Origin of the sequence: Oceaniserpentilla sp. 4NH20-0058 (assembly GCF_040371755.1) — a bacterium.
In the GTDB taxonomy this organism is placed as follows: domain Bacteria; phylum Pseudomonadota; class Gammaproteobacteria; order Pseudomonadales; family Oceanobacteraceae; genus Bermanella.
Map to the genome: position 1 here is coordinate 1 of NZ_BAABWE010000006.1, position 57,671 is coordinate 57,671.

53 protein-coding genes (1 of these 53 running past the window's edge) are annotated in these 57,671 nt (G+C 42.0%); 35 read left to right on the top strand and 18 right to left on the bottom strand.

From position 1 onward, the window contains the following. Positions 1 to 550: 550 nt before the first annotated feature. The 3 genes from ABWV45_RS09075 to rimI are packed head-to-tail and all read left to right on the top strand — an operon-like array spanning position 551 to position 3,331. Complete coding sequence (locus tag ABWV45_RS09075; RefSeq protein WP_353350860.1) at positions 551 to 2,086, top strand: 2-isopropylmalate synthase; 1,536 nt, start codon at positions 551 to 553, stop codon at positions 2,084 to 2,086. Between the two features lie 5 nt (positions 2,087 to 2,091). Continuing rightward, positions 2,092 to 2,865 (top strand): hypothetical protein, encoded by a 774-nt coding sequence (locus tag ABWV45_RS09080; RefSeq protein WP_353350862.1) that lies wholly within the window; start codon positions 2,092 to 2,094, stop codon positions 2,863 to 2,865. 16 nt (positions 2,866 to 2,881) lie between these two features. After that, positions 2,882 to 3,331, top strand: coding sequence for a ribosomal protein S18-alanine N-acetyltransferase (rimI, locus tag ABWV45_RS09085; RefSeq protein WP_353350864.1), 450 nt, complete (start codon positions 2,882 to 2,884; stop codon positions 3,329 to 3,331). A 77-nt stretch (positions 3,332 to 3,408) separates the two neighbouring features. On the opposite strand, the gene ABWV45_RS09090 is transcribed toward rimI, so the two are convergent. Together ABWV45_RS09090 and ABWV45_RS09095 are read right to left on the bottom strand one after the other, a co-directional pair. Next, positions 3,409 to 4,920, bottom strand: a complete 1,512-nt coding sequence (locus tag ABWV45_RS09090; protein ID WP_353350866.1) for a cytochrome-c peroxidase — start codon at positions 4,918 to 4,920, stop codon at positions 3,409 to 3,411. Positions 4,921 to 5,076: 156 nt separating this feature from the next. After that, positions 5,077 to 6,603, bottom strand: coding sequence for a SulP family inorganic anion transporter (locus tag ABWV45_RS09095; protein ID WP_353350868.1), 1,527 nt, complete (start codon positions 6,601 to 6,603; stop codon positions 5,077 to 5,079). 99 nt (positions 6,604 to 6,702) lie between these two features. Here ABWV45_RS09095 and ABWV45_RS09100 point away from each other — a divergent pair, with 99 nt between their 5' ends. Further along, positions 6,703 to 7,371, top strand: a complete 669-nt coding sequence (locus ABWV45_RS09100) for an energy-coupling factor ABC transporter permease (protein ID WP_353350870.1) — start codon at positions 6,703 to 6,705, stop codon at positions 7,369 to 7,371. Between the two features lie 269 nt (positions 7,372 to 7,640). Here the strand turns inward: ABWV45_RS09100 and ABWV45_RS09105 are convergent, their stop codons facing one another. After that, positions 7,641 to 8,213: an HD domain-containing protein gene (locus tag ABWV45_RS09105; protein ID WP_353350872.1), complete on the bottom strand. Its 573-nt coding sequence runs from the start codon at positions 8,211 to 8,213 to the stop codon at positions 7,641 to 7,643. 105 nt (positions 8,214 to 8,318) lie between these two features. On the opposite strand from ABWV45_RS09105, the gene ABWV45_RS09110 reads away from it, so the two are divergent. From ABWV45_RS09110 to ABWV45_RS09120, 3 genes are all read left to right on the top strand, one after another. Further along, a complete protein-coding gene (locus ABWV45_RS09110) occupies positions 8,319 to 8,801 on the top strand; it encodes a GNAT family N-acetyltransferase (RefSeq protein WP_353350874.1) in 483 nt (160 codons plus the stop codon). A gap of 35 nt (positions 8,802 to 8,836) precedes the next feature. Beyond that, complete coding sequence (locus ABWV45_RS09115; RefSeq protein WP_353350876.1) at positions 8,837 to 9,352, top strand: DUF302 domain-containing protein; 516 nt, start codon at positions 8,837 to 8,839, stop codon at positions 9,350 to 9,352. Positions 9,353 to 10,050: 698 nt separating this feature from the next. Continuing rightward, on the top strand, positions 10,051 to 10,494 hold the full coding sequence (locus tag ABWV45_RS09120) for a hypothetical protein (RefSeq protein ID WP_353350878.1): 444 nt from the start codon (positions 10,051 to 10,053) through the stop codon (positions 10,492 to 10,494). A 916-nt stretch (positions 10,495 to 11,410) separates the two neighbouring features. On the opposite strand, the gene ABWV45_RS09125 is transcribed toward ABWV45_RS09120, so the two are convergent. The 8 genes from ABWV45_RS09125 to ABWV45_RS09160 form a co-directional block, all read right to left on the bottom strand. Continuing rightward, positions 11,411 to 11,572 (bottom strand): hypothetical protein, encoded by a 162-nt coding sequence (locus tag ABWV45_RS09125; protein ID WP_502914675.1) that lies wholly within the window; start codon positions 11,570 to 11,572, stop codon positions 11,411 to 11,413. 43 nt (positions 11,573 to 11,615) lie between these two features. Continuing rightward, complete coding sequence (ppa, locus tag ABWV45_RS09130) at positions 11,616 to 12,152, bottom strand: inorganic diphosphatase (protein WP_502914676.1); 537 nt, start codon at positions 12,150 to 12,152, stop codon at positions 11,616 to 11,618. Between the two features lie 120 nt (positions 12,153 to 12,272). Continuing rightward, entirely contained in the window at positions 12,273 to 14,981 is a 2,709-nt protein-coding gene (locus ABWV45_RS09135) for a nitrate reductase (RefSeq protein ID WP_353350880.1), read from the bottom strand. Then, a complete protein-coding gene (locus ABWV45_RS09140) occupies positions 14,981 to 16,228 on the bottom strand; it encodes an NAD(P)/FAD-dependent oxidoreductase (protein ID WP_353350882.1) in 1,248 nt (415 codons plus the stop codon). The genes ABWV45_RS09135 and ABWV45_RS09140 overlap by 1 nt, the downstream gene beginning before the upstream one ends. Before the next feature lie 288 nt (positions 16,229 to 16,516). After that, a complete protein-coding gene (gene nirD, locus ABWV45_RS09145; RefSeq protein WP_353350884.1) occupies positions 16,517 to 16,843 on the bottom strand; it encodes a nitrite reductase small subunit NirD in 327 nt (108 codons plus the stop codon). 9 nt (positions 16,844 to 16,852) lie between these two features. Further along, complete coding sequence (gene nirB, locus ABWV45_RS09150) at positions 16,853 to 19,399, bottom strand: nitrite reductase large subunit NirB (RefSeq protein ID WP_353350886.1); 2,547 nt, start codon at positions 19,397 to 19,399, stop codon at positions 16,853 to 16,855. A 505-nt stretch (positions 19,400 to 19,904) separates the two neighbouring features. Then, positions 19,905 to 20,717, bottom strand: coding sequence for a type IV pili methyl-accepting chemotaxis transducer N-terminal domain-containing protein (locus ABWV45_RS09155; RefSeq protein WP_353350888.1), 813 nt, complete (start codon positions 20,715 to 20,717; stop codon positions 19,905 to 19,907). Positions 20,718 to 20,812: 95 nt separating this feature from the next. After that, positions 20,813 to 22,021 carry an alginate export family protein gene (locus tag ABWV45_RS09160; RefSeq protein WP_353350890.1) on the bottom strand — a complete coding sequence of 403 codons (1,209 nt, stop codon included), beginning with the start codon at positions 22,019 to 22,021 and terminating at the stop codon, positions 20,813 to 20,815. A gap of 501 nt (positions 22,022 to 22,522) precedes the next feature. On the opposite strand from ABWV45_RS09160, the gene ABWV45_RS09165 reads away from it, so the two are divergent. Both ABWV45_RS09165 and ABWV45_RS09170 read left to right on the top strand, forming a co-directional pair. Beyond that, entirely contained in the window at positions 22,523 to 23,998 is a 1,476-nt protein-coding gene (locus ABWV45_RS09165; protein ID WP_353350891.1) for a NarK family nitrate/nitrite MFS transporter, read from the top strand. 129 nt (positions 23,999 to 24,127) lie between these two features. Beyond that, positions 24,128 to 25,831 carry a bifunctional protein-serine/threonine kinase/phosphatase gene (locus ABWV45_RS09170; RefSeq protein WP_353350892.1) on the top strand — a complete coding sequence of 568 codons (1,704 nt, stop codon included), beginning with the start codon at positions 24,128 to 24,130 and terminating at the stop codon, positions 25,829 to 25,831. Between the two features lie 58 nt (positions 25,832 to 25,889). Here ABWV45_RS09170 and ABWV45_RS09175 read toward each other — a convergent pair whose 3' ends face one another. Both ABWV45_RS09175 and ABWV45_RS09180 read right to left on the bottom strand, forming a co-directional pair. Next, positions 25,890 to 26,312 carry a type 2 periplasmic-binding domain-containing protein gene (locus ABWV45_RS09175; protein WP_353350894.1) on the bottom strand — a complete coding sequence of 141 codons (423 nt, stop codon included), beginning with the start codon at positions 26,310 to 26,312 and terminating at the stop codon, positions 25,890 to 25,892. Between the two features lie 13 nt (positions 26,313 to 26,325). Beyond that, a complete protein-coding gene (locus ABWV45_RS09180; RefSeq protein WP_353350896.1) occupies positions 26,326 to 27,609 on the bottom strand; it encodes a hypothetical protein in 1,284 nt (427 codons plus the stop codon). A gap of 258 nt (positions 27,610 to 27,867) precedes the next feature. Between ABWV45_RS09180 and mpl the strand changes: the two genes are divergently transcribed. The 4 genes from mpl (at position 27,868) to ABWV45_RS09200 (ending at position 30,569) form a co-directional block, all read left to right on the top strand. Then, the gene (mpl, locus tag ABWV45_RS09185; RefSeq protein ID WP_353350898.1) at positions 27,868 to 29,235 is read left to right on the top strand and encodes a UDP-N-acetylmuramate:L-alanyl-gamma-D-glutamyl-meso-diaminopimelate ligase; all 1,368 of its coding nucleotides are present in this window, start codon (positions 27,868 to 27,870) and stop codon (positions 29,233 to 29,235) included. Beyond that, positions 29,225 to 29,857 carry a flavin prenyltransferase UbiX gene (locus tag ABWV45_RS09190; RefSeq protein ID WP_353350900.1) on the top strand — a complete coding sequence of 211 codons (633 nt, stop codon included), beginning with the start codon at positions 29,225 to 29,227 and terminating at the stop codon, positions 29,855 to 29,857. The genes mpl and ABWV45_RS09190 overlap by 11 nt, the downstream gene beginning before the upstream one ends. Before the next feature lie 44 nt (positions 29,858 to 29,901). Beyond that, the gene (locus ABWV45_RS09195; protein WP_353350901.1) at positions 29,902 to 30,237 is read left to right on the top strand and encodes a PA3694 family proteiin; all 336 of its coding nucleotides are present in this window, start codon (positions 29,902 to 29,904) and stop codon (positions 30,235 to 30,237) included. A 104-nt stretch (positions 30,238 to 30,341) separates the two neighbouring features. Next, a complete protein-coding gene (locus ABWV45_RS09200) occupies positions 30,342 to 30,569 on the top strand; it encodes a hypothetical protein (protein WP_353350903.1) in 228 nt (75 codons plus the stop codon). A 215-nt stretch (positions 30,570 to 30,784) separates the two neighbouring features. Here ABWV45_RS09200 and ABWV45_RS09205 read toward each other — a convergent pair whose 3' ends face one another. The 3 genes from ABWV45_RS09205 to ABWV45_RS09215 are packed head-to-tail and all read right to left on the bottom strand — an operon-like array spanning position 30,785 to position 33,252. Then, positions 30,785 to 31,384, bottom strand: a complete 600-nt coding sequence (locus ABWV45_RS09205; RefSeq protein WP_353350904.1) for a DedA family protein — start codon at positions 31,382 to 31,384, stop codon at positions 30,785 to 30,787. Between the two features lie 4 nt (positions 31,385 to 31,388). After that, a complete protein-coding gene (locus tag ABWV45_RS09210; RefSeq protein WP_353350906.1) occupies positions 31,389 to 32,363 on the bottom strand; it encodes a GGDEF domain-containing protein in 975 nt (324 codons plus the stop codon). After that, complete coding sequence (locus ABWV45_RS09215; protein ID WP_353350908.1) at positions 32,356 to 33,252, bottom strand: GGDEF domain-containing protein; 897 nt, start codon at positions 33,250 to 33,252, stop codon at positions 32,356 to 32,358. The genes ABWV45_RS09210 and ABWV45_RS09215 overlap by 8 nt, the downstream gene beginning before the upstream one ends. Positions 33,253 to 33,438: 186 nt before the next feature. Here ABWV45_RS09215 and ABWV45_RS09220 point away from each other — a divergent pair, with 186 nt between their 5' ends. From ABWV45_RS09220 to ABWV45_RS09280, 13 genes are all read left to right on the top strand, one after another. Further along, positions 33,439 to 34,695: a glutamate-5-semialdehyde dehydrogenase gene (locus ABWV45_RS09220; RefSeq protein ID WP_353350910.1), complete on the top strand. Its 1,257-nt coding sequence runs from the start codon at positions 33,439 to 33,441 to the stop codon at positions 34,693 to 34,695. Next, on the top strand, positions 34,676 to 35,338 hold the full coding sequence (nadD, locus tag ABWV45_RS09225) for a nicotinate-nucleotide adenylyltransferase (protein WP_353351253.1): 663 nt from the start codon (positions 34,676 to 34,678) through the stop codon (positions 35,336 to 35,338). The genes ABWV45_RS09220 and nadD overlap by 20 nt, the downstream gene beginning before the upstream one ends. Before the next feature lie 5 nt (positions 35,339 to 35,343). Next, positions 35,344 to 35,679, top strand: coding sequence for a ribosome silencing factor (gene rsfS, locus ABWV45_RS09230; RefSeq protein ID WP_353350911.1), 336 nt, complete (start codon positions 35,344 to 35,346; stop codon positions 35,677 to 35,679). A gap of 3 nt (positions 35,680 to 35,682) precedes the next feature. Then, positions 35,683 to 36,150 (top strand): 23S rRNA (pseudouridine(1915)-N(3))-methyltransferase RlmH, encoded by a 468-nt coding sequence (gene rlmH / locus ABWV45_RS09235; RefSeq protein WP_353350913.1) that lies wholly within the window; start codon positions 35,683 to 35,685, stop codon positions 36,148 to 36,150. A 69-nt stretch (positions 36,151 to 36,219) separates the two neighbouring features. After that, complete coding sequence (gene mrdA / locus ABWV45_RS09240) at positions 36,220 to 38,079, top strand: penicillin-binding protein 2 (RefSeq protein ID WP_353350915.1); 1,860 nt, start codon at positions 36,220 to 36,222, stop codon at positions 38,077 to 38,079. 50 nt (positions 38,080 to 38,129) lie between these two features. Further along, positions 38,130 to 39,260, top strand: a complete 1,131-nt coding sequence (gene rodA / locus ABWV45_RS09245) for a rod shape-determining protein RodA (RefSeq protein ID WP_353350917.1) — start codon at positions 38,130 to 38,132, stop codon at positions 39,258 to 39,260. 5 nt (positions 39,261 to 39,265) lie between these two features. Then, positions 39,266 to 40,234 carry a lytic murein transglycosylase B gene (mltB, locus tag ABWV45_RS09250; protein WP_353350919.1) on the top strand — a complete coding sequence of 323 codons (969 nt, stop codon included), beginning with the start codon at positions 39,266 to 39,268 and terminating at the stop codon, positions 40,232 to 40,234. Then, the gene (locus tag ABWV45_RS09255) at positions 40,231 to 40,989 is read left to right on the top strand and encodes a septal ring lytic transglycosylase RlpA family protein (protein WP_353350921.1); all 759 of its coding nucleotides are present in this window, start codon (positions 40,231 to 40,233) and stop codon (positions 40,987 to 40,989) included. The genes mltB and ABWV45_RS09255 overlap by 4 nt, the downstream gene beginning before the upstream one ends. Positions 40,990 to 41,049: 60 nt before the next feature. Next, positions 41,050 to 42,192 (top strand): D-alanyl-D-alanine carboxypeptidase family protein, encoded by a 1,143-nt coding sequence (locus tag ABWV45_RS09260; protein WP_353350923.1) that lies wholly within the window; start codon positions 41,050 to 41,052, stop codon positions 42,190 to 42,192. Between the two features lie 4 nt (positions 42,193 to 42,196). Beyond that, positions 42,197 to 42,529, top strand: coding sequence for a YbeD family protein (locus tag ABWV45_RS09265; RefSeq protein WP_353350925.1), 333 nt, complete (start codon positions 42,197 to 42,199; stop codon positions 42,527 to 42,529). After that, positions 42,529 to 43,173, top strand: a complete 645-nt coding sequence (gene lipB, locus ABWV45_RS09270; RefSeq protein ID WP_353350927.1) for a lipoyl(octanoyl) transferase LipB — start codon at positions 42,529 to 42,531, stop codon at positions 43,171 to 43,173. The genes ABWV45_RS09265 and lipB overlap by 1 nt, the downstream gene beginning before the upstream one ends. After that, the gene (gene lipA / locus ABWV45_RS09275; protein WP_353350929.1) at positions 43,170 to 44,132 is read left to right on the top strand and encodes a lipoyl synthase; all 963 of its coding nucleotides are present in this window, start codon (positions 43,170 to 43,172) and stop codon (positions 44,130 to 44,132) included. The genes lipB and lipA overlap by 4 nt, the downstream gene beginning before the upstream one ends. 236 nt (positions 44,133 to 44,368) lie before the next feature. Then, the gene (locus ABWV45_RS09280; RefSeq protein ID WP_353350931.1) at positions 44,369 to 45,313 is read left to right on the top strand and encodes a histone H1-like repetitive region-containing protein; all 945 of its coding nucleotides are present in this window, start codon (positions 44,369 to 44,371) and stop codon (positions 45,311 to 45,313) included. A 71-nt stretch (positions 45,314 to 45,384) separates the two neighbouring features. On the opposite strand, the gene dsbD is transcribed toward ABWV45_RS09280, so the two are convergent. Both dsbD and ispB read right to left on the bottom strand, forming a co-directional pair. Further along, the gene (gene dsbD / locus ABWV45_RS09285; protein ID WP_353350933.1) at positions 45,385 to 47,175 is read right to left on the bottom strand and encodes a protein-disulfide reductase DsbD; all 1,791 of its coding nucleotides are present in this window, start codon (positions 47,173 to 47,175) and stop codon (positions 45,385 to 45,387) included. Positions 47,176 to 47,263: 88 nt separating this feature from the next. Next, on the bottom strand, positions 47,264 to 48,232 hold the full coding sequence (gene ispB / locus ABWV45_RS09290; RefSeq protein ID WP_353350935.1) for an octaprenyl diphosphate synthase: 969 nt from the start codon (positions 48,230 to 48,232) through the stop codon (positions 47,264 to 47,266). 334 nt (positions 48,233 to 48,566) lie between these two features. On the opposite strand from ispB, the gene rplU reads away from it, so the two are divergent. From rplU to rfbA, 9 genes are all read left to right on the top strand, one after another. Beyond that, positions 48,567 to 48,878: a 50S ribosomal protein L21 gene (gene rplU / locus ABWV45_RS09295; protein ID WP_353350937.1), complete on the top strand. Its 312-nt coding sequence runs from the start codon at positions 48,567 to 48,569 to the stop codon at positions 48,876 to 48,878. A gap of 107 nt (positions 48,879 to 48,985) precedes the next feature. Next, the gene (gene rpmA, locus ABWV45_RS09300; protein ID WP_353350939.1) at positions 48,986 to 49,249 is read left to right on the top strand and encodes a 50S ribosomal protein L27; all 264 of its coding nucleotides are present in this window, start codon (positions 48,986 to 48,988) and stop codon (positions 49,247 to 49,249) included. A 182-nt stretch (positions 49,250 to 49,431) separates the two neighbouring features. Continuing rightward, entirely contained in the window at positions 49,432 to 50,652 is a 1,221-nt protein-coding gene (gene cgtA, locus ABWV45_RS09305) for an Obg family GTPase CgtA (RefSeq protein WP_353350941.1), read from the top strand. 146 nt (positions 50,653 to 50,798) lie between these two features. Further along, positions 50,799 to 51,917, top strand: a complete 1,119-nt coding sequence (gene proB, locus ABWV45_RS09310; RefSeq protein WP_353350943.1) for a glutamate 5-kinase — start codon at positions 50,799 to 50,801, stop codon at positions 51,915 to 51,917. 442 nt (positions 51,918 to 52,359) lie between these two features. Further along, a complete protein-coding gene (locus tag ABWV45_RS09315) occupies positions 52,360 to 53,136 on the top strand; it encodes an ABC transporter permease (protein WP_353350945.1) in 777 nt (258 codons plus the stop codon). Next, the gene (locus tag ABWV45_RS09320) at positions 53,133 to 53,804 is read left to right on the top strand and encodes an ABC transporter ATP-binding protein (protein ID WP_353350947.1); all 672 of its coding nucleotides are present in this window, start codon (positions 53,133 to 53,135) and stop codon (positions 53,802 to 53,804) included. Before ABWV45_RS09315 ends, ABWV45_RS09320 begins: the two co-directional genes overlap by 4 nt. After that, positions 53,788 to 54,987, top strand: a complete 1,200-nt coding sequence (locus ABWV45_RS09325; RefSeq protein ID WP_353350949.1) for a KpsE/RkpR family capsule polysaccharide export protein — start codon at positions 53,788 to 53,790, stop codon at positions 54,985 to 54,987. The genes ABWV45_RS09320 and ABWV45_RS09325 overlap by 17 nt, the downstream gene beginning before the upstream one ends. Beyond that, complete coding sequence (locus ABWV45_RS09330; protein ID WP_353350951.1) at positions 54,984 to 56,618, top strand: polysaccharide biosynthesis/export family protein; 1,635 nt, start codon at positions 54,984 to 54,986, stop codon at positions 56,616 to 56,618. Before ABWV45_RS09325 ends, ABWV45_RS09330 begins: the two co-directional genes overlap by 4 nt. A gap of 172 nt (positions 56,619 to 56,790) precedes the next feature. Next, positions 56,791 to 57,671 carry the 5' portion of a glucose-1-phosphate thymidylyltransferase RfbA gene (gene rfbA / locus ABWV45_RS09335; RefSeq protein WP_353350953.1) on the top strand. 88 nt of this gene lie beyond the right edge of the window, so the window shows 881 of its 969 coding nt (coding positions 1-881); its start codon is at positions 56,791 to 56,793; its stop codon lies beyond the right edge, outside the window.

The following is a 57,671-nucleotide window of genomic DNA, read 5'->3' on the forward strand; positions in this document are numbered from 1 at the left end:
AATATACAATTAAGCAAAAACGTATCTCACAAATAAGTAGGGTAAGTGAAGGCACTAACTTTCCCGATTTTGTATTCGTCGGATAGGCGAAGATTTAAACGAACTGAAATGGCTGTCTTAATAGTTTGTGGCTTAAGCCGCAATATCGAAGGCAAGGGTGAGTGTATGCTGTTCTCTAGCCAAGCACGGGGTGCTCATAGCTGTGTTGTGTAGAATCATTGGTGCAACACAAAAATGCACGATGCACACAGCGTGAAACCCAATGATAAGAAGGCGTGACTTCAAGACTGACCTGTTGTTTCCTTGGCTTTTTCAGTATTAATAGTTATTACCTATACGCAAAGTTTCATCACACGTCTAAATCCCCGCTGCAGCGATGGCTTTGTACTGCGTTGTAACCTTGCCAGCAGCCCTTATTTTGGGGCTTCCCTCATGGAAATCTGCCCTCGTTAGCGCTATAGTTGCCTCATTATTTTTTATTGATTCCAAACCCTTCTGAACAGTGTATTAGGCTTAATTATTGATCAGAATGTGTACATTAGGAGTGACCATGAGTCAGCTAATCATTTTTGATACCACCATGCGTGACGGCGAACAAAGTCCGGGCGCTTCTATGACCCGTGACGAAAAGGTACGCATTGGTAAAGCGTTGGAAAAAATGCGTGTGGATGTGATCGAAGCAGGTTTTGCAGCGGCTAGCCCTGGGGACTTTGAATCCATTGCCGCAGTGGCAGCAGCGGTTAAAAATAGCACTATTTGTTCGTTAGCCCGTGCCGTTGATGGTGACATTGACCGCGCAGCAGAAGCGCTAAAAGCGGCTGAGCGTAAACGCATACATACTTTCATTGCTACCAGCCCCATTCATATGGAGCACAAACTACGCATGTCACCAGACCAAGTGGTTGAACGGGCCGTATATGCGGTAAAACGTGCCCGTAGTTACGTGGATGATGTGGAGTTCTCGTGTGAAGACGCTGGTCGTTCAGAAATGGACTTCCTATGTCGTATTATCGAAGCGGCTATTGATGCGGGTGCACGTACGATCAATATTCCTGACACAGTGGGTTATGCCATTCCGGAAGAGTTCGGTTATAAAATCAAAACCTTGTTAAATCGCATTCCTAATGCCGACAAAGCTATTTTCTCTGTGCATTGTCATAACGATTTAGGTTTAGCGGTTGCTAACTCATTGGCGGCAGTTGCCAATGGTGCACGCCAAGTGGAATGTACCATAAACGGTTTAGGTGAGCGGGCAGGTAATGCGGCCCTTGAAGAAATTGTTATGGGAGTACGTACGCGCAGTGATTTATTTGAGGTGACCTCTAATATTAATACAGAGATCATCGTGCCTACTTCCCGTATGGTTTCTACTATTACCGGCTTCCCTGTACAGCCAAATAAAGCCATTGTGGGTGCCAATGCGTTTGCCCACGAATCGGGTATTCACCAAGACGGTGTGTTAAAGCACCGCGAAACCTATGAAATTATGCGTGCTGAAGACGTTGGTTGGGGCGCAAATAAAATGGTCATGGGCAAACACTCTGGCCGCGCTGCGTTCCGTTCACGTTTAGAAGAGTTAGGTGTGAATTTTGAATCGGATCAAGAATTAAATTTAGCGTTTGCGCGCTTTAAAGAGTTGGCCGATAAAAAACACGAAATCTTTGATGAAGATTTACAAGCGCTGGTCAGTGCCACTCGCTCAATGGATGAAAAATACCAATTGGTGACTCTAGAAGCACTAAGCCAAACCGGCGAAACACCAAAAGCTAAATTAACACTGGCTGTTGATGGTAAAGAAGAAACAGTTGAGAGTGATGGTAGCGGCCCTGTGGATGCAGTATTTAAAGCCATTGAAAGCAATGCTAATTCTGGTGCGAATGTTCAGTTGTATTCGGTAAACGCCATTACCCAAGGTACTGATAGCCAAGGGGAAGTGACGGTTCGCTTAGAAAAAGGCGGTCGTATTGTAAATGGTTTGGGCAGCGATACTGATATTCTAGTGGCATCAGCCAAAGCATATATCAACGCACTTAACCTGTTAGAGAACAATAACGATAAAGCCCACCCTCAAACTTCTGGTGTGTAGCGCTAATGTTATATAGTGCTGCCCAGTTAACTTATCTTGAGCACCTAGGTATTGATGTCTGGGTGCCAAAAGATTTACCTGTGCAGCAAAGCGCCATTGAGCCAGAGCTGACAAACACAGTAGCCCATTCGGAAGCTGAATTTGTTGCGCCTGTTCATTATGAAGACGTGCCGCCGGCCCAGTATAATGAACAAAGGGCTGAGCCTGCGCAAGCTTATGAACAAGCGCCTTCTGTTACCCAAGTTCCGGCACCTACTCAGTCTGTACCTCCAGCGCCAATGGCGGCGCCCAATTTGAATTCGGCGTTAACATCGTCGATACCTGCGCCAGCGTTTCCAAAAGCGGCGCAGCCAGAGACAACTCAGGTTAATCGGCTTGAGTTTCATGTTCAGTTTTGGTGTTACAGTTCAGGTGTATGGTTTATTAGTGGTGATGTAAATGTTACGCCGCAACAACATAAGCTGGTGCACAATTTAGCCCAGTTTATTCAAGGTAAAAAACGCAAACCGCGTCATGTGAATGTGTTCTCTTGGCCTATGATTGATAGCCCAAATGTGGATCAAGGTGCTGATGTTGCCAATAAATATTTATTATCTCACATAGAGCGTTTACAACAGGCGTGTGAGCAAAAACAGGTGTTTGTGTTTAATGACTGTGATTTTTACCCTGCCGATTTACCTCATGTGAAGCTAGATGTAACACTCAATGAGTTGTTATCTAACGCCCAAGCCAAGCAAGTGCTGTGGCAACAACTGTTGTCATTCCAACTGCCAGAATAATTGTTCGAGATTTATTATGCTCACGTTTCGCGAAATGACGCTGGCCGATATTCCGTTTATACATGCCATTGAAATGCAAGGTTATGATTTTCCATGGTCGAAAAATCTATTTGAACAAAATATCAAATCAAAAAAATATTGTGTGGTGGCATTAGAAAAAGACATTATCATAGGTTATGCCATCTTATCTTATGTGGTGGGCGAGGCTGAGTTGCTGAATCTTTGTATTGACCCGTTAGCTCACGGCAAAGGTTATGCAAAAGCCTTGTTGGATCATCTGATTGATCATGCCAGTGAAAAAGACAACCAAGATATGTATTTAGAAGTACGGGTAACGAACGCACCAGCCATTCATATATATGAACAAGCAGGCTTTAATGAAATTGGCCGTCGTAAAAATTATTATGCCACTAAAGCAGGTAATGAAGATGCGATTTTAATGGCTTTGCCGTTGTTTAAAGATTAAATAAATTACACACATATGTAAAAAAAGCCTGTCCGTAAAATACGCACAGGCTTTTTTATTGCTAGGGTGTTGGCTAATTAAAGCGCATTACCTTCAGCATCTTCTGGGTTTAGTTGATGATTATCCACGCTCTGTGATGCCGTTGGAATCCAAGGGGCGAGACATTCGCGGTCTTCAACACATGGATCAGTCAGGGCTTCTAAGAAGGCCACTAATTGATCCACTTCACTGTCACTCAACGCTAAGTTTTCTGGTACTAGACTATCACCTGCGGTTTGCTCTGCTTTAAGTTTAGCAAGAGCCGCACGGCTATTATCTTCAGCGTTAGGGTACAAAGTTGCACAGTTTGTCATGTCTTCAAACTGAGGTAAGTTACATACCCCCATACCATTTTGGTTGGCGACAAAATCATTGGTTGATTTAGTTTGATTTACATAATGACGAACCACACTTTCAAGGGTGGGCATACTACCACTGTGACTGTATGGGCCAGTTACTTTAATGTTAAGTAGTGAAGCCGTACGGAACGCATATTTGTCGTCAGCATCACCTGTTTCACGGAAGCGGCCAAAGTCATCACTGCCATCGGTGCCGTCACCTTTACCGATACCAATTTGCGGATATGCCACAGTATGATGTTTTTCGTCGGTAAATAGTTGACCTGTGTGACAAGCAACACAGCCTGCACCGCCATTTTCAGGAGTTGTGAAGAAAAGCTTCGCACCTTTTTTGGCTGTTTCACTGATGGCATCTTCATCACCATCCATGTAACGCTGCCAAGGGTGATCAGTAAACACCATTGAACGCTCATACTCTGCAAGGGCGTGGGCAATGCGATCATAAGTAATTAAATCTTCTGCGGCAGTTGCTCCACCAAATGCGGTTTGGAATTCAGTTAACCAAGTATTGGCGCCAATTCCATCAGCAATGCCTTCGCCATAGTTACCGATACGGGCGGCGAGGTGGTCACGGACGTCTTGATTTGAGTTGCCAGCTTCAAAGGTAAAGCCTCGCATTTCATCAGCAGAGGTAACAGGAAAGCGAGCTTGTGCTGCCGCTAGGTTACGTCCAGCGTTATTGTCTGCAGTACTAAAAGTAGAGTCTGGCGAGCGAATATCGCCACTGGCACCATTGGTACCTTCAACTACGTTTAAAGATTCAACGCGAGAGTCATGAAATAAACTGTTGTCCCACAAACCTAGGTTGAAAACGGTAGGAGCATTACGTGGTACGCTAGGTAAGGATTCTGTTGCGCCATCCATGTGAATACGGCCTAAACCTAATAGGTCTTCATCATTTGAAGAGACACCCACAGAAAGAGATAGATCATCACCACCACCAAGTACAGGATGGTGACAGGTCACACAGGCGCTATCAAAGTCACCGCCAAGCGCTTTGGTAAAAAATAACTTTTTACCTAATTGAGCAATATCATCATTAATACTGGGTAAATCACGTTGTGGATGATCGTTGAGATTTTGATCTTCGATGATGTTAGATAGCTCTTTATCAAGCTTAGTATCATCACATGCGGAAAGTCCCATAATTGAGACTAAAGCCAAAGGTAGGCTGATTATTTTGTTATTCATGTATCTCTCCCCCGAGGAGGCGAGATTATAAACCCGTATAGAATGAAAGTGTTTAGAAATTCCAGATAAAGTGGTACTTAAGTATGGGTTTGTGCAAAACAGAGGGAAACTGCCATGTAAAATACATGGCAGGGAGTAACTATGACACTTAACTTATCATGCAAGTTTGTCTGTAGCGACGTGGTATTTAGGGTCTTCAATCACATCTACTTCAACCATATTACCAGCCTTGGTAAGTAGCTTGCGGCATTCAGGACTTAAGTGTTTAAGACTAAGGGTTTTGCCTTCTTGGTTATAGCGTTCAGCTAGGGTGTCGATGACCTCTAAACCAGAATGGTCTGCTACTCGGGAGTGTTTGAATTCAATGATTACTTGATCAGGATCGTTTTTAGGATCAAATAACTCAAGGAAAAACGAAGTAGAGCCAAAGAATAGTGGGCCGTGCAGCTCGTAAGTTTTCACCCCGTTTTCTTCTTTGATGTCAGCACGAATATGTTGTGCGTGTTCCCATGCAAATACCAATGCAGAGACAATCACACCAATAATCACCGCCATGGCTAAGTCAGTGGCCACCGTTACACCAGAAACCAGAATCAAAACAAAGGCATCTGTTTTAGGGATTTTCTTAAGGATACGCAAGCTCGACCACTCGAAGGTGCCTAGCACTACCATCATCATCACACCTACCAGTGCCGCTAATGGAATCTGCGCAATAATGTCAGAGGCAAACAGGATAAACATAAGCAAGGCAACAGCGGCAGTAATACCAGACAAGCGACCACGGCCACCGGAGTTAATGTTAATCATAGACTGACCAATCATGGCACAACCACCCATGCCACCAAAGAAACCGTTTACAGTGTTAGAAGCACCTTGGGCGATGCATTCTTTATTACTGCGTCCACGGGTTTGGGTTAATTCGTCGATTAGGGTCAGTGTTAGTAGTGACTCTATTAGTCCAACACCAGCTAAGATTAAGCTGTACGGTAAAATGATCCATAAGGTTTCAAGGGTAAATGGGACTTCTGGAATACTAAACTGTGGTAGGCCGCCAGCGATATTGGCCACATCGCCCACGGTGCGGGTGTCTAAACCTAACCAAATAGCTCCGAAACTCACCACTACAATGGCCGCTAACGCAGAAGGGATAGCATTGGTTAGTTTAGGTAAGAAGTGAATAATGGCCATAGTTAAGGCCACAAGGCCAAGCATGATGATTAACGCATTGCCTTCCAACCATGCTTTCATACCTGCATCGTCAACAAATTTGAACTGCTCAAGCTGGCTTAAGAAAATCACAATGGCTAAGCCATTTACAAAGCCCAGCATGACAGGCTGAGGTACAAGGCGTATAAACTTACCTAATTTTAGGATACCTGCTGACATCTGGATCAAGCCGGTGAGTACCACCGCTGCAAATAAATATTGAACACCGTGATCAGCCACCAATGCCACCATTACAACCGCCATAGCGCCAGTTGCGCCACTGATCATGCCTGGGCGACCACCAAAAATAGAGGTAATCAAGCCCACCATAAAGGCGGCATATAAACCAACTAGAGGATTTACACCTGCTACAAAGGCAAACGCCACGGCTTCAGGCACTAGGGCAAGTGCCACGGTTAAACCCGAAAGAATATCGTTCTTAGGGTTGTCCGTGGTTTTTTTGATGAGATTAAACATCTGATCTCCGATTAAAAAATGTTCAGCTGTAAAAAGTGCGCGTAGAGTACCTAAAATGCCTTAAAATAACCAGCAAAGCCGCGAAACACAGGAATTATAGTGAGTATTGAATCGGGTTTAATTCCCCTTTGGTTTGTGTACCTAATGTATCTGCCATGTATTGGGATTTTATTATGGGCGTTATGTCGAGTGAACTGGACGGCATTGAAACACGAATCCATATTACAGCATGTTTTTTACAGTGCCTGTGTGGCGCTGGCAGTTTTGTGGTCCATAAGGGCAGGGCTTAGTAGTGGCCTAGGTATTCACTTTATGGGGTTAACCGCCGCAACCTTAGTAATGGGCTGGCCATTGGCGCTGATAGCTGGGGCCTTGGGTTTACTTGGGGTGAGCATTTTAGGGCTTGAAGCGTTTGATGGGTTTGCGGTGAACTTTATGGTTTCGGTGGCCTTGCCTGTATTGACGTCCTATTGGGTTTTGACGTTAGTGCAAAATAAACTGCCTGCGAATCCATTTGTGTATATCTTTTTATGTGGCTTTTTTAATGGTGCGGTTTCCATATTGGCTGTGGCTTGCACGACCTCTTTAATGCTTGGGTTGCTGGAGGTGTATTCTTGGGATGCGGTTTACGAGGAGTATTTTCAATATTTGCCGTTAATGTTATTTCCCGAAGCGTTTATTAACGGCATGGTGGTAGCGGGTGTTATGGGCACGTTTCCCTACTTGTTAAGCTCATTTAATGTGGAAAAATACTTCAGTGATGATTAATTTTTTTAGCTTTCTTTTTTACTTTAGGCTGCTTAGGTGAACGGTTTGTAAAAAGGCTTCACAGATTTGAATCCAAGAGTGTAAATCCTCGTCTACGGCAATGCCTTGAACTTGAATTTCCCTAGAGGCCAGAACTTTATCTAGGTTAACCAACGGTTCCTCTCATAAAACACAGTCCACCGAACATTTTTTTCAGGTCAATATCGGCACGATCCAAAAATACTCTGTTATTCGCTGGGCTCAACCTTCATCGTATGTCATGTGATATTTTACTTGTCTGACTTATAAATACTGGTTTTAGGTTGAGCAAATACGCGGCGCAGCATGGGTTCAAATTCACTTAACGGCAGCGTGTCGTAGTCTGGGTCGAACGCAGGGTTATCATAATAAGCACAAAATTCGGCGGTACGCTCGAAACAAGGGTGGCCTTTAAATTGGTCACGCATGTTTTTATCAAGGCCAATATGTTCAAAAAAGAAGTGACCTTGGAAAATAGCATGGTGCTTGATCATCCAATGATTTTCTTCGCTCACAAAGGGCTGTAAAATAGCTGCGGCAATATCAGCGTGATTAAAGCTGCCTAGGGTATCGCCAATATCATGCAATAACGCGCACACTATGTACTCTTCGTCGCGGCCATCGCGCAGAGCGCGAGTTGCAGTTTGTAATGAATGCTGAAAGCGATCAATGGGGAATCCGCCAAAGTCGCCGTCTAATAGTTTTAAATGATCTATCATCCGCTCAGGTAGGTTTTGCGCCATATGCATGTGCTCTGAGGCTAATACTTCCCAGTCGGCTTTGGTGGTTTCATCTAAACGGGTAAACGTAGGTTTATGGCTCATAATGGACTCTTTTTATTATTTTGTTTTAATCTACCTGAAATAATTAGCGATTGCGATTAGCATAGGGCTAACTTTAATTAAGTTGAACATTAAGGACGATGCCCAATGGCAGTAGAAGTTGAATTACTGGATTACCATAATCCTAAACATGCCAGTGAGCTGGTGGATTTAATGAATCAATACGCATTAGATCCCATGGGAGGCGCTCAGCCTTTGAGCGATTTTGTGACGCAGAACCTAGCTAGTGCTCTATCAAAGCGAGAAGATGCCTTCAGTCTGATTGCTTATATAGATAATAAGGCCGTAGGCCTAGTGAATTGCATGGAGGGCTTTTCAACATTCTCATGTAAACCCTTGGTAAATATTCATGATTTAGTGGTCGATAAACATTACCGAGGACAAGGGGTCGGCCAACGTTTATTGGCTAAAGTGGAAGAATTAGCCCGAGAAAAAGGCTGCTGTAAGCTCACCTTAGAGGTTTTGTCAGGTAATCATGTGGCAAAAGCCGTTTATGAAAAACACGGTTTTAGTGATTATGCATTAGATCCTGAAAAAGGCAGTGCTCTCTTTTGGCAAAAAAATCTGTAAATATAAAAATCAATATGATTATAAAAGGATGTGTTATGAAAATTGTTTTATCAATTCTAATGGCGATTAGTTTGAATGCTTGCGCTATGAATGAAGTGTCATCCCATGGAATGGCAGACAGTAAAAAAATTGCAGATGGAATGATACATGTGGCCAGCCAGTTTAGTGTCAAACAAACGGCTGACCGCCTAGAGACATTATTGAAAAAGAAAGGCATGAAAGTATTTAATCGCGTGAATCATGGGCAAGGGGCTGCAAGCGTAGGTGTTAAATTAAATCCAACGGAACTGGTTATTTTTGGTAACCCTAAAGTGGGATCTCCGCTTATGCAATGTGCTCAAACCATGGCATTAGATTTACCGCAAAAAGCATTAATTTGGCAGGATAAAAACGGTAAGGTTTGGCTCAGTTATAATGACCCTGAGTACTTACAAAAACGCCATAAAGTAAAAGGGTGTGAAATGGATTTTGCTAATATTAAAAAAGCGCTGGCGGGTTTAGCAAAAGCGGCGGCGGTGGATGATTTGATTATTCAGCTTAATGGATTTTGACAATAACAATTATAGTTTTAAGTTTCTTTTATGGCAGCTGTATAACTCAAGGTTTAAAAAAAGAGTTACTTCCTAAGCTGCCTAAATCAGCGACCATTGGTTTAAATACATTAAACGGGCATAAACCATCTGCTTACATTGAAGCAGGTAAATTTAAATTAAGCGCCCAGTGTTAGTTTACACTTGGGTTCGCGGTTCTAGGGTGCCATCCTCACCATTCCTGTTGGCCTTCTTCGGCGTCTACTGTTGTAACGGTGCCTGCGTACTGAGCCGTCTTTAAAACATCACCCTGACTGTTTAAATAGGTTAAACCAATTAAACAGGTTTTATTCTTTTTTACCGAAAAATATGCCCAAACCTGAGCACAGGAGAGGGGGATCGCTATTTATTGATTTATATCAGGTCATAGCAATAGTTAGGCCAAAATGATTTAGAGCCGAGGTACGATAAGACGGGAACCCAGAGACGTTGCCCATTACAAGTGCATTATCGCCTAATGTTCAAATGGAATACGTTTGGAATATTTTGACGATTAATTAAATAGGAAGAAAGCCCCACATAAGTTATAAAAAATGGTAAGAAAATGAATGGGTTGCGAGTGTACAAATGATCAAGAGCGACGTAAAAAAAGCACATGGAATTGACGGCACCATGCTTTATCCCCATGATTGCTGGATTAGAAAGGAATGGGTGGCGTAATGTCCCGGCAAATACGTCACTATAAAATACGTCTCGGGACGTTGAATAAACTGTTATGCACTATGAATAAATTAATTCCCGTTGCCATGATTGGCTTTATTAGCACCTTTGCTCAAGCTGAATGTACTACTAAGCAGAATGAGCAAGCGATTCCATTATCCATTAAATACACCTCCGCCGGAACTAAAGCAGGAGGGAATCACGGGCATATGGATAAAGTGGTTATAGAAACTCCATTAGTAGTCGGAGTGCTTGAGTTATCTGGTATGGAAATAACTGAAGGTGAAGTCGCTAACTTCTGGATACCGTTAGCCTATAAAGCAGTTGATTTCATTGCTCGTACAGAAATTAGCGGTTATAAAGAAGAAATTAGAAATTTTGAGGTCGCTGTATATTACACTAGCGAGAATTGTCAAAAATCAATACAGCGCTTACTTCGATAAGAGCATAACAAGGCGCTCAAGCTATGGACGCAGTAAACTGCGCCGCTTAGCATGAGCGTTACAAGAGAGGTGGTATGAAAGAACAACGTGGAAATATGATAACGGCCGTAATTATCATCGTGACTGTTACGGAGATTATCTACCTTATTAGCCCGGATCTACCACAAAGTATTTTTGAGCATATATACAATGTGATTGCTACTCTTATAGCAGTTCCATATTTGTATTACATAAGTGGTGCCGTGAAAATGCGAAAAGGGGAGGTAATACATGATTATCGCGTGCGCGATTATGTATGGAGATTTTATGTTGGGTCTTTTGTAAGTCTATATGTTTATATGCCGATCTACCTTCTGTTTTTGAGGAAGATTTCCGCCACAGATGAAAGCCTATATATATTCGCAAGAACGATATTTCCGTTGGTGTGGTTTCTAGTTTGTTGGGGCTTGTTCGGTAACAGAAAACGAGAGAATCTGGTGTTTGTAGTCCGACTAATTAGAGGTTATTAGCTTCTAACCAGACGATGTACCAGACCTATACTGCGGGACTTTTGATTATGCATTCGCTTCGCTCATTTTTTCATAATAATAAATCGACTAAGGCACTCAGGATAATGAAATTGTCTTAGTTGGTGTTGTTAGGCCTGACTTCACTATAAAAAATCTGAAACCATGCGAATTCCTTATCATGAGTGTCTGAATAGAGTTTTGAATAGAGCTTTTATCAAACTTTCAAAAAACCATATGTGCTTGATTAATAAGCGCTAGGGTCAAGATAACTTTAGAGCGTCTTCCGTTTGGCTTTAAGCGTTCAAGCTAGAAACAAAAAAGCCTCAATATTTCTATTGAGGCTTTTAACGTCAGAGTCAAGATAACTTTAGAGCGTCTCTCGTCTTCCGTTTAGCACTAAGCAGTCATTATTTAGCCGCTTCGTATGCAGCCATGCTGTCTACGATGGCTTTTTTAGCTTCGTCTGCACTGCCCCAGCCTTCAACTTTCACCCATTTGCCTTCTTCTAGGTCTTTGTCGTTTTCCAAAAAAGGTGGAGAGTTGCAATTTGGTCGCTTTTTAAAAGGCACAAAAAAGCCCGCATGTGAGCGGGCTTTTCAGATTAGATGCTAATTATTTAGCCGCTTCGTATGCAGCCATGCTGTCTACGATGGCTTTTTTAGCTTCGTCTGCACCGCCCCAGCCTTCAACTTTTACCCATTTGCCTTCTTCTAGGTCTTTGTAGTTCTCGAAAAAGTGTGCAATTTGGTCACGTAACAACTTAGGAACATCGTTGATGTCTTGGATGTCTTCATAAGCTTTGCTGATTTTAGTGTGCGGAACCGCTAGTAGTTTAGCGTCTTCACCGGCTTCGTCTGTCATGTTTAAAACGCCTACAGGGCGACAACGAATTACAGAACCCGCTTGTACTGGGTAAGGGGTGATTACAAGTACGTCTAGGGCATCGCCATCATCCGCTAGGGTTTGGTTCACAAAACCGTAGTTAGCAGGGTAGAACATAGGGGTGGCCATGAAACGGTCAACCATTAATGCGCCGCCCATGTCTTTATCAATTTCGTATTTGATAGGGCTAGAGTTCGCTGGAATCTCAATAGCTACGTAGATATCGTCTGGAGCGTCTTTGCCAACTGGGATTTGATCGAAATTCATGATGAATCCTATGTTTAATCTGTGGATAAAAAAGGTGGGCGGATTATACAGGGTCAGGTAGGGGAGGGCTAGGGCAATGTCCATACCCTCAATAATATGAGAGTATGGCACAGATGGGCTTTATGCTTTGGCTATAATATCCTTAATCTCAGGTACACAACTCCCGCAATTTGTCCCAGCTTTTAATTGAGTTCCAATTTCCGCTGGGGTTTTACACCCTCCTTTTGCAGCCTTAGCAATTGTGTTTTCACCTACACTAAAGCACGCACATACGATGCGACCTATGTCTTCACCGGCGGGTGCAAAGCCGCTTAAAAGGGCTTGTCGAGCTCGGTCATTTAAGGTGTCTTTGCTAAATTGCAGGGCTAACCATGTACGTTGAGGAAGGTTTTGGTCGGGGCCAATCATGGCAACGGCTTCTAATCCACCTTGCTTATTCAGTATGGCTAAGCGGTATACGCCGGACGTACTGTCTAAATAAGTAATGGGTTCTAGGTTTTGCTCAATCACTGCTTGTTCGTTTTCAAACCCTAGCCAGTTCAGTAGAGATAGGGTTGGATCATTTAATGATTCTGAATGGGCCAGTTCATAGCGGGAGTGTTGATTCCCCTTGCTGCTCACTACATAGTCGGTATTAGGCCATGGGATGGTTGCTTTGCTTAGAATAAACCCATGCCATTGCGTGGGCATGGCGCTGACTTTTACGGGGGTGTGTTTGCTTTCGGGTTGACCGCTGTACGGGTCCACTTCTGGGTTCACGGTTGCATTAATGCGACCTGTTTTCGATAGCACACCTGTCCAGTGCATAGGCGCAAACACATTTTCAGGTTTCACCGCATCTGTAATAACTAAGCGCCCGATCATGTGTCCCCATTGGCTTTGCACCTGAACCAACTGTTGTTCGCTTAATTTTAATTGCGCTGCGGTCATGGGGTGCATTTCAACAAAGGGTTCGCTGATATGTTGATTTAATTGTGCCGCCAAACCTGTGCGGGTCATGGTATGCCATTGATCGCGAATACGCCCTGTATTTAAACGTAATGGGTAAGCGTAGCTGACTTTGTTTTTAGGTAGTTGAGGGTGCAAGGCAAGCATTCTCGCTTTGCGATTAGGCGTAAAGAATCCGCCATCAGCAAAGAAGCGGGCCTTACCATTTGGGTTTTCGCTATTCAGTGGCCATTGGAATGGCTGTAAGTTGTCGTATTCTTCTTGCGTGATATTTTGCAATTTAGAAATATCAAAATCACGTAATTTATATTCACTTGAGTTTTCAAAGCCGGAAAGGGCTGCGTATTCTTTGAAAATGTCGGTGCCCGTTGTGTAGTTAAACGCTTGCTCAAACCCCATGCGTTTGGCCACTTCACTGATGATCCACCAATCCGGTTTGGTATTGCCCGCTAAGGGAAGTAAACCACGCTGGCGGCTGATGCGGCGTTCACTGTTGGTGACGGTGCCGTCTTTTTCGCTCCAAGGGGCGGCGGGTAATTTAACATGAGCCAAGCGCATGGTGTCGGTATCGGCAATGTTGTCACTGACTACAACTAATTCGCATTTTTTTAATGCGCGTTTCACTTGATCTGCATTAGGTAAACTGACCGCTGGATTGGTGGCCATGATCCAAACTGCTTTTACTTTGCCCGTTTCAATGGCGTTGAATAAATCCACAGCCATATAGCCATTTTTAGTGGCCATGTTTGGCGCATTCCAAAATCGTTGTACGCGATCAATATTGCTTTCATTAAAATCCATGTGACAGGCTAGGGTGTTGGCAAGACCGCCTACTTCTCGGCCACCCATGGCATTGGGTTGACCAGTTATGGAAAACGGTCCCATACCTTCTTTACCTATTCGCCCAGTGGCAAGGTGGCAGTTTAATATGCTGTTGACCTTATCTGTGCCCGAGGTGGATTGATTGACTCCTTGGCTATACAAGCTGACGCTTTTTTCAGTGTCACTAAACCAATTATAAAATTGAGTTAGATCGTCAGGACTGACACCCAAAATGGTACTTAAATTTTGAATATCACTTGAGCTTTTTTCGGCTTGCTCAAGTGCGGCCTCAAGCCCATCACAGTGTTGCTCTACGTATTCGTGATTAATTTTATTGTGCTGATGTAAATGATTTAACAGACCGTTAAATAACCAAACGTCTGAACCTAAGTTAATGGGTAAATGTAAATCAGCAATGTCACAAGTTTGCGTGCGACGGGGGTCGATCACCACTACTTTTACATTGGGGTTGGCTTCTTTATAGGCTTTGATGCGCTGAAATAAAACCGGGTGGCACCAAGCGGTATTGCTGCCCACCAAGGTAATGAGTTCGGCTTTTTCAAAGTCTTCATAGCAACCGGGTACGGTATCTAAACCAAATGCACGTTTGTGCCCCACCACAGAAGACGACATACATAGGCGGCTGTTGGTGTCGATATTGGCGCTACCAATGTAGCCTTTCATTAATTTGTTTGCAGCGTAATAGTCTTCAGTGAGTAGCTGACCTGACACATAAAATGCAACGGAGTCTGGGCCGTGTTCTTCTATGATTTTTTTGAAACCTTGCGCAACGGTATCTAAGGCGTTATCCCAAGTAGCGATTTGATTATTAATGTGCGGTTCTAATAGGCGCTCATTTAAACCGACGGTGTGACCCAGTGCGCTGCCTTTTGAGCACAAGCGACCGTGATTAGCAGGGTGGTTTGTAAGGCCTTGAATTTCAACTTGACGAGTGGTGTGATTGATTTTTGCTTCAATACCACAACCCACTCCGCAGTAAGCGCAAGTCGTCGAAACTGTGGTTTGTTCATCAGCTGATGAGGAGGTAATCATTTCCATTAGTGCTCACCTTGCTGAAATTTCGCTTGTTCTTCACATAGTGCTCGGCCAAACATTAGGTATGGGCGAATTTCAGTTAAATCTGTTTTGTTATCTAACAGCTCGTTATAGAAGCTGCCTTCAGCGGTTTCACCGTACATGACGGCACCAATTATTCGGTTGTTTTCAATGACTAACTTTTTGTATATTTGTTTTTGCTTATCTCGATAATATAGGAATTCACTCTTTTCGGTGCCCAAAAAGTTGCCTACCGAAAATAAGTTAATGCCAGTTACTTTTAATTTAGTGGCCGTGGGCAGGCTTTGAAATTGTGCTACGCCATGTTCACTAAAATGATTGGCCAGTACATTGGCTTGATCATAAAGCGGGGCAACTAAACCAAATGTGCCGCCGCGGTGTTGAATACATTCACCTAGTGCATAAATACTTGGGTCGTAAGTTTGTAATGTGTCAGATACAACAATGCCTTTTTCGCAGTATATGCCTGCTTCTTGCGCCAGTTGTATGTTGGGGCGAATACCTATGGCCATGATAACTAAATCCGTTTCTAGTGCGGAGCCATCTTCAAATACGATGGATGTTACATCACCTTGCGGATTACCTAAAATGGCTTTGGTATTAGCATTCATTTTAAAGGATAAGCCTCTCGAAGAGAGTTCTTCTGTAAGCAGCTGGCCTGCTTCTTGATCGAGCTGGCGGTTTAATGGTACGGCGTTATTGTGTACAACGGTTACATCCATGCCTCGTCCGCTTAATCCCATGGCGGCTTCTAAACCTAATAAGCCTGCACCAATAACCACCGCTTTACGCTTGGTTTTGGTGGCTGAAATCATTTTTTCCACGTCACTGATATCGCGAAAACTCATGACGCCGTTTAGTTGGTTGCCTTCGATGGGTAATATAAAAGGTTTTGAACCGGTGGCGATAATGAGTTTGTCGTAAGGCGCTTGTGTGCCATCTTTTGCGATAACGGTTTTATGAATGCGATTAATTTCTACGACGGCTTTTTCTTCACCAGCATGTAGCGTAATGCCATTGTCTTGATACCACTGTCGATCAAAAATCATGATTTCAGTTAATGATTTTTCCCCCGCTAGTAATGGGGATAACATGATGCGGTTGTAGTTGCCATAGGGCTCATTGCCAAATACCGTGATGTTATATTGCTCAGGGCATGATTTCATCAGCTCTTCAAGCAATTTGGCTCCGGCCATGCCATTGCCGATTAATACTAAATTGGCTTTCATATGCTCACTTTAATATGTGTGACAGCTGAGTATAGCAAACCTCATACCGTAACTTTTAGTTCTATTTATTTACTTCATATATTGTGAAACAGAGGTTATTAGACACAATACAAATTTAATAAGGGTGAAGATGTTAACGTAACCTACCAAGTATCAGATAAAAAAAGGGGCCATCGTCTTAGGCGTACGATGGCCCAAAGGGTCTCTATCTTAAGCGATGCTTAATTTTACGGTTTACCCAAAGGGCTTTGGTAAAATGCCACATTGTTTAAGTCGGTGGTGTGGCTGTTAAACAGCCACCAGTACGCGATTACCTTCTACCTTAGTTGGGTAGGCAGTTACGCTGACTGTTTCATCTTCTAAGCACTCGCCTGTGTCTAGGCAGTAGTGCTGTTTGTATAGGGGGCTGGCCACGGTTAAGCGGCCTTTGATATCACTGATTAAGCCACGGCTTAGCACGTTGGCTTTACCGATAGGATCAAAGTTGCTGATGGCAAATACAGTGCCTGAGGCAGCAGGGCGAAAAATCGCCACTTGCTGGTCATTGATTAAAGCACATACACCAGTATCTAGGTTGATGTCATTTAGGGCGCATACGTCGATATAATTACTCATGATCAATCCTTAGCTGATGGCGATTAAGTTTTCTTTTTTCATTCGCTCTTCTTCAGTAGCAGGGCGAAGTTGTCCACGTTCTTTCACATATTGCAGATTCTCATCGGTTTTATCTGCATTGATGAAGTGGCTAAAGCGTTTTAGTTTTTCTGGTGATTCAATGGTGGTTTTCCACTCGCACTGGTAAGTACCTACAACCGCATTCATTTGTGATTCAAGCTCTTCAGCCATGCCTAGGCTGTCTTCAAGTACTACTTCTTTCAGGTAGTCTAAGCCGCCTTCAAGGTTATCCATCCATACACTGGTACGTTGTAAGCGGTCGGCGGTTTTCACATAGAACATTAAGAAGCGATCGATGTATTTCACCAAGGTTTCTTTATCTAAATCTATTGCTAATAGGTCTGTGTGACGAGGCTTCATACCACCGTTACCGCACACATATAAGTTCCAACCTTTTTCGGTGGCGATCACACCCACGTCTTTCGATTGAGCTTCGGCGCATTCACGGGTACAACCAGAGACCGCAAATTTTATTTTATGCGGCGCACGTAAACCCTTGTAGCGGTTTTCTAATTCAATGGCCAAGCCAACGGAGTCATCAACACCAAAACGACACCAAGTTGAGCCCACGCACGATTTAACGGTACGCAATGATTTACCATAGGCGTGTCCCGTTTCAAAACCAGCATCGATTAAACGCTTCCAGATATCCGGTAGTTGATGAAGCTGAGCACCAAACATATCCACACGCTGACCGCCGGTTAATTTGGTGTATAAGCCGTAATCTTTTGCAATTTGACCAATGGTGATTAAACCTTCTGGTGTAACTTCACCACCAGCCATACGCGGCACCACAGAGTAAGTACCATCTTTTTGCATGTTACCTAGGAAGATGTCATTGGTGTCTTGTAGACCAATGTTTTTATCGGCTAGAACGTATTCGTTATAAACAGAGGCGAAGATGGAGCCGGCAAGTGGCTTACAAATTTCACAACCATGACCTTTACCGTGTTTTTCCAATAGTTCCGCAAACGATTGAATGCCTTCGATGCGAATAATGTTGTATAGGTCCTGACGGGTGTAAGCAAAGTGTTCACAGATGTCTGTGTTGACTTCTACACCAAGGTTAGTCAGCTCGGCGTTCATAACCTGTGTCACAAGAGCGGTACAACCACCACATGCCGTTGCTGCTGCGGTGGCGGCTTTTACATCCCCTATGGTTTGTGCGCCGTCTTGTACGCTGCAACAAATAGCCCCTTTTGATACGTCGTTACATGAACAAATTTGCGCTGTATCTGGTAAGGCATCCACACCTAATGTTGGTTTTTCTGCACCATCCAGAGAAGGCAGGATCAGAGCTTCTGGCGTTTTTGGTAATTCAATTTTATTTAGTGCTAGTTGTAGAAGGTTGCCGTAATCCTCAGCATCGCCAATCATGACGGCACCTAACAGGTGTTTTTTGTCTTCGCTTACTACGATTTTTTTATAAACTTGGTTTACTTCATCTGTGTAGGCGTAGCTAAGAGCCCCTTTAGTGCGTGCATGGCAATCACCGATGGAGGCTACATCTACACCCATTAATTTTAGTTTGGTGCTCATGTCAGCACCTTCAAAAGTAGCATCGCCACTTTGAGATAAGTGCTGCGCAGCCACTTTAGCCATGTTGTAACCTGGTGCTACTAGGCCGTAGATCATGCCACCCCATAATGCACACTCACCAATTGCGTAGATGTTTTCATCAGAGGTTTGGCAGTGGTTATTAATTTGAATACCACCACGAGGACCAAGTTCAATATCACAGCGACGAGCAATGGCATCTTGAGGACGAATACCGGCGCTGAATAAAATCAAATCGGTTTCTAGGCTTTCACCATCGGCAAATTCCATTTTATGTTTGTGGCTGTCGCCGTCGGTGATGTTTTGTGTGTTTTTGTTGGTATGCACACGCACACCTAATTCTTGGATTTTGGTTTTTAGCAGGTTGCCACCGGCTTCGTCTACTTGTACAGCCATTAGGCGAGGGGCAAATTCTACAACGTGAGTTTCTAGACCTAAGTCTTTCAGTGCTTTTGCTGCTTCTAAGCCGAGAAGACCACCACCTACAACCACACCCACTTTAGAGCCTTTAGCGCCGGCTGTGATGGCTTCTAAATCTTCGATTGTTCTGTATACCAGACAGTTTTCACGCTCATGGCCGGGTACAGGCGGCACAAACGGATAAGAACCCGTTGCTAAGATTAATTTGTCGTAGCTTAGGATTTCACCTTTTTCAGTAGTAACGGTTTTGCCTTGACGGTCAATGTGTTCGGCTTTGCTATTTAGTTTAATGTTGATGTTGTTTTGCTCAAAGAACCCTTCGCTTACTAAGCTTAAGTCTTCGGCTGCTTTACCTGAGAAATAAGATGATAAGTACACTCGGTCATAAGCAGGACGAGGCTCTTCACAAAGAACAGTGATGTCATAATTTTGAGCCTGTTCTAAATCAACTAAACTTTCTAAAAATTTGTGGCCCACCATGCCGTTACCAATCACGATGAGGTTTTGTTTGTTAGTCATTTCTCTCTCCAAGCCGTATTTATGTGGCGGGCTAAGTTTTGTAATTTGTTTTTATTTAGCAATGCTCGTGCCAATAGCTTATCTTGTTGATTTATAAGGGTTTTATCTGGATTTGGTACAAATACCACGCACCGGATTGAAGATATTAGATGTTTGTGTTCTGCGGTGGTGCATGTGGTGTGATTGCGTCTGCTTTTTTGTGGTGCGCACGGGCGCGCCTAGATCATGGGGTTAGGTGAGGGTGTTGATTTAGGTGCATCTGAGTTTTTTACAATAATGAGCGCACAAGCCCATTGAATTAACTGGATTTTATACTTGTGCCCATATTCTATTAGAGCGCCGTAATGTCGTTTAATTGAGCTAGAAACTCCTCGGGGTAGGTAATGACGAAAATGATATTGATAATATGCTTGTGTTAATTGATGCATAACCATTCAAAATCATTGTAAGGTGCGTCTACCTATTTTTACCCCTTGGAATATTTACTTAGTGTACTAATAGTGGATTAGCTTGCTGACTTTAGCTTTTTGTTTTTATCTATCTCCTCATACAGTGCCGTAATATCATTCATTTGTTTGAGAATACTTTCGGTTGTCATAGAGATAACTAAGGGTGTGCTATTGCCTTTATCTAAAATCTTAAAACCTTGCTTTGAAAAATTCCACTGAGTCGAAACCTTTCTCAATTTGTGGTTTACAAAGTGCGTGTTATCAGGGCTGTGAATTAATTCTTCTAATGCAATGTCAAATTCGTGAATGGCTTGTTTTAGGCCGGAATCATAGCGGGCCACATTACCAGAAAGGCTAATTGCACTGTAAAGCTTGGCTATGCGTTGACTCAACATGCGTTGACGACCAGAAATGTTCACCCAGCGAGCACTGTCTCGCTCTGCGGTTTTTTCCAGCTCTTTTACCAATGCTTCACAGGCGGCTAATGTATTATCACTTAATACGAGAATATTTTCAGCGGTGAACTCATTAGAGTTTTTATTAAGTTCAGATTTGTATTGGTACCACTGAATCTCTATGCCTTTAAGAGTTGCTTCAACTTCGGCTGGAGAGCCAAGATGTATTGATGAGAATTCTGTTAAATCTTTTAAGTTATTTTCAAACTTATTAAAGCTTGCAATAAATTGTGCGTGGGCTTTTTCAGGTTGGATATCCATGGCTTTCAATAAATACGCTTTAGCCATACGTTGGCTGAGCATACGCAGTCGACCAGATTCGTTAATAGCTTGAGATAAGCTGTTGATTTCAGCAAAGCTTGGAATGGAAAAACTGCTAGCGATTAATGCGATGATTAAAATGAAGCTTTTCATTCTAATATCCTTTTAAATGATTTGGAAAAGGTACTGCTTTTTAGTGAAGAGTGGCGCAAGGCGCCACTCTCATTTCAATGTTACCGCGTTAGGTTCTAGAATTTAGCTGTGGCGGTTAGCCATACTTTGGTTGTATCAACTTTTGGCTTTGCAAGGTTTTCAGCAAAATCACTTGCAATATAGTGGGCTACTTTTAAGCTGGCACCATATTGACCAAACTTTTTAGCTGCCACAAAACCAAACTCATTACCTAATGGGTCACTGCCTTCAACAGAAGTGAAGTTATGATATTGCCCAACTAATTTCACACCTGATACTTTAGTTACAGCAGAAGCGTAAAGGTTTTGAATGCCGTTATTACCTGCACCAGTTAGGAAAGTGTCAGACCAACCATAGAATTTGTGGTTAGTACCTAGGGGTGTACCAAATGCAGCGGCACCATCATCGCTACCGAATGTTTCGATACCTATAGTGGCTTTTATATCTGCAATCTTTTTAGAGCCTGCAATATGGTAGTACAGAGATGAGAAGTCACCACCTGCGGCTGTGGTTTTATTTTGTGTTGCCAGTTCCGCTTCATATCCAAAACCTGAAGCTTTACCTACAGCTCGAATACCAAAAGTATCCAAATCTACGCCTGTGTTGGTTGCACCAGTAGCAGCATTGTAAACATCATCAATACCGTAATAGTAAGCAGTAGCGGCTAGATCATCGCTCACTTTGTATTTTGCATTTAATAAACTTATAGATTCTTCAGTGTTTGCATTTGTGATGAAGTTGCGGTTATTAGCAATTGCAGCAAAAATTATTAAGTTTTCTATAGATGTATTTTTGATCGAAACTGCATCAAAAGTTGCTTCATCTTGACGGAAGCCGACACCACCAACGTGACGCTGGTTATCTAAAAGAATACGCTGATTACCCAGTTTAACGGTAGAGTCAAAACCATTGTATTGTGCATATGCTTGGTTAAATTGTGTGGTTTCTTGGTCTAGAACTACGTTGTATTCAGTGTTTCCGTTTTCTTTGTCGTCAAAGTCATCTGTAATGTGAAATACGTTATCCCCTTCGATGACTACCGATACGCCAGCGTATTCGCCTGATTTAAAAGTAAGGCGAGATTTTAGAGTATTAGCAAGAGCAGCGTCTTTTGCGTTATCTAAGTCTGCTGACTCCGTACGGAAGCGGAAGTTTAAATCAACAGATGAGCCTTTTACGATGTCGTCAAAGCTTTCTGCGTGAACACTTACACTTGAGCTAAGGGCAAGGGCCGCAATGCTAGAAGCAAGTAGAGTCTTTTTCATTTTTAGTTACCTGTATTATTAATGTGAGTTTTAAATTAATAGTGTGTGAGTTTTTAAAAATATTTTTTGCATCAATATCCCTATAGAGCAACGCATATGCCAAGTTGGCGTTTTTTCATAAGAACTTATAAAAAATGTTGTCATGCACAATTGTGATTCAAAAATGATTCGCCTTTTGAGTGGACTCTTCATGGTGGTGCAAAAAAAACGGATTTCTGTGGGGCTAAAAGAGGGCGAAGATTGAAAATCCCATGTATTTTTGGTGCGCGTCGAGTGCACTATGTAGGTTCATTAAAGTTTTAAATGGTGCTCGGTTCTGGGGTTTTTTGGATTGTTTTTAAGGTTTTCAGAATAATGAGTGCACTTTAATTGTGTGTTTTAGGTTTTTTTAGGTGTTTTGGGGTCAAATTGCACATTTTTTAATGAAAATGCTGTTTTGGCATGAAGACTGCTCTAAGGGTGAATTAAATCAATTAATGAGTTTATTTTAGGAGCAGTACTATGTCGGACGTAGGTTTAAATATATTAAAGGTGAAAGAGCCTAAAATAAAAATGTTACATGTGAGTTGGTTTGCCTTCTTTTTAACATTTGTTGTGTGGTTCAACCATGCGCCTTTAATTGGGTTCATTAAGGAAGCATTCGATCTAACCACGCAAGAGGTGAAAGCTCTTCTTATATTAAATGTGGCATTAACCATTCCTGCTCGAATCGTGATTGGTATGTTGGTGGATAAGTTTGGCCCTCGTCATGTTTATTCGGGCTTATTGTTTGCTACTGGCATATTGTGTACGGCGTTTGCGTTATCACAAACCTATGAGCAACTTGCTTTATTCCGCTTTTTAATGGGTTTTGTTGGCGCTGGCTTTGTAATTGGTATTCGCTTAGTTGGTGAGTGGTTCCCAGCTAAAGAGGTGGGTGTTGCTGAAGGCATATATGGTGGCTGGGGTAACTTTGGTTCAGCGGCTTCTGCTATGTTGTTACCGACCGTTGCTTTAATGTTTGGTGGTGAAGACGGATGGCGTTATGCGTTAATGTCAACAGCGCTGATTGCTTTTGTGTATGGTTTTGTATTCTTTAAAGTGGCACGTAATACACCAAAAGGTTCTACATACTTTAAGCCTAAGAAGTCTGGTGGTTTACAAGTAAGCAATAAAAAAGACCTGTATTTCTATTTAGCCATGAATATTCCAATGTATATCGCATTAGCGGTATTAACTTGGAAATTGTCGCCTACAAATCTAGGTCTTTTATCTGATTTCGCTGTGAATTTCATTTATGTTGGGTTAGTGGTGTTGTTTTTTGTGCAAACCAAACAAATCTTTAACGCGAATAAAGAGCACCTAGCAGAACCTGTTCCTGAGATTCAGCAGTATAAATTCAAGCAAGTGGCGATTCTGCAGTTAGCTTATTTTGTGACATTTGGTTCTGAACTGGCGGTTGTGTCTATGTTACCGCTTTACTTCTTAGAGACGTTTGAAGGTCTTTCTGCTGTTACAGCTGGTTTATTAGCCTCTGGTTTTGCTTTCATGAATTTAGCCGCTCGCCCAGGTGGTGGTTGGTTAAGTGATAAGTTTGGTCGTCGTAAAACACTTTCTATTCTAATTTGTGGTCTAACCGTAGGCTATTTAGTGTTAAGCCAAATTGAAGGTACTTGGTGGATTCCGCTCGCGGTTATTGCCACTATGTGTTGTTCTTTCTTTGTGCAAGCCGGTGAAGGTGCCGTATTTGCTATGGTGCCTTTAGTTAAGCGCAGCATGACAGGGCAAATAGCCGGTATGACGGGTGCTTATGGTAACGTTGGTGCGGTAATCTTTTTAACGGTATTGTCGTTCGTTGATTACAGTACGTTCTTCATTGTGATTGCGTGTTGTGCCGCTGTGTGTTTTGTTGCTGTTCAGTTTATTGAAGAGCCAAAAGGGCATGTAGCTGAAGTAAATGAAGATGGCACAGTTGAGTTAATCCAAGTAGGCCATTAATACTTTAGCCAATTGGCATTGATTGTTTTTTTAGTGAAGAGCTTTGATACCACACCGTTGCAAGTAGGGTATTAAAGCTCTTTATTTTTTTATAAAGTGTTATTTGAATTGATTGTTTTTGAGGTCTTCATGCATTTAGAAGCACAGCTTGTACTATCCGTAGGCCAACATAGTTGCGCGGGGGCAAAAGACATTAATGAAGATTGCATTGGTTTACGTATACCTGATCAACCAGCATTAACTTTTAAAGGTGCGGTGGCTGTGATTGCAGACGGTGTTAGTGCGGCAGAGGCGGGTAAAGAAGCCAGCGAAATGTGTGTGCGAAACTTCATCAGTGACTATTATGCAACACCTGATGCTTGGTCAGTAAAAACAGCTGGGCAGAAAATTGTATTGGCCCTGAACCGCTGGTTAGTAGGGCAAAGCCAGATTAAAGGCCATGTTAGTACATTAAGTGCATTGATTTTAAAATCCCAAACGGCTTCGATCTTCCATATTGGTGATACTCGGATTTATCGTTTAAGAAAAGGTAAATTTGAATGTCTAACTACCGATCATTCAATCAGTATAAATAGCGATACAGTTTATCTTTCCCGCTCCATGGGAATGGATAACCATCTTGAAATGGATTTTCAACAATTTGAACTAGAGCAAGAGGATGTTTTTTTCTTAAGTTCTGATGGTGTTCATGATTTTGTGCCTCATAAAAATATTCAACAGGAGCTTGCTTCAAGCAAAGATTATGATGCGAGTTGTAAAAAATTAACAGAGCAAGCATTGGCCGCAGGTAGTAATGATAATTTAAGTTGCCAGATTGTGCGTGTTGATCAATTGCCAGATGCTAACAATCAAGAGGTTTATAAAAAGCTAAGTGATATGCCGTTTCCTCCACCCCTAGAAATAGGCCAGTCATTGGATGGATTGACGGTTATTAAAAGTTTACATGCCAGTTCACGAAGTCAGGTGTACTTGGTAAAAGATGATGCAGGTAAGCGTTTTGTACTTAAGACACCGTCCGTTAATTTTGAGGATGATCCTGCCTACATCGAACGTTTTGTCATGGAGCAATGGATTGGTAAACGGGTAGATAGTCCTTATGTGGTTAAAATGGTAGAGCCCGTACATAAAACAGCACTGTATACGTTACTTGAATATGTTAATGGAATGACCTTAGAGCAATGGATAAGAGAGAACCCTAAACCAGACATAAGTGAAGTGATACGTCTTGCGGAACTGATCAGTCGAGGAATTAGAGCGTTACATAGGAAAGACATTCTACATCAAGATATTAAACCGGATAATATTTTGTTAGATCGTGATGGGGTGCCAAAATTAATTGATTTTGGCTCCTGTTATGCTGCCGGTATAGAAGAGATTGATACGCCATTTGAGCGTGAAGAAGCATTGGGTACGGCAGTTTATAGCGCCCCTGAAACACGTTTTAGGATGCGAAAAACAAAGCGTTCAGATATGTTTAGTTTAGCGGTGGTTGTGTATGAAATGCTGACCGGTAGGCTGCCATTTGGCGAGCAATTAGAAAACTTAGTGGATCAACGAAAAATTTCCAGTTTAAATTATCAGCCTGCCACCCAGTATAATCCGATGATACCCATGTGGATGGATCAAGCACTGCGAGTGGCGTTATCCCCTCAGCCTGAATTACGACAAGATGCGTTGTCTGAATTTGTTTTTGATTTACAAAAGCCCAATAGTAAGTATAAAAATAAAGAGTTCATTCCATTGTCGAAAAGAAACCCTGTCCAGTTTTGGCAAGGGTTAGCGATTGCACAAGGGTTAGCGATACTTGGGTTGTTGTATTATTTTTTGAAATAACGGCAGGTATAAAAAAACTAGGCAGTTTATTCACTGCCTAGTTTTTATTGGAGTAAAATTACGGTTTGTAAATGATTTTTACAGAACCATCTACCGCACCTTCATCAATGTAACCAATGATATTTGGGTTGCTAGCCACCATGTTTTTCACCTCTGCATCACCACCCACCACTTGAGGGGCTTGACCTTTACCGGTAAAAATCAAACGAGACCAATAGGATTTTAGCTGGGCTTCTGATTTCTTCACCACATTGGTATAAAAATCATTACGTGCAGACGTGCCTTCATTTTGATCAATAGGTACGACAGACACGCCGCCTAAATCTTTCTTTTTACCTAAAAAAGCTTTCACCACATCACTTTCGCCGGATGCTGAAATGGGACTGCTACTGCCAACCACCACGACTGGGCCAGCTTGAGTGACGGCGTATAGGCTCATTAAGGTTAGAGTAGCTAGAAATTTAATTGATAAATGTTTCATCGTCTATCCCCCCTTAAAATACAGTATCAATAGTGAAGCTTAAGAAATTTACTTTTCCATCTGTTGGGAAGGAATCGAACTCACCAATGGTATCGCCAGTGTCCACCATGTCGTATTGAACTTTTATCGCGATACCCGGTTGGTACTCCCAACGTATACCGATTGCGGTTCGATCTTGGTCGACATTCAGAGCAGCAGCTGCGCCTGCATTAAAGCCATTGATGATACTAGTATCAACTGCTGGAAGGCCGGTTGGGCTGGTATTGAAAGAACTTACTGCGCGTTTTTCATCGTCGGTTGTTTCTTGATGGGCAAATGTGACGTAAGGCATTAAATTACCAATGCGGTACCCCCCCATAACATAGTAACCGTCTTGGTCGGCGAAAAAGCCATCTAGTGTCAAAGTGTTGTATTCTGCAATGGCGAGGATCGTGCCGTTATCATACATAGCTGCCAAGCCTGCAAAAGTGCCTTTGAAAGTGCCATTAACGGTTTCGCCATCAAGGTCAGTCAGAGCTAACACGTCATTTAATCCAGTGGGAACAGGCGCTCCACCATACGCAGGGTTGGTCGTCGCATCGTATAGCGAGTTATATAGAGTAGTACCTTCAATTAATGTTAAAAACGCTTGGGAATAACCCGCGCGTAAGGTGAGTTCGCCATCGGAGATACTGCCATTAAAAGCTATAAGATCATTTGATATGGCGGTGTCGGTAATGGCGCGACCATATTGGAATTGGCCAGAACCGTACCAGTCCCCAAACTCAAAGTCGTAAGATAAATCCACGGCCTCATAGTTGGCAGATTCTTCAAGTACGCCATATACCTCTACTGGTGGCTGGGTCCAAGGCAAGGCGTAACCTACGTCAAAGAACTCCGACAATAAATAGTTAGGCTTTCTTAAACGGCCAATTTTACCGGTAAAGCCATCACCAAAGTCATGTTTTAAATAGAGCCATTCCGCAGTGGTATCGAACTCATTTTCACCACGAGATACTAATTGGGTTATGACAGAGGTATCTGATGACATATTGAATGTCATTTGAATTCCCGCTTTTGTATAGCGGCGAAAATTGGGTTGATCTGTGATGCCTCTATGGTAAGAGTCTTCGGAGTCGGATTGCACAATACCAAAGCTGGCAAATCCATTGATTCGGAATTTTTGATTTTGTTCAGAGATGCGTTTATTCATCTGTTGAACTTGTGTATTTAGCTGTTCTAACGTGATCGCTTGCGTGGGCAGGGAAGCTATCACTAGCAAGGGAAGTGCTGCACAAGCAACGGATTTGATCGCCATAATTGCATCCTATTATTGTGTTAATTCGCTGCCCATTTAGGGCTTGGGACATATATTAGGTTTAGCATATATTCAAAAATGTGCTGGAAAGCGGTTAAAACCTTGGGCAATTCACCGAAAACAGATCAAAAAAGGATTAAAATACGGACTCGATTGGTAACTTAGACCCAAAAAGTAAGCTCAACTATAAGGTTATCTACCAATTCTATGGCCTTTGGTTTTAAATAGGCTCACTAAAATAAGGCAATGAATAAATCTATGCATATTCACATTCTTGGTATTTGTGGCACATTTATGGGGTCTTTAGCTCAATTGGCGGTGAGTCAAGGGCATCGGGTGACAGGCTCAGACCAAAATGTGTATCCACCTATGAGTACGCAGCTAGAAAATGCTGGCATTGAAATAATGCAAGGGTTTGAGGTGGAACATCTTGAGCCTAAGCCGGACTTAGTCGTTATTGGTAACGCAATGAGTCGTGGCAATGTGGCGGTAGAATATGTATTGAATCAGCAAATTCCTTATACCTCTGGCCCAGCTTATTTATCTGAATATGTACTTAAAAATAAGTGGGTAATGGCGGTGGCAGGTACCCATGGTAAAACCACAACCACTAGTATGCTCACATGGGTTCTCGAAGATTGCGGTTTTGAGCCGGGTTTTTTAATTGGTGGAGTACCTAAGAATTTTGGAGTGTCAGCGCGGTTAGGTAAAAGCGACTTTTTTATAGTGGAAGCGGATGAATACGATAGTGCCTTTTTTGATAAGCGTTCAAAATTTGTCCATTACCATGGGCGAACCGTTATTCTGAATAATCTCGAATTCGATCATGCTGATATTTTTAACGACATAGAAGCCATCAAAACTCAGTTTCATCATTTAGTGAGAACGATTCCAAGTGAAGGGCAGATTATTTATCCCGTGGAGGAGCAATATATTCAACAGACCCTTGATCAGGGTTGCTGGACGCCCACTGTTCAAATTGGCAAGGATTGGAGTTATCAGTTAGTTGACCCTTCAGGGTCGCATTTTAACGTCATGCAAAATGGCCAGCATGTAGGTGAGGTGACTTGGTCACAAACAGGCTTACACAATGTAAAAAATGCACTTGCTTGTATCGCCGCGGCTTATCATGTGGGCATTCTACCTAAAGATTCAATTTCTGCGCTTAACCGCTTTTTAGGTGTTAAACGCCGTATGGAACTAGTGTGCAGTGTCAATGGTATAGAGGTCTATGATGACTTTGCTCACCATCCAACGGCCATTGCCAGTACGTTAGCCGGGGCAAAGAATTCAGGTAAATACAATCATATATGGGCAGTAGTAGAGCCACGTTCAAATACCATGCGTATGGGGGTGCATAAACAAGCGCTACCCTCGGCGGTGGCAGATGCAAGCAGCAGTATATGGTTTCAGCCAAAGGGTTTAGATTGGGATATGCAGCCTGTTATTGATGTCTGTCAGCAAAATTCTCAAGATGCCCTATTAATCGATGAAGTAGACGCTATAATTGCCCACCTAGTTCACAATGCCAAACAAGGTGATGCGATTGTTTTGATGAGTAATGGCGGTTTTGCAGGTATTCATCAGCAATTAGTAAGTGCATTAAAGGATAAGTATGGGGTTTGAAGGATCACAAAATCAGCCTGTAACCCTTGCTATTACAGGGGCATCGGGTGCGCCCTATGCACTAAGACTATTACAGTGTTTAGTGGCTGAACAACGCACGGTTTATGTGATGGTTAGCCAAGCAGCCCAAGTGGTGTTTGCCACAGAATCAGCCCATAAGTTACCTGCATCACCTGAAAAACTACAAACGTATTTAACACAAACCTTTGGCGCAGATGAAGGGCAAATACAGGTATTTGGTCGAGAGCAATGGTTTGCACCTGTTGCCAGCGGTTCTGGTCGTAAAGGCCCAATGATCGTATGCCCCTGCTCTACAGGTACATTAAGCGCAATCGCCACAGGGGCTAGTAATAACCTGATTGAGCGCGCGGCGGATGTGGCCATTAAAGAAAAACGCTCATTAATTTTAGTATTGCGAGAAACACCGTTTAGCCCAATACACCTAGAGAATATGCTAAAGCTGGCCAACATGGGGGTTACCATAATGCCAGCCAGCCCTGGCTTTTATCATAATCCTTTAAGTATTGAAGACTTGGTGGATTTCATGGTGGCGCGAATGCTAAACCATTTAGGCATAGAACAAACATTGTTACCCTTATGGGGTGAAAAAATAGACTGCTGATTTATCGAAATATTAGGCAGTTATAAATGAGTATTGGAGACGTAATGAAGTTGTCAGAAAGAGACATTAAAGTAGCCATTGTAAGCGGAATCATCGCTATGATTATCTCTGTTGTTGCACTGGACTATAAAGGCTATATTTATCACTCTTCGCCAGCAGATAAGAATGTAATCGATCGTTTTAAGCTACTGTCGTTGGATGTAAACAGTACCACCGAGGTATCGCCTAAATCGTCTAATAAAGAAGCATTCTGTGTGGATGGTTATTTATTAATCCGCCCAGAAAAGAATAATTCAGGAAAAACCGTAGCAGGTGTATTGGTTGATGAGAAAAACAGGGGTATTCCTTGTTCTCGAGACCTACCATCGCCTGGCCAATAATAGTCAACGAAGTAGACCGATGAATGGACTTATCGTTTGTTGAATATATATAAAAATGACGCCTACAATGTATGGGCGTTGAAGGATGAAACCAAAGATCGCTTATGAATAGCAATAATAATGACGAGCACATTCAAAAACTTGAACGAGAAATCTGGTTGTTCGAACAATGGCTTGTGAGCCTTGATGGCCAATCAGGTGATACTCAAAATAGAATCCGACATGCATATCGTGAATGTATTACGGCTAGAAAGCTTGAGTTAGCCAAATTACAATCCAGCTCAATTGTGCCAACTAATACGACTACCCAAACCACTAAAGCCCGTTACTGATGACTTATTGAAATGCTTGGAAAAACTGCCCTGCATTCATCATTAACAGTCATTCTACAATGAGTTAATTTACCTTAAGCCTAGTGTGTTTTAACACACTAGACTCATTAGTTATTGCCTGAAATTACGTCACTAGATAAAGATAGCGACTGTGGTGGTTTATGGATTGCAATATTTTTTACACAAGCAGTTTCAAGAAAAAGCTTTTGAAACGTTTAAAGTTTTTTTTGTTTTATCAGTAAACTAACAGCTATGGCGATTAAACTCATGACGGTCAAAATGAGTAAGGCTTGCCAGCTAAACAACCATTTTAAATCTAAATTTTCACCTAAATAATAACTGGGCAATGTAAATATTAATCCCCATGCGATGGCTGAGAGGCCGTTCAATAATAAAAAATGCTGGGTATTCATTTTCATCATACCTGCAATCATGGGGATAAAAGGACGTATGGGGCCGATAAAACGTCCTAAAAAAATACTTTTACCACCGTGGCGATGAAAAAAATATTCGCCGTCTGTAATCCAGCTTGGATGTTTCGAAAATGGCCATATAGCCGTTAAGTAGGGCTGGCAGTACCTGCCAAAACCAAAACTTAATACATCCCCAATAAACGCGCCGCTTATGGCACATAACAGAAACCAAATAATAGGGGTATTCACATTACCAGCTAAAACGCTAATGGCGGTAATTAAGCCGACACCGGGAACAATAATACCGACTACGGCTAAAGATTCGCACATAGCTACTAAAAAAACGCTGAATAATAAATATTCTGGATTTTGGTTTAAAAAAGATAATGAATCTTCAAACATATAATTAATTAAAAGACATTAGGCGCAAGGCCGTTTGCTGTTGTTTGTGAACAAAGCCGCTGGCTCGATTTAAAAAACTTTCGGCTGTCTCGTTATGATTTAAGCTGGCAAGACCTGCGTTTAATTGAAGGTCGCCAACATCTCCCCAGTTGTCCTCACTTAGTAGCTTTATTAAGCGATCTTTTATAATGATGCCTCCTTCTAAAGAGCAGTTTGGTAATAAAATATAAAAAGATCCTTGTCCGTTATGAAAGATTTCATCTCCTGCACGTAACAAGACAATCAGTTTATATCGGAAGTTTTTTAATAATTTTCCTCCCATATTTTTGCCGTGTATATCTTGAATTTGTTGAAAATCGTCAATTGTTACTGCCAGCATTGAAAGTCTTCTGTTGGTGGCCTCACTGCGAGCAATTTCTTGTTTGAGTTTATGAGTTAAATAACGTTCATTGTAAGCACCAGATTGATAATCAGTGACGGCAAGCTTTAATAGATTTTTTTGTTTTAAATTATTTACATAGGCATAGCATAATGAACACATGCCAATCAAAATATAAATACATGAAAAACGAAGTGTTTCAAATATTTCTAATAATAAAAAAAGTTGATAAATAGTGCATAACATGACGCTAACATTAAGTAGAAATGCCCAGCTAATTGGTAGTGCAAAATAGCTGATCATAGGAAATAAATAGATCCAATGCATGGTAAGTTCAGTGTTGAAAAACAACTGATATTGCATCAATAAGGCAATAGCGGTTAATGATAATAAGTTGATATATTTGTTTAGTGAACGCTCCTGATTCAAATGTAAAAAAGCAGAGGTCAGTAATAAAATGACGGTGGTGGTGAGTTGAATTAACAGAATATTCAAGTGGCCAAAGTAGTAGTGACTAATACATAAAATTCCCATAGCGCAGGCGAGAAGAATATACAACAAGCTTTGAGCGGGCTCTTTTTCCATGCTGATATCAAACATAAGTCAGCTCCTGTTGTGCTTGTAGTATTAAAGTTTCTTCAGTGTCGCCAACATTTAAACTGGCTAAGCCAACTTCTACTTTCCCTTGTAGTGAGGGCGGCATCTCAGACACCATAAACTTAACTTTTGTAAGAGCATCATCGGTATTGGCATGAGGCATGATAATCGCGAATTGATCCTTGTTTAATCGATAATATTGATCAAAAAGCCTAAGCTGGCTAGCAATGGCATTGGCACATTGCATGATGATATCTGACGGCAAACCTCTATTGTGTTTTTGAAATTTTAAATACACTAAAAGTAACCCCGTGCCTTCTCGTTCGGCTCGGTTAATCTCTTTCTTTAGAGCGGGCCTTAAAAAGCTTTCCAATTGCGCTCCGGTAGTTTCATCGCTGCTAATGAGTGGCTCAAGTAATTGATTGGTTCTGGATTTAACCATGGCTAAAAATAAGGCAACGCAGCTAACCGCGGCAAAACTAAAAATCGATTGTGCTTGAATTAATGTGGGCCCGTATTGAATAAAGATATATATAGCGATAGGGGTGAAGGCTAAAACGCATAAAATGGCAGTACGTAAAGAAAACAAAAAGTAAGCGGCAATAGGAAAGAAATAAGTCCAATCAGTATGACTGCCCTGCATGTCAGCACTGAACAGAGAAAACGAAGCCAGAAGTACAAGAAATAACGCATCTGTTTGTGTGGTATTCGCATTAGCACTGCGAAATACCATGGAAATCCCATTAATCACTAGAACTAACGCTAATAAGCAGGTGAACAAGGCCACAATGGTTTGCCCTTCATAATAATTCACCAGAGCCATGGTGCATAAAATAATCGCACCAATTGAGCAAAATAAGATGCGGATGTGGTTCACCGTTAACATGGGCATATTGGTCGATCCTTGCTGGGTGTCGCCTTTTCAGGGAATTTTACTCAGTGTTACTCGATTAATACTAGCATGATGGAAACTTAGTTTGGGTAACTTGCTTGATAGGGTATAATCCGAGCACTTTTTTGATAATTCCCCATAAAGGCCTAATTTGGTTAATAAAAGTGGGGAGACTTAGGTAAGTTAATGGATGTAAAACAGTACATGGCACAGGTGGGCCAACAAGCCAGAGCCGCCAGTGTTGCCATCGCCAAAGCCGAAAGTGGTGAAAAAAATCAAGCCTTATTAGCCATTGCCAGTGCCATTGAAAGCGCACGTGATGAATTGATTCAAGCTAATGCTAAAGATATGGTTCGTGGTAAAGAAAACGGCTTAGACGCCGCGTTTCTTGATCGTTTAGAGCTGACCCCGGCACGTATCGATAACATGATAGAAGGGCTGAATCAGGTGGCGGCCTTAGCAGATCCAGTTGGAGGTATTACTGATCTTGATTACCGCCCAACGGGCATTCAAGTAGGTAAGATGCGCGTACCATTAGGGGTGATTGGCATTATTTATGAGTCTCGTCCAAACGTAACTATAGAAGCTGCAAGCTTGTGCTTAAAGTCTGGAAATGCGGCTATCTTGCGTGGTGGAAGTGAATCCATAGAATCGAATCAAGCGCTGGCAAAGTGCATTCGCCAAGGGTTGGCCGAGGCTGGCCTGCCTGAGCACGTGGTTCAAGTAATTGAAACCACAGACCGTGCCGCCGTTGGTGAACTCATCACCATGGAAGAATTCGTCGATGTAGTGGTGCCCCGTGGTGGTAAAAGCCTAATTGAGCGCATTAGCACAGACGCTAAAGTCATGGTAATTAAGCACCTTGATGGTATTTGTCATGTTTACATAGACAGTGATGCGGATTTAACCAAAGCGGTTAATGTATCGATTAATGCCAAAACCCACCGCTATGGTACCTGTAATACCATGGAAACCTTATTGGTGAATGAATCGGTTGCGACCAAGGTGTTACCTCAACTTGCGGCAGCTTATGGTGAGTTGGACGTGGAGTTGCGCGGTTGTGAGCAAAGCCGAGCTATTGTCTCTGATATGCTTGAAGCTACTGAAGAAGATTGGTCTACCGAATATTTGGCGCCTATTTTGGCGGTGAAAGTGGTGCAAGATATGAGCGATGCTATTGCTCATATAAATTGTTATGGTTCTCATCATACGGATAGCATTATTACTGAAAACTATACAAAAGCCCGTCAGTTTTTAAGACAAGTGGATTCCAGTTCGGTAATGGTCAATGCATCAACTCGATTTGCAGATGGTTTTGAATATGGTCTGGGTGCTGAAATAGGCATCAGTACCGATAAAATTCATGCCAGAGGCCCTGTGGGCTTAGATGGCTTAACATCACAAAAATGGGTGGTACTTGGTGATGGACATATCCGTCACTGATCCCTTACCAAGGCAATATGTGGTTATGGGTGGCACATTTGATCCTGTTCATAATGGCCACTTAAAAAGCGCCCAGCAACTGGCACAGACTTTAGGTTACAGTGCGGTTCATCTGATGCCGTGTGGTGATGCCTATCATAAGCAAGGCGTTAGCCAAGCAATTCATCGAGTAGCGATGCTTAAACTGGCAGTGGCTGATGAGCCTTTGTTAACAGTGGATGAGCGAGAAACTAAGCGTCAAGGTGCCACCTATACTGTGGATACTTTAGCGCAGTTACGTGAAGAGTTAGGTCAAGATACTCATATTTCATGGATATTAGGTACGGATGCCGCGTTAGGTTTAAGTGACTGGCATAACTGGCAGCAAGTGTTCAAGTTAGCCAATATTATCTTGATTCACAGGGCGGGGGAGCATCTGCCTAAAGGTGTCACTGATAAATGGGCGGCTAATGAATACCTCGACCCGTTAAGTTTTAAACAGCAAAGCCATGGTGGATTTATTCAGCTTGGTTTAGAACCCTTTCAAGAGTCGTCTACCGCAATTCGACAGGCACTTGAGACAGAACAATCTGTGGACCACCATGTGCCACAGGCCGTATTGAACTATATTGAGCAACATGGGCTCTACCGAGGTAATCACTAAATTCAATGGATGCAGAAAATTTAAGCAAACTTGTAATCGATGCACTAGAGGGCCTGAAAGCCCAAGATATCGTGACTATTGATGTGGCGGATCGCACTTCTGTTACCGATTTCATGATTCTAGCCACTGGTACATCAAGTCGTCACGTGCAAGCCGTGGCAGATAACGTGGCTGAAAAGTCAAAAGAAGCGGGTGTAATGCCTTTGGGCTCTGAAGGCCGCGGCAATAGTGATTGGGTGCTGATTGATTTGGGTGACGTGATCGTACACGTGATGACGAGTCAAGCTCGTGAGCATTATGACCTTGAGCGCTTATGGAGCGAGCCTCGGGTGGCTCAATAACTCATGAAAATTCGTATTCTTGCAGTGGGCGGTAAAATGCCCACGTGGGTTGAGCAAGGCTTCAATGAATACGCTAAGCGCTTACCCAATGATTGCCGATTAGAATTAGTTGAGTTACCACTTGGGCCTAGGGGGAAGAACCAACCTCCAGCCAAAGCCATTGAAAAAGAAGGTCAGGCCATGTTGGCTGCCATGAAGCCGCAAAATACTTGCGTTGCTTTAGAGGTTTTGGGTAAGCCATGGAGCACACCAGTGTTATCTGAGCAGTTGAGTAATTGGCGTATGATGGGCCAAGATGTGGACTTGCTTATTGGTGGACCTGACGGTTTAAGCCCACAATGTTCGGCCAAAGCTCAGTTTAAGTGGTCATTATCGCCTCTGACTTTACCTCACCCGTTAGTACGCATAGTATTGGCAGAGCAGCTTTATCGTGCGTGGACTATTCTTAATAATCATCCATACCATAAGTAAGCTATTGAATTATAAAAATTTTAATTGCCGTTTGGCAGCGGGCTTGAGCTTTGTGTAAGTGATCATTAAATGAGTTTTGCTTTAAAAGATGCACAGATCGAAAAACAAATATTTGCAAAACGTGCTTATCTTGCAGCGTTTTTTGTATTTGTGTTGGTCTGTGTCTTGGCAGGACGCATGGCCTTTTTACAGGTCAGTCAACATGACCTTTATTCGAGTAAGTCTGAAAATAATCGTGTCCAACTGCAACCTGTACCACCTATCCGCGGATTGATCTTTGATCGTAATGGCGTATTGCTGGCGGAAAACCTACCTAGTCATAGTTTGACGATTGTTCCTGAACGGGTAAAAGACATGGACAAAACCCTTGGGTTGGTCCATTCACTAGTAGGACTAACCGACGAAGAAGCAGAAACGTTTCTTAAAAAAGTAAATTCCTATCGTCGCCCTTATGAAGCCATTCCACTTAAATATCGTTTAAACGAAGAGCAAATCGCCAAAATATCAGTGAATAACTACTTCTTGCCAGGTGTGCAAGTAGAAGCTGAGCTGGTACGTCATTATCCAATGGGGGAAGATTTTGCCCACGTACTTGGGTACGTTGGACAAATGAATGAACGTGAAAAAAAACGCCTTGATCCCATCCGCTATAAAGCCACGCGACGCATTGGTAAAATTGGTATTGAGCGTTATTACGAAGATGAGTTACACGGGCAGGTGGGTTATCAGAAAGTTGAAACCAATGCCCAAGGGCGCATCTTAAAAGTACTCGAAAAGCAAAGCCCGATCCCCGGGAAAAACCTCATATTAAATTTAGATGCGCGTTTGCAACGGGCAGCCATGGAAGCCTTTAAGGGGCGTCGAGGCTCTTTAGTGGCAATGGAACCAAACACAGGAGGGGTCTTAGCCATGGTGTCTAGTCCATCATTTGACCCTAACTTATTTGTGAATGGCATTAGCTATAATGCTTACAATGCCTTGCGTGATTCTTTAGATGTACCCTTGTTTGATCGGGCTACACGTGGCCAGTACCCACCGGGCTCCACCATGAAACCTTTTATTGGTCTTGGCTTTCTAGAAACTGGAATTACTAACTGGAAAGAAGAAATAGCGGACCCAGGTTGGTATATGCTTGAAAACGATGAGCGAGTCTATCGAGATTGGAAGCGAAAGGGTCATGGTGAACACATAGATTTACGTCAGGCTATTATTCAAAGCTGTGATACTTACTTTTACGAAATGTCATTCCGAACCGGTATTGATAACTTGCACCCATTTTTATCAAAATTTGGTTTTGGGAAAAACATGGGGTTAGATATTGGCAATGCTTTACCCGCGTTACTTCCAGACCGAGAATGGAAGAAAAAGTACAGAGGTAGGGCTTGGTATGCGGGGGACACGCTTAACTTAGCTTTAGGGCAAGGATATATGTTAGCGACCCCCTTGCAGTTAGCTACCGCCATGAATGTATATGCGGCCAAAGGCAATTGGAATCGAGCTAAGCTGGTGAATTTAATTGATGGTAAGCCATTGGAAGATGACAATAAACCAGAGGATTTAATCATCAAAGACCCTGCTAATTGGGATAAAATGAATCAAGCTATGGAGGGAGTGATTCAACATTACCTAGGTACAGCAAAAGGCTTAAGGCGCAACTTAAAATATCGAATTGCAGGGAAAACCGGTACCGCTCAGGTGGTGGGGATCAAGCAAAATGAAGAATATGATTCAGAAGCCTTGCTTGAGCGTCAACGAGATCACGCTCTTTTTGTGGCATTTGCGCCAGTGGATGCCCCTAAAATTGCAGTGGCTTCGGTGGTTGAAAATGGGGAGTCAGCAGGTAGTACCGCTGGGCCAATTGCTAAGTTAGTGTTAGATAAATTTATCAATGAGGTGCCATCAAGGAAAGGTATTGCGTATGATTTTTAACCTTGAATATTCACTTGATATAAGAATTACTCAAGAGGCAGTGACATAGCATGGCTGGAGACTTTATTCGACAGCTTGATAGTTCAAGCATGTCTCGTGGTCGAGGTATTTTACAGCGTTTTAACATCGACCTTACCATGCTCGTGCTACTTTTATTGCTGTGTGCTGGTGGCTTATTTATTTTATATAGTGCCAGTGGTCAGAATATGGGAATGGTATATCGACAAATGGTCTATTTTGGTTTGGGCTTTTTGATAATTTTCATATTGGCTCAAATAGATCCTCGCTGGTTTCAAATGGCAGCTCCTTGGATGTATGGTATTGGTGTTATTGCATTAATATTAGTGCTGTTAATTGGCGTGGGGGCGAAGGGTGCCCAGCGCTGGCTTAGCGTATTTGGCATGTTTCGCTTTCAGCCTTCAGAGGTAATGAAGCTGGTCACTCCCATGATGATTGCATGGTATTTATCTTCAAGGTTTTTACCTCCAGGACTAAAAACCATTTCTATTGTGCTTATTTTAATTTTCTTACCTGCACTATTAATCTTCAAACAGCCCGATTTAGGAACAGCGCTACTGGTATCGTCTGCGGGGATTTTTGTTTTGTTATTTGCGGGTTTAAGTAGTCGTTGGATCATGCTGGCGTTTGTCATCATTATGGCAGTAGCCCCCATCATGTGGTACGGGGTGATGCATGATTACCAAAAGCAAAGAGTACTGACATTTTTAGATCCAGAAAGTGACCCGCTTGGCTCAGGCTGGAACATTATTCAAAGCAAAACCGCCATAGGTTCTGGTGGTGTAGAAGGCAAAGGATGGCTACACGGTACACAATCTCAGCTGGAGTTTTTACCTGAGCGTCATACTGATTTTATCATTGCTGTTTACGCAGAAGAAAATGGTTTGATCGGCGTATTGATTTTATTGGCACTTTATATGGCCATTGTCATGCGTGGGATTTATATGGCCTCAAGAGGGCGAGACACGTTTTCTCGTTTGTTTGCTGGTGCCTTAATCGTCACATTCTTTATTTATGTGTTTGTAAATATTGGAATGGTAAGTGGTATTTTGCCGGTAGTGGGAGTACCTTTACCATTAATTAGCTATGGTGGTACGTCAATTGTTACCTTGATGGGTGCATTTGGCGTTATTATGTCTGTATATATGCATCGACGGATTTAGTTTATATGAGGTTAAAAGTGATAACCGCAAGTTTGGTTGTGTTATTAAGTAGTTTTTCAGCATCAGCCACGAATTATGACGAGCATCCTAAATTGGATGGCTTTGTAAAGGAGATGGTTGAGAAACATAACTACGATGAAAAAACCATTCGTAGTGTACTGGCACAAGCAGAACGTAAAGAGAGTATTTTAGAGGCCATCTCTCGACCAGCTGAAAAAGTAAAACCTTGGTATGAATACCGCAACATCTTTATTAAACAGAGCCGTATCAAGGCAGGTAAGGCATTCTTAAAAGAACATAAAGCCATCTTTGACGATGTAGAAAAAAAATACGGTGTCCCTCGTGAAATCATCGCGGCCATTATTGGAGTTGAAACCTTTTACGGTCGAATTACGGGTAGTTACCGTGTGATTGATGCACTAGCAACGTTAGGCTTTGATTACCCTAAACGTTCTTTGTTTTATAGAGAGCTTAAAAATTATTTTTTAATGGTACGAGATAATGGCTTGGAGCCATTAGATATTAAAGGCTCATACGCAGGTGCGATGGGGTTGGGCCAATTTATCCCTTCTAGCTACATTAGCTACGCCGTTGATTATGATGGAGATGGCAAAAAAGATTTATGGACCAACACGGGTGATGCCATTGCCAGTGTGGCTTACTATTTTAAACGTCATGGTTGGAAAACAAGTGAGCCAATTGCTAGTTCTGTATCATTGTATAATGCAGAAGCGGACAAATTTGCCAATGAATCGTTATCTCTTAAAGCCACCGTATCACAATGGAAAAGCCGTGGTGTGAATACGCCTAAAAATATTGATGACCAAAATGCAGCGCTGTTTCGTTATGAACTAGAGAATGGTAATGACTACTGGTTGGTGTACAAAAACTTTTACGTGATAACTCGTTATAATCGCAGCAGTATGTATGCCCGAGTAGTGGCTGAATTTAGTGAGATATTAAAGCAACCATGAGACTAACAAAGGCCTGTGCATTAATTTTTGTAGTTTTGTTGCTACAGGCCTGCACTACCTCCCGTTATCAGCAAGCACACGATAGCACTCCACAATTCCACGATCGTATTCTTCATCTTCAAGAGCCTTTGCCTGTTCGTGAGCCCATGTCCCCTCGCGGTAATCCTGATACCTATGAAGTTTGGGGTAAATCATATGAAGTGCAAAAAGGCCTTACACAATACATGCAACAAGGAGTGGCCTCTTGGTATGGAGAGAAGTTTCATGGTCACGACACTAGCAACGGGGAAGTGTTCGATGTGTATCAGTTTTCAGCGGCTCATAAATCCTTGCCATTACCCAGTTATGTGCGAGTTACCAATCTAAATAACCAAAAAAGTCTAGTTGTGCGTGTTAATGATAGGGGGCCATTCCATGAAGACCGGCTTATCGACTTATCTTATGCAGCCGCCGTGCGGTTAGGGTTTGATAAAAAAGGCACCGCTCCAGTTAAAGTCGAATTACTGGCACCACCTTTAGCAGCAAGTGATTATCGCTTCATTCAGGTGGCGGCGTTTCAAGCAGAGCCCTCAGCAAAAAATATGCAGCAAACACTTGTACAAATGATAGGTGAGCCGGTTTCCGTCACTAAAGATGAGCTGAATGGTAAAGTTTTACACAAAGTGCGCATTGGGCCATTGCCTCTTAGCAAGGTAAACGTGGTTCAAGACAAATTAAAATCACAAGAAATACACTCAACCATTGTCTTGCCTTAACAATCCCTATCAGCGTGCTACAATGCGGCACAACTTTTTAACAGTTAAATTAATGGTCATATGCGCTTAATCACTCTTTGTTTACTTTATTTGTTTACCTCAGCTGTTTTAGCAGCACCTGGGATTATTCCTCAGGCCCCTTCTTTAGCGGCTTCTTCATACATATTAATTGATGCAAATAGCGGTGAAGTGTTGGTTGAGCATAATGCCGATAAAGTGCTTCCGCCGGCCAGTTTGACCAAGATGATGACCAGTTTCATCGTCACCGAAGAGCTCGATTACGGCAATATCAAGCAAGATGACCGCACTCGTATAAGCGTAAAAGCTTGGAAAGCCGAAGGCTCTCGTATGTTCATTCGTGAAGGCACTTATGTTTCCATTGAAGATTTATTAAAAGGTGTGATTATCCAATCCGGTAATGACTCTTCCATTGCATTAGCGGAACATGTCAGCGGAACCGAAGAAGCCTTTGTCGATGTGATGAACCAATATGCGGCGCAGCTGGGTATGATCAATACTCGTTTTCAAAATGCCACCGGTTTACCTGCCAAAGGCCATGTTTCTACGGCCCGAGATTTATCTAAGCTGGCTACCCATATCATTAATGATCACAAAGAGTACTACCCGCTATATAAAGAAAAATCATACAAATATAACAATATCGATCAGCAGAACCGTAATAAATTGCTGTTTTGGGACCCTAGAGTGGACGGTTTAAAAACTGGGCATACAGAAGAAGCTGGTTTTTGCCTAGTGTCCAGCGCAACGGAAGGGGATATGCGTCTTATTTCAGTTGTAATGGGAGCCAGCTCTGAACGCAGTCGTGCTCGTGAGTCACAAAAGCTGCTTACATACGGCTTCCGTTACTTCGAAAGTCACCGCCTGTTTGAAGCACAAGAAACCTTACAAACTCATCAAATATGGATGGGTCAAAAAGAAGAGTTAGCATTGGGTGTAAAAAATGGCGCCTTCATTACCATTCCTCGGGGCCAAAAAGGCGAGCTGGATGTTAAATACAGTATCGACGAAGTAATTAAAGCGCCTATTCTTCAAGGTATGGAATATGGACACATGACTGTATCCCTAGGGGATAAAGTACTACTAGATAAACCATTGATTGCTCTAGAGGCTATTGAAGAAGCGGGATTCTTTTCTAGGCTGCTTGATTATATCAAATTGTTCTTTTACTCCTTATTTAGTTAATCCCTTGCAATTACCTGTTTTACAACCATATTGGGGTAAAGCAGGTAAAACCAGACGAATTATGGCTCAGAAATCACAAGCTCCTAAAATTGAATTCCCATGTCCTAATTACCCAATTAAAGTATTGGGTGAAGCGGCAGATGACTATGAAACCTTTGTCGTGGATATATTACGTATCCATGTAACTGATTTAGATGTAGAACGTATGACAGTAAATCATAGTCGTAATGGGCGTTTTACCTCGGCTACTTTTTTTATAACCGCCACCTCTCAGGCGCAATTAGAGGCTCTACACCAAGATTTGATTCGCCACGAGCGCATCAAAATGGTCATGTAATGCAGCTAGGTATTCGTGTGTTAGAAGGGCTTCAGCCCTATGAGCCAATATGGCAGGCCATGAAAACCTTTACGGATACCCGTGACGCAACCACACAAGATGAAATTTGGATATTAGAGCACGAACCTGTTTTTACTCAAGGACAGGCAGGTAAGCCCGAACATTTGTTATTGCCCGGGGATATCCCTGTGGTACAAACGGATCGAGGCGGGCAAATCACCTACCATGGTCCAGGGCAAATCACCGCTTACATCATGGCGGATATTAAGCGTTTAGGTATTGGCCCCAGAGCATTAGTGGATGCGATAGAAAGCAGTATCGTTAACACGTTGGCAGAATATCAAATAGAAGCCTACCCTAAGCCGGATGCACCAGGGGTCTATATTAATGAAAGTAAGATCGCCTCATTGGGGCTGCGTATCCGAAAAGGGTACAGTTTTCACGGCCTAGCATTGAATGTGGATATGAATCTTGAGCCATTTTTACGTATTAATCCCTGTGGTTATGCAGGAATGGCTATGACACAATTAGCGGACCACAGTAAAGATACAGATATAAAGATGGTCAGCCAAAAGCTGGTCGATCAAATAGCAACCTGTTTGCCTTATAATGGCATCCAAGCATTAGGTAGTCACTTGCCATGAGCAATGATCAAAATAAAAAAGTGGTACAAGGTGAGAAAAAACGCGGCGCAGACAAAGTTGCTCGTATACCGATAAAAGTGATTCCCACCGAAACCATGCCACGCAAACCGGATTGGATTCGTGTAAGGATTCCAGCTACCCCTAAAATCAATGAAGTGAAGCAAAAACTGCGTAAGCACAAGCTACATACTGTTTGTGAAGAAGCATCTTGCCCTAATATTGGTGAATGTTTTGGCGGTGGCACGGCAACGTTCATGATTATGGGTGATATTTGCACTCGTCGTTGCCCGTTTTGCGATGTAGGCCATGGTCGACCTAACCCACTTGATGAAAACGAACCGAAAGAATTAGCCGCAGCGATTGCCGACATGGGTTTGCGTTATGTGGTTATTACCTCTGTGGATCGAGATGATTTACGTGATGGTGGGGCACAACATTTTGCCGACTGTATTAGTCATTCAAGAGAATTAAGCCCAAACCTTGAAATTGAAGTATTAGTACCAGATTTTCGTGGGCGCATGGATATAGCGGTGGATATATTGAAGTTAACCCCACCTGATGTGTTCAACCACAACCTAGAAACCGTACCTTCTTTGTATAAAAAGGTGCGCCCGGGTTCAGATTACCAATGGTCGCTGGATTTATTAAAGCGCTATAAAGAAGCATGTCCAAATGTTTTGACAAAATCAGGGTTAATGCTGGGAATTGGTGAAACCAAAGAAGAAGTGATTCAGGTGATGCAGGATATGCGTGATCATGATATCGACATGATAACTCTGGGACAGTATTTACAACCAAGTAAACATCATCTTGCGGTTGAACGTTTTGTTCATCCTGATGAGTTTCATGAGCTAGGTGAGCTGGCCAAAAAAATGGGCTTTAAGCGAGTGGCAAGTGGCCCAATGGTAAGATCTTCTTATCATGCCGATCAGCAAATGAAAGGAGAACCCCTGCTGTAATTTATCAAAGGCTGTTTAAAAAACAGCCTTTAAATAACTTTGTATCGTCAAAGATAATGGAATTTATCAGGCAGTATGAGACTAAATGTCATATTTGGCCGATAAAATGCCCTTATTTGGCGAGTATTTTAACTTTTAACTGTATTAGTTTTGGCCTATTTGGTGAAGATGCGTATAATACGCGCACTATTAAAGTAGACGCCCTCAAAACTATTTCAGGAGTGAGCAACTGATTCATGGCTAAACCTGGCAAGCGTTCAAAAGTATCACAGAAGCGCCCTTCCTATAAGAAAATTCTGAAGCAACAAGAAAACCAACAAGAAAACATTGTCGATCAAATCGCGGCACTGGAAGCGTTGTTGGGTGGTGGCAATGATACCGAGGAAGTGGTTGAAACTCAAAGCGTTGAGTCTCAAAAGGACCCTGAGGAACAAAAGCGCCTTGAAGAAGAGCGCGCAGCGCGCAAAGCAGAGCTAGAAGCACTTGAAGCTGAGCGTACAAAAGAGCGTGCAGCTCGTGAAGACGAGCGCCGTAAGCTGCAGCAAGAACTCATTAAGCAACAAGAAGAGCGTGAAGCTCGATACAAAGAAGAGCAAGAAAAACTTAAGTTGGAACTTCAAGATAAAAAAGAACTTAAGAAACAAATTGCTGAAGGTAAGAAAGAACTTAAGCGTCTTCAAAACCTTGATCGCATCGGCAAGCTAGATGCGACTCAAAAGAAACGTATGACGGAACTGGCGGAATTTATTAAAAGCGGTGTAAAACCTGCTGCTGATAAGCCAGTTAAAAAAGAAGCAGAGCCTAAAAAGGCGTCAGCTAAAAAAGCTCCAGTTAAAAAAGCTGCGGCGAAGAAGACAACGGCTAAAAAAGCCGCTAAAAAAGCAGACGACGAGGTAGCTGAAGAAAAAACCACAGCTAAGAAGTCCACTGCGAAGAAGACAACAGCTAAAAAGTCTACCGCGAAGAAGACCACAGCTAAAAAGTCTACTGCAAAGAAGACCACAGCTAAAAAGTCTACCGCAAAGAAGACCACAGCTAAAAAGTCTACGGCGAAGAAGACCACAGCTAAAAAGTCTACGGCGAAGAAGACGACTACAGCTAAAAAGTCTACTGCAAAGAAGACTACGGCTAAAAAGTCTACTGCAAAGAAGACAACCGCTAAAAAGAGCGCAGATAAATAGTCTTTATTGTGCATTTTTAGTCAATAAAAAACCCAGCCTTAGCTGGGTTTTTTATTGCATGAAGTTTACGTTTAGGGATCAAACTGCTGCAGGTGATTAATGAAATCAGTTTTATTAATCTCGCCAAGAATATTGGCCTCTGTAATTAACTTGCCATCTAGACCATAAAATAGCAGTGCAGGTGGACCGAATAAATTATGGCTTTCAAGATAGCTTTTATGGAAGTCATCGAACGTTGTAATATCAAACTTAATACGTACAAAATTTTCTAGGCTTGCTTGTACCTCAGGGTCTTTAAATAATGTATTGCTCATGATTTTACATTCAATGCACCAGTCAGCATATATATCCAAAAACACAATTTTCTCTTGTTCTTTGGCGTTAAGCAGAGTTTGTTCTAGTTGAACCTGATCACTAATGGATTGAAAGAATGTATCCGTAGTTTTTTGCACAACTTTATTGGTTTGAGTGTTTTCAGTGCCACTGATGGAACTTGGAGCTATGGGTAAACCAAGAGTTAGTTTGAAAATCAAAGCTACGGACAAGCTAAAGCCTAGTAATGCAAAGGCTTTAATTATACGTTGTTTATTGCTTGGTGCTGGCTCAAACGCCCCAAGAACAACTGCATAAACTGCAATGAGTAATATCCAGCCTGATGTGTAGAGTGTCTCAGGGATAAAGCGGCCAAGTAGCCATAAGGCGACGGCAAGCAGTAGCACACCAAAAAAGTATTTCACTGAGTCCATCCATGCACCGGCTTTTGGCATTAAGTGGGCGCCACCTGTACCTATGGCTATTAACGGTAAACCCATACCTAAACCTAGTGCAAATAACGCTAGACCTCCTAGTAGAGCGTCACTTGTCGTGCTTATGTAAAGTAACGCGCCAGCTAAAGGTGCGCTCACACAAGGACTCACTACAATTGCGCTTAACCCGCCCATTAAAAATACACCGATTAAACTGCCACCTTTTTGTTTTTGGTTTAAGTTGTCTAGCGGTTCTTGAATAAAGCGTGGCAAGCGCAGTTCAAATAAGCCAAACATCGCCAAAGCCAGTACGCCAAATAAAGCAGCAAAAATACTTAATACCCAAGGTTGTTGCATGTAGATTTGAATATTAAAGCGCGCACCAAGTGAGCCAACCAAAACCCCTGCTAATGCAAATGTCAGAGCCATGCCCAGTACATAAACGCTGGATAATACAAGCCCGCGCTTGGCCGATAGCGAGTTTTGCCCAGCAATAATGCTAGAAATAATGGGCATCATAGGCAGTACGCATGGGGTAAATGTAAGCCCCATACCTAGAACCAGAAAGGTCAATAAAATAAGTGAAATACCTGCATTTTGTAAAAAGCCTAAAATACCACTGGCCTGAGATAAGTCTTTATCGGTTGGTTGGTTAATAGAGGTTTGTGCTGAAAACGGCTCAATATTTAAAGTAGTGGCTTGCGGCGGATAGCAAAGGCCAATCTCTTGGTCGCAGCCTTGATAACGCATGGTTAGCTGTTGTGTGTTCTTTGGAAGCTGGGATAAATCAATATCCACAGTGGCACTGTAAAAAAACACAGAGACGTCTCCAAAATTTGGATCGCTAATGGTTTGTGCTTTTTCAATAAATTGGAATTGAGAGTAGGGTGATTTATCAGTAAGGGTTAATTTGAATTTATCACGATATAAATAAATATTATCAGCCAGTATAAATTCAACGCGTAACATATGGCTGTTTTGAGTTGTACTGAATTGCATAGCCTTATTTGCAGGTAAAGGGCCGGCGGTTTCACTTGAACCGCCAAACATATTTGCTTGAGAGAGCGGGAGGTGAAGTAAAAAGACAAATACAGTTAATAAAATGCGTTGCAACATGGCCATAATCCAATATTTTTTATACAGACCATGATGATACAAAATAGTGCCATTGCCCAGTGACAATGGCTGCTAAAGCTTGAGTTTGTTAACTGTTACGCGAAAGGGCCATTTCAGCTAATGCGCTTAGCGCTTGTTTTGCTGGGGAGTCTGCTAGGCAGGTAATGGCTGCTTGAGCAGCATTCACATGTTCTCGAGCTTTTTGATTGGTGTAGTCAATCGCGCCACAGTTTTGCACGATTTCTATAATTTGGCTTAAATTTTCGGTGCCACCTTTGCGAATAGCTTGGCGAATAAGCTGTGCTTGCTCTTGGGTGCCGTTCGTCATTGTGTAAATAAGTGGTAGTGTTGGTTTACCTTCAGCTAGGTCATCGCCTACATTTTTACCTAATTCATCGGCATTGCCTATGTAATCCAGAATGTCGTCCACTAATTGGAAAGCCATGCCTGTGTGATGACCATATAGACGTAAAGCCTCTTCTTGCTCTGGTGTGGCTGATGCTAAAACCGCCCCAGTATGTGAGCTGGCTTCAAAGAGTTGGGCTGTTTTTGCTTGAATCACCTGCATATACTGGTCTTCGCTGACATTGGGGTTTTTCACGTTCATCAGCTGCATAACCTCACCCTCGGCGATGACACGGGTAGACTTTGATAGAATATCCATGATTTTCATGTCGCCCAATTGCACCATCATCTCGAAAGAGCGGCTGTATAGAAAGTCACCTACTAATACGCTAGGTGCATTGCCCCATTTTGCGTTGGCCGTGGCTTTGCCGCGGCGCAGGTCAGAAGTATCAACCACATCATCATGCAATAGGGTGGCAGTGTGGAGAAACTCGATAATGGCAGCGAGTAATGCATGCTGGTTGTCGTCGTAAGCAAGTGACTTACTGGCAAGTAATACCAGCAATGGGCGCATGCGCTTACCACCGCTTTCGATGATATGCTGGCCGATTTTTTCAACTAAGGGCACATTGCTGTTAAGTTGCTCCATAATCAGCTGGTTTACTTGCTGAAAATCCTGCTCTACAACCTGATATATGTCTTTAACTAGCATCGAATAATCACTTTCCTCAAGGAGGTGGCTATCCTAATGAGAGTGGCTCTCATAGGCAAGGAAAGTGGGTTAAAATAGGCGCAAATTATGGCTATTACCATGATGCTTAGGGAAATCGGAAGGGTCTAGCTTTGTCTTTGCTTATTTTTTCGCTTTGCTATATAATCCGCGGCCGACTTGTTGTGCATAAACTGCACATGGTCCGCTCCCTACCATAGAGCTTCTCATATGAGGTTCATAGAAGTAGGCGCCAAAGCAACTGGCAACCAAGTAGCAACCCAAAAACAAGTGTTTTTATCATGGCTTAGGCCATTTTAGCTCTTTGGAGAGAAACATGTACGCAGTTATCGTAACTGGCGGTAAGCAATACCGTGTTGAAGAGGGTCAAACCCTTAAAGTTGAAAAAATTGAAACCGCTACTGGTGAGTCAATTCAACTTGATAAAGTTTTATTAGTTGGCAACGGCGACGACGTTAAAATCGGTCAGCCAGTTGTTGATGGTGCTAAAGTGACTGCAGAAATTGTAGCTCATGGTCGTCACAAAAAAGTGAAAATCATCAAGTTCCGTCGTCGTAAGCACTCTATGAAGCAAATGGGCCACCGTCAGTGGTTCACTGAACTGAAAATTACTGGCATTTCTGCTTAATTTTCAAAGAATTGAACGGCTTTTACTCTGATAGAGTCAAAGCAAACACTAATTAAAAGCTCGATATATTGTTGGTGACGGTGATATATCAGTGAAGGAGAAAAGGCATGGCTCACAAGAAAGCCGGTGGTTCTACCCGTAACGGTCGTGATTCCCAGAGTAAACGTTTAGGTGTTAAAGCCTTTGGTGGACAGTTTGTTAAAGCTGGTTCTATCATCGTTCGTCAGCGCGGTACTAAAGTACACGCAGGTGACAACGTAGGTCTTGGTAAAGATCATACTCTTTTTGCGAAAGCAGATGGTTTCGTAAAATTTGAGAAAAAAGGTCGCATTTTCCGTAAGCAAGTAAGCATTCTTACAGAAGCTAACTAATACGGCCTTTATTAGCTGGTTTGCAAGTACGCTTGCTGCCAGTCAAAAAGCTCTGTTGCTTAGGCGCAGGGCTTTTTTTAATTGCGTTACGGCAATTTACTGGCAAAGCCCAAGTCAGTGATCATCCAGTATGAGAAATAAGTGGGCTAAAATTAGAAGTATGGGTTGCCCAGGGGAATAAAATGAAATTCGTTGATGAAGCGTCTATCAGTGTTGAAGCAGGTAATGGCGGCAATGGTTGCTTAAGCTTTCGTCGTGAAAAATATATCCCTAAAGGCGGCCCTGACGGCGGAGACGGTGGTCATGGTGGCAGTGTTTTTTTAATTGCCGAAGAGGCGGTAAATACCTTGGTAGATTACCGCTACGTTCGCCGCTATAAAGCAGAAAATGGCGAGGGCGGCATGGGCCGTGAAATGAGCGGTAAGCAAGGTGAAGACACCTACCTTAAAGTTCCGATTGGAACCACGGTTATTGATGAAGACACATTGGAGATTCTAGGTGACTTAACCGAAGAGGGCGCCACGCTAAAAGTTGCGGAAGGTGGTCAGCGTGGGTTAGGGAATATTCATTTTAAAAGCTCAGTGAATCGTGCCCCTCGTCAAACTACGAAAGGCACGCCAGGTGAAAGCCGTAACTTAAAACTTGAGATGAAAGTACTGGCAGACGTAGGCTTATTAGGTTTGCCTAATGCTGGTAAGTCTACCTTTATCCGCGCCGTTTCAGCGGCTAAACCAAAAGTAGCCGATTACCCATTTACCACAATGGTGCCTAACTTAGGTGTGGTTAGTGTGGCCAAGCATAAAAGCTTTGTTGTCGCGGATATCCCTGGGTTGATCGAAGGTGCCTCTGAGGGTGCAGGCCTTGGTATTCGTTTTTTAAAACACTTAGTGCGTACTCGTATTTTATTGCACCTTGTAGATATGAATCCTTATGATGGTTCTACCCCGGCTGAAAATGCCAAAGTAATTGTTAATGAATTAGAAAAGTTTTCACCAGAGCTTGTTAACCGTGAGCGCTGGTTATTACTGAATAAACTAGACTTGGTTCCAGAAGATGAACGCCAGCAGCGCTGCCAAGATGTTATCGAGGCGCTAGATTGGAAAGGTCCTGTTTATCAAATAAGCGCAATAAGCAAAGAAGGTACCCAGCAAATTTGTTTTGATATCATGAGTTTCTTAGATACTCGTGCAGAAGCCACTATAGAAAACCCTGAACTAATTGAACAAGAAGAGGCGCACCGTAAGCTTGTTGAAGATGAAGCTCGAAGCAGGATGGAAGAGCTTTCCGAGCGTCGTAATGAACATCGTGCAGCGCGTAAAGCGGCTAAGTTAGCAGCTAAAGAAGTAGATGATGAAGATGACGATGACGGCGAAGGGCCTGAGTTTATTTATACATATGAATAAATACTAAAAAAACTACGTAAGTGCGGCGAATGAAAGTTCTCGCACTTTCATTGCTCTAGAGAAGCATCAGCAGGCAATAAATCGATTCATCGCTTATTCGTAATCTATTAAGATTAATTAATTCCAAAACAGAACAAACTAATCACATGTCCAGACAAGCCCTAACCAATGCTAAGAGAATCGTCATTAAGATCGGTAGCGCATTATTAACTAATGACGGTGCAGGTTTAGATAAGCATGGTATCGCAAATTGGGTGGATCAAATTGCCGCGTTGAAACAACAAGGCTTAGAAGTAATACTGGTTTCGTCTGGTTCAGTGGCAGAAGGCATGACTCGTTTAGGTTGGGGAAAGCGTCCAAATGCTTTACATGAGTTACAAGCAGCTGCCGCCGTTGGTCAAATGGGGCTTGTTCAGTGCTATGAAGCCAATTTTTCACGTCACGAATATTTAACAGCCCAAGTGTTGCTCACTCATGCTGATTTAAGTAATCGCGCGCGCTATTTGAATGCACGTTCCACACTTCGCACATTATTGGATCTTGGTGTTGTCCCTATTATTAATGAAAACGATACCGTTATAACCGATGAAATACGCTTTGGGGATAACGATACATTAGGGGCATTGGTTGCAAACCTAGTGGAAGCGGACGCATTAGTCATTTTAACAGACCAAGATGGATTATTTACTGCTGACCCAAGGCAAGACAAAAATGCCAAGCTAATCGAAAGTGCTCGTGCTGAAGACCCAGTGATTCAAACTATGGCTGGTGATGGCGGAGCGCTTGGTCGCGGAGGAATGATAACCAAAGTACGTGCAGGACGATTAGCTGCACGAAGCGGTGCTTGCTCAGTTATTGTTGGTGGGCGTATCGAAAATGTATTAACTCGTTTGTTTGATGGTGAAATACTTGGCACTTTATTGATTAGCGATCAAGCGCCTATGGCTGCACGTAAGCAGTGGATTGCAGGGCATTTACAAACACGTGGCGAAGTAATCATTGATGACGGGGCTATTAATGCATTAACTCAAGGTGGAAAGAGCTTGTTACCGGTGGGTGTCGTTGCCGTAAACGGAAGCTTTGGTCGTGGAGAGGTAGTAGCCTTGGTAAATCAAAAAGGTGAGACTGTCGCAAAAGGTCTTATTAATTACACGTCTCAAGAGGCACAAAAGATTTTGAAAAAAGACAGTAAGGAGATTACCAATATTCTTGGTTATATGGACGCCCCTGAATTGGTGCATCGGGATAATTTAGTATTAGTTTGAATCGGCCATTCTATTCAAATAACAAAAAAAAGCAGCTTAGGCTGTTTTTTTATGTTTTTTTTTGACTAAGTGGTTCAGATAAGTGCTTTAAAATTGATTTTTGTTCTTTTATTTAAAAAGAGTAATTAATCGATTAGTGCACAAATAAGGTGCGAGGCCATTGGTTTCGGATTGTTAAGGGGCAGAAAAATTAAATATAAGTGTTTTTTTGTACAGCCCTGTAGGCGATGACTTACATTGTTATAGGGATATTAATTATTATTCTAATTCTGTTGTTATTTTGTTCGATTTTAATTTGAAGTGTAATCTTTTGAAACTATAATGGCCCTTCATTTTACTTATGTCTCATCTTACTGAATCTGCATGATTGTATGTTTTTTGATCATAGGCTCTTATAACAAGCATTTATTGTTTTTGTATGAAAAACAATCAGGGGAGTATCGTGGCGCGCTCATCTCTAAAAATTATGAGAGACACTGTTCATGCATTGATCATGCGCGAAATCAATACTCGATTTGGCTCTTCGAAGCTGGGCTACTTTTGGGCGCTAGCGGAGCCAGCGGCTCAGGCCGCAGTACTTGCAATATTGTTCAGTATCATTGGTAGAAGTAGTTTATCAGGCGTGCCTGTTGTTGTGTTTATGATGGTTGGTTTAGTTCCCTTTAAATTCTTTACTAAGTTAATAACCCAGTTAGCGGACTCAGTTGATGCTAATAAAGCTCTTCTTTCATATCGGCAGGTGGGTCCATTGGATCCTTTTTGTGCTCGACTAATAATTGAAGTAGTTACATTTATTTTAGTGTTTCTTATCCTTATGGTCATTCTTGCTTGGTTTGGTTATGACGTGATGCCGCAAGACCTTTTGGGTTTGTTATATGCCAGCTTGTTGCTCGTTTATCTTTCTGTAGGTCTTGGTTTGGTTTTGTGTACTATCACTTCTATTTGGGAAGACTTTGAGAAAGTACTGCAGATGATGATGCGTCCACTTATTTTTGTTTCTGGGGTGTTTTTTGCAGCAACTATGATACCTGCACAATATTGGTATGTGGTTACGTGGAATCCTGTATTTCATTTGATCGAAATGATGCGTGAGGCCATGTTTGTTACGTATACCTCGCCAGTTGCAGACCCAACATATGTAATTATTGTTTCGTTTGTCATTAATGCACTGGGTTTAATGATGTTTTCAGTTAATAAACAACGGTTTTTAACCACATGATACATCTTAAGAATTTAAGTAAATACTACCCAACTAAGAGTGGGCGTAGTTATGTATTTAAAGATGTTAACTTATCCATACCCATGGACAAAAGTGTAGCTGTTATTGGTCCAAATGGCGCAGGTAAATCGACCCTAATTAGGATGATAGGAGGGGCTGACTTACCATCTAAAGGAGTTATTGAGAGTAACTTAAGCTTATCTTGGCCTCTCGGGCTTCAAGGTGGGTTGCATGGAAGTATGACTGGACGTGAAAATACTAGATTTGTTGCCCGTATTCATGGGATTAAAGACACAAAGCTTGTTGAGCAAAAGGTAGAAGAGTTCGCTGAAATAGGTCGCTATTTTGATGAGTCAGCAAAAAGTTATTCTAATGGTATGAAAGCGAGAGTGGCGTTTGGAATAACCATGGCATTTGATTTTGACTTTGATGTTTTATTGATTGACGAGTTGACAGCTGTAGGTGACATGGCATTTAAGCAAAAAAGTGAGAAGATCTTAAAAGAAAAGTATACAAATACTAAAATTATGATGGTGAATCATAATTTCCAGCAATTGAAAGTGTTTTGTGAGTCAGCGATTTTCTTGACGAATAATCAGGTTATTTATTTTGAGTCTATTGATGATGCGATAGATAAATACAAGAGTACATATGCAACAATCAGTTAAAGATGTGAGTGCGGTTAGCCGCAAAATGAGTAAATTGAAAAAGGATCCAAAGAAGTTTGTTTTGGATAGTAAAGCCTATGCAAAAGCGCATAAAACAGCGTATTTAGCATGGGCAAAAATGGGTTCTTTTTTGTTTGTTTTAGTGGCCTCTATTTTGGTTGTGGCTTATTACTGGGGTGTTGCAAGCCCTCGATATGTGAGTGAAACCCAGTTTATTGTTAAGCAGGCAAACGCATCAGAGTCAATGCTATCAGGATTGGCGGCAATTGGATCCGTATCTGGGACAATGCGAGATGCTTTAGTAATTAAGGCGTTTATAGAGTCAAGAGAAATGGCTGTTGCATTAAATGAAGCGGTTTCATTGAAATCTCATTATGAAAGAACAGATTTTGATTATTTAAGTAGATTGAATGCCGAGAGTACAGTTGAAGAGTATGTTAAGTATTACCAGAAGCATATAAGTATTGTACATGATGAGTTGTCAGATGTTTTGTATGTGGAAGTTCAAACATTTGACCCTCAATATTCATTGCAAGTTGCACAAACTCTATTGTCAATTAGTGAAAAATTTATCAATAATCTAGGCGCCAAAATGGCACAAGAGCAAGTTCGCTATGCACAAAAAGACGTAGAGAGATCTTATACGGAATTGAAAAAAAATCAGACAGAGCTGATCAGTTTTCAAGATAAATTCAAATTATACAACCCTGAGCAGCAAGGTGGTGCTTTGGTTGTTGTAATCAATGAGATTGAATCTGAAATAATTCGTCAGCAAACTGAATTGAAGTCATTGTTAGCGTTTATGCGAGAAGAGGCTCCAGAAGTAAAAGCTAAAATGATACGTATAGATTCATTGGAAAGACAGCTTGTTGAAGAGAAAAACCGTTTAACTAACGAAGATCAACAATCACTTAATAAAATCAATGTAAACTTTCAAGAAATAAAGCTTAACGCGGAATTGGCATCAGACTTGTATAAAACGTCTCTAGCTAGCTTAGAAGTGGTAAGATCTGAGGCTTATCGTAAATTAAAACACTTGTTGGTTGTTGAGTACCCAGCGCTAGCTGAAGAAGATACTTACCCGCGTCGTATCTATAGCATAGTTACTTGGTTTGTATGCTTGGTATTAATGTATTTGGTGGCGAAGCTTATTTTAGCCATTGTTAAGGAACATAGAGAATGATGAAGTACATAGCAATAATAACGCTGATGATGTTATCCAGTGTGCACGTCTTTGGTTTGGCCGTAGAGCAAACTATGGATACCAAAGAACAACAAACCATATTAGACAGTCAAGTGGATAAACTTTTTGGTGAGTGGCTATTTGAAGGTGGTTTCTCACAGTCAACTTTTTCAGGTGTTAATCCGGCTTATCGCATATCCCAAGGGGATACTCTTTTGCTTCAATTGTGGGGAGGAATTGATTATCAGAATGAAGCTAAAGTTGACCCACAAGGTAATATATTTATACCCAAAGTAGGCCCGATTAAGGTGCAAGGGGTAAGTAATAAGGATTTAAATCATGTTGTTTTGAAAGCGGTCAAGCGTGTTTATAAATCTAACGTAGAGGCATATGTAACATTACTTTCAAGTCAGAAAGTTAAGGTATTTTTATCTGGTATGGTGGAAAAGCCGGGTTTATATGAAGGACAAAGTGCTGATAGTTTATTGAAGTTTATAGATCAAGCAGGCGGTATTCGTCGTGATATTGGAAGTCTTCGAGATATTTCATTAAAGCGAAATAATAAATTAATTCATAAGCTCGACCTATACAATTTCATAGAAAAAGGAGAGCTTCCTGCCATACAGTTGCAAGATGGCGATGTGATCTTTATTGCTCCCAAAAAAGGTGAGATTTCAATTGAAGGAGATGTTGGTTTTAGTGGTAAATATGAAATCAATGCAAATACTGTTGACTTGTCCCATGTTCTTACTGCAATGGTGCCAAATGAGCAGGCTACTCATGTCACAATCGTTGAGTCTGTGATTGATAAGCAGGGTAATGGCAAAAAAAATGTTGATGCAAAACAATACCCATTATCAGAAATTAAAGGCATTAAAGTTAAGGCCGGTGCTTTAGTAAAAGTATCTTCACAATTAAGAGCAAGTAGTATCAGTGTTGAAGTGACAGGTGAGCACGATTCAGCTTATGAAATGGTCCTCCCTTGGGGGGCAAGTTTAAAGGACCTTTTAACTCAGGTTGTATATACCCGATTATCAAATGATACGGCCGTGCAGTTATTTCGAAAATCAGTAGCTATACGACAAAAAGATATGTTGATGGCATCACTAGGGGCCTTGGAGCAAAGTGTTTTGACTGCTCGTTCAGCAACTAATGAAGGAGCGCAGTTAAGAAAAGCTGAAGCTGAAATAATTATTCAATGGATTGAAAAAGCAAAGCAGGTACAGCCAAAGGGGCAGGTTCTACTGGCCGACGGATATGATGCATCTAAGATTATTTTACAGCAGGGTGATAAGGTTGTGATACCGAGCAAACGCAATTTAATCATGGTTCACGGTGAAGTCTTATTCCCAACGGCTATAGCTTACAATAAAAAATTGAGTGTTCAGGATTTTATTGATCATGCGGGAGGAAGTACTGCCGATGTTGATGATATGAATATATTGGTAATGAGTCCAAATGGAACATTCAAAAATATGAATGATGATCTGAAAGATGAAGATGAAATATATCCAGGCGATGAAATTTTTGTGTTAGCTAAGCCTGATGTGAAATCTTTGCAAATAACAAAAGACATCATGCAAGTGATTTATCAGGTTGCGGTTTCCGCAGCTGTTGTTTTAACTTTGTAACAGACAATTACTTAAAGAGAGCCTTTATATAAGGCTCTGTGGCATTGGTGTGTTTAAAATTTAAGAAGAATAGATTCAGTTTGGCAGATTAATTCTGCCAAATACTCAAAATAAAACTGTTTAGCAGTTCACAAAATTATAATTGCAGTAGAAAGACTAGCAAGGAGAAATCATGACAAAGATGGAAAGCATTCCAGTGCAAAGAAAGGGGATTATTCTTGCTGGCGGTTCGGGCACTCGCCTATATCCACTGACGAAAGCAGTTAGTAAACAATTGATGCCTGTCTATGACAAGCCGATGATTTATTACCCATTAAGCACGTTAATGCTAGCGGGCATGCGTGAAATATTGATTATTACGACCCCACAAGATAATGAAGCATTTAAAGCATTACTTGGTGATGGTAGTGATTGGGGAATTTCTATTGAATATGCCATTCAGGCTAGCCCCGATGGTCTAGCTCAAGCCTTTATAATTGCAGAGGAGTTTTTGAGTGGTTCCCCTGCTTGTCTAATACTAGGTGATAACTTATTTTTTGGTCATAATATGTCCAAAGATATGTTAGCTGCTGCAGCACACGATCAGGGTGGGGCTACTATATTTGGTTATCATGTTATGAACCCAACTGCTTATGGTGTAGTGGAGTTTGATCATCTAGGCAAGGCTATATCCTTAGAAGAAAAACCAGATAAGCCTAAGTCAAACTATGCGGTACCGGGTCTATATTTTTATGATAGTCGCGTCGTAGAAGTGGCTAAAAATGTAAAACCAAGCCCACGTGGTGAATTGGAAATAACTGATATTAATAACTTTTATTTAGAAGATGAAAGTTTGAATGTGCAACTGCTTAGTCGAGGTACGGCATGGCTAGATACTGGTACGCACGATAGTCTATTGGACGCCAGTAACTTCATTGCCACAATTGAGCGTCGTCAGGGTCTAAAAGTATGCTGCCCAGAAGAAATTGCATTTCGTTTGGGTTATATAACAGCAGATGAGCTTGAATTGCTGGCCCAACCAATGAAGAAAAATGGCTATGGTCAATATCTGCT

Excerpts from the sequence above, each read along its gene's own strand:
- ABWV45_RS09075 (WP_353350860.1), top strand. The coding sequence starts at position 551 with ATGAGTCAGCTAATCATTTTTGATACCACCATGCGTGACGGCGAACAA.
- ABWV45_RS09080 (WP_353350862.1), top strand. The coding sequence starts at position 2,092 with ATGTTATATAGTGCTGCCCAGTTAACTTATCTTGAGCACCTAGGTATT.
- rimI (WP_353350864.1), top strand. The coding sequence starts at position 2,882 with ATGCTCACGTTTCGCGAAATGACGCTGGCCGATATTCCGTTTATACAT.
- ABWV45_RS09090 (WP_353350866.1), bottom strand. The coding sequence starts at position 4,920 with ATGAATAACAAAATAATCAGCCTACCTTTGGCTTTAGTCTCAATTATG.
- ABWV45_RS09095 (WP_353350868.1), bottom strand. The coding sequence starts at position 6,603 with ATGTTTAATCTCATCAAAAAAACCACGGACAACCCTAAGAACGATATT.
- ABWV45_RS09105 (WP_353350872.1), bottom strand. The coding sequence starts at position 8,213 with ATGAGCCATAAACCTACGTTTACCCGTTTAGATGAAACCACCAAAGCC.
- ABWV45_RS09110 (WP_353350874.1), top strand. The coding sequence starts at position 8,319 with ATGGCAGTAGAAGTTGAATTACTGGATTACCATAATCCTAAACATGCC.
- ABWV45_RS09115 (WP_353350876.1), top strand. The coding sequence starts at position 8,837 with ATGAAAATTGTTTTATCAATTCTAATGGCGATTAGTTTGAATGCTTGC.
- ABWV45_RS09120 (WP_353350878.1), top strand. The coding sequence starts at position 10,051 with ATGTCCCGGCAAATACGTCACTATAAAATACGTCTCGGGACGTTGAAT.
- ppa (WP_502914676.1), bottom strand. The coding sequence starts at position 12,152 with ATGAATTTCGATCAAATCCCAGTTGGCAAAGACGCTCCAGACGATATC.
- ABWV45_RS09135 (WP_353350880.1), bottom strand. The coding sequence starts at position 14,981 with ATGGAAATGATTACCTCCTCATCAGCTGATGAACAAACCACAGTTTCG.
- ABWV45_RS09140 (WP_353350882.1), bottom strand. The coding sequence starts at position 16,228 with ATGAAAGCCAATTTAGTATTAATCGGCAATGGCATGGCCGGAGCCAAA.
- nirD (WP_353350884.1), bottom strand. The coding sequence starts at position 16,843 with ATGAGTAATTATATCGACGTATGCGCCCTAAATGACATCAACCTAGAT.
- nirB (WP_353350886.1), bottom strand. The coding sequence starts at position 19,399 with ATGACTAACAAACAAAACCTCATCGTGATTGGTAACGGCATGGTGGGC.
- ABWV45_RS09155 (WP_353350888.1), bottom strand. The coding sequence starts at position 20,717 with ATGAAAAGCTTCATTTTAATCATCGCATTAATCGCTAGCAGTTTTTCC.
- ABWV45_RS09160 (WP_353350890.1), bottom strand. The coding sequence starts at position 22,021 with ATGAAAAAGACTCTACTTGCTTCTAGCATTGCGGCCCTTGCCCTTAGC.
- ABWV45_RS09165 (WP_353350891.1), top strand. The coding sequence starts at position 22,523 with ATGTCGGACGTAGGTTTAAATATATTAAAGGTGAAAGAGCCTAAAATA.
- ABWV45_RS09170 (WP_353350892.1), top strand. The coding sequence starts at position 24,128 with ATGCATTTAGAAGCACAGCTTGTACTATCCGTAGGCCAACATAGTTGC.
- ABWV45_RS09175 (WP_353350894.1), bottom strand. The coding sequence starts at position 26,312 with ATGAAACATTTATCAATTAAATTTCTAGCTACTCTAACCTTAATGAGC.
- ABWV45_RS09180 (WP_353350896.1), bottom strand. The coding sequence starts at position 27,609 with ATGGCGATCAAATCCGTTGCTTGTGCAGCACTTCCCTTGCTAGTGATA.
- mpl (WP_353350898.1), top strand. The coding sequence starts at position 27,868 with ATGCATATTCACATTCTTGGTATTTGTGGCACATTTATGGGGTCTTTA.
- ABWV45_RS09190 (WP_353350900.1), top strand. The coding sequence starts at position 29,225 with ATGGGGTTTGAAGGATCACAAAATCAGCCTGTAACCCTTGCTATTACA.
- ABWV45_RS09195 (WP_353350901.1), top strand. The coding sequence starts at position 29,902 with ATGAAGTTGTCAGAAAGAGACATTAAAGTAGCCATTGTAAGCGGAATC.
- ABWV45_RS09200 (WP_353350903.1), top strand. The coding sequence starts at position 30,342 with ATGAATAGCAATAATAATGACGAGCACATTCAAAAACTTGAACGAGAA.
- ABWV45_RS09205 (WP_353350904.1), bottom strand. The coding sequence starts at position 31,384 with ATGTTTGAAGATTCATTATCTTTTTTAAACCAAAATCCAGAATATTTA.
- ABWV45_RS09210 (WP_353350906.1), bottom strand. The coding sequence starts at position 32,363 with ATGTTTGATATCAGCATGGAAAAAGAGCCCGCTCAAAGCTTGTTGTAT.
- ABWV45_RS09215 (WP_353350908.1), bottom strand. The coding sequence starts at position 33,252 with ATGCCCATGTTAACGGTGAACCACATCCGCATCTTATTTTGCTCAATT.
- ABWV45_RS09220 (WP_353350910.1), top strand. The coding sequence starts at position 33,439 with ATGGATGTAAAACAGTACATGGCACAGGTGGGCCAACAAGCCAGAGCC.
- nadD (WP_353351253.1), top strand. The coding sequence starts at position 34,676 with ATGGACATATCCGTCACTGATCCCTTACCAAGGCAATATGTGGTTATG.
- rsfS (WP_353350911.1), top strand. The coding sequence starts at position 35,344 with ATGGATGCAGAAAATTTAAGCAAACTTGTAATCGATGCACTAGAGGGC.
- rlmH (WP_353350913.1), top strand. The coding sequence starts at position 35,683 with ATGAAAATTCGTATTCTTGCAGTGGGCGGTAAAATGCCCACGTGGGTT.
- mrdA (WP_353350915.1), top strand. The coding sequence starts at position 36,220 with ATGAGTTTTGCTTTAAAAGATGCACAGATCGAAAAACAAATATTTGCA.
- rodA (WP_353350917.1), top strand. The coding sequence starts at position 38,130 with ATGGCTGGAGACTTTATTCGACAGCTTGATAGTTCAAGCATGTCTCGT.
- mltB (WP_353350919.1), top strand. The coding sequence starts at position 39,266 with ATGAGGTTAAAAGTGATAACCGCAAGTTTGGTTGTGTTATTAAGTAGT.
- ABWV45_RS09255 (WP_353350921.1), top strand. The coding sequence starts at position 40,231 with ATGAGACTAACAAAGGCCTGTGCATTAATTTTTGTAGTTTTGTTGCTA.
- ABWV45_RS09260 (WP_353350923.1), top strand. The coding sequence starts at position 41,050 with ATGCGCTTAATCACTCTTTGTTTACTTTATTTGTTTACCTCAGCTGTT.
- lipB (WP_353350927.1), top strand. The coding sequence starts at position 42,529 with ATGCAGCTAGGTATTCGTGTGTTAGAAGGGCTTCAGCCCTATGAGCCA.
- lipA (WP_353350929.1), top strand. The coding sequence starts at position 43,170 with ATGAGCAATGATCAAAATAAAAAAGTGGTACAAGGTGAGAAAAAACGC.
- ABWV45_RS09280 (WP_353350931.1), top strand. The coding sequence starts at position 44,369 with ATGGCTAAACCTGGCAAGCGTTCAAAAGTATCACAGAAGCGCCCTTCC.
- dsbD (WP_353350933.1), bottom strand. The coding sequence starts at position 47,175 with ATGTTGCAACGCATTTTATTAACTGTATTTGTCTTTTTACTTCACCTC.
- ispB (WP_353350935.1), bottom strand. The coding sequence starts at position 48,232 with ATGCTAGTTAAAGACATATATCAGGTTGTAGAGCAGGATTTTCAGCAA.
- rplU (WP_353350937.1), top strand. The coding sequence starts at position 48,567 with ATGTACGCAGTTATCGTAACTGGCGGTAAGCAATACCGTGTTGAAGAG.
- rpmA (WP_353350939.1), top strand. The coding sequence starts at position 48,986 with ATGGCTCACAAGAAAGCCGGTGGTTCTACCCGTAACGGTCGTGATTCC.
- cgtA (WP_353350941.1), top strand. The coding sequence starts at position 49,432 with ATGAAATTCGTTGATGAAGCGTCTATCAGTGTTGAAGCAGGTAATGGC.
- proB (WP_353350943.1), top strand. The coding sequence starts at position 50,799 with ATGTCCAGACAAGCCCTAACCAATGCTAAGAGAATCGTCATTAAGATC.
- ABWV45_RS09320 (WP_353350947.1), top strand. The coding sequence starts at position 53,133 with ATGATACATCTTAAGAATTTAAGTAAATACTACCCAACTAAGAGTGGG.
- ABWV45_RS09325 (WP_353350949.1), top strand. The coding sequence starts at position 53,788 with ATGCAACAATCAGTTAAAGATGTGAGTGCGGTTAGCCGCAAAATGAGT.
- ABWV45_RS09330 (WP_353350951.1), top strand. The coding sequence starts at position 54,984 with ATGATGAAGTACATAGCAATAATAACGCTGATGATGTTATCCAGTGTG.